At 57.6% G+C, this 57,671-nt stretch carries 51 protein-coding genes (2 of these 51 running past the window's edge); 37 read left to right on the top strand and 14 right to left on the bottom strand.

What is annotated here, in order from left to right; genetic code table 11:
- A protein-coding gene (gene suhB / locus NF676_RS22025) for a type III secretion system regulator SuhB (protein WP_016773320.1) crosses the window boundary here: on the bottom strand, positions 1 to 460 show its 5' portion. 359 nt of this gene lie to the left of the window's left edge; 460 of the gene's 819 nt are visible here — the first part of the coding sequence; it begins with the start codon at positions 458 to 460; its stop codon lies beyond the left edge, outside the window.
- Positions 461 to 605: 145 nt separating this feature from the next.
- On the opposite strand from suhB, the gene trmJ reads away from it, so the two are divergent.
- From trmJ to NF676_RS21920, 21 genes are all read left to right on the top strand, one after another.
- Positions 606 to 1,376 (top strand): tRNA (cytosine(32)/uridine(32)-2'-O)-methyltransferase TrmJ, encoded by a 771-nt coding sequence (gene trmJ / locus NF676_RS22020; RefSeq protein ID WP_041479930.1) that lies wholly within the window; start codon positions 606 to 608, stop codon positions 1,374 to 1,376.
- Between the two features lie 3 nt (positions 1,377 to 1,379).
- On the top strand, positions 1,380 to 2,156 hold the full coding sequence (cysE, locus tag NF676_RS22015) for a serine O-acetyltransferase (RefSeq protein ID WP_252886773.1): 777 nt from the start codon (positions 1,380 to 1,382) through the stop codon (positions 2,154 to 2,156).
- A gap of 240 nt (positions 2,157 to 2,396) precedes the next feature.
- Positions 2,397 to 2,888 carry a Fe-S cluster assembly transcriptional regulator IscR gene (iscR, locus tag NF676_RS22010; protein ID WP_016773323.1) on the top strand — a complete coding sequence of 164 codons (492 nt, stop codon included), beginning with the start codon at positions 2,397 to 2,399 and terminating at the stop codon, positions 2,886 to 2,888.
- 50 nt (positions 2,889 to 2,938) lie between these two features.
- A complete protein-coding gene (locus tag NF676_RS22005; protein ID WP_016773324.1) occupies positions 2,939 to 4,153 on the top strand; it encodes an IscS subfamily cysteine desulfurase in 1,215 nt (404 codons plus the stop codon).
- A 100-nt stretch (positions 4,154 to 4,253) separates the two neighbouring features.
- Positions 4,254 to 4,640: a Fe-S cluster assembly scaffold IscU gene (iscU, locus tag NF676_RS22000; RefSeq protein ID WP_003227907.1), complete on the top strand. Its 387-nt coding sequence runs from the start codon at positions 4,254 to 4,256 to the stop codon at positions 4,638 to 4,640.
- A gap of 34 nt (positions 4,641 to 4,674) precedes the next feature.
- Positions 4,675 to 4,998, top strand: coding sequence for an iron-sulfur cluster assembly protein IscA (gene iscA, locus NF676_RS21995; protein ID WP_003227904.1), 324 nt, complete (start codon positions 4,675 to 4,677; stop codon positions 4,996 to 4,998).
- 8 nt (positions 4,999 to 5,006) lie between these two features.
- Positions 5,007 to 5,528 (top strand): co-chaperone HscB, encoded by a 522-nt coding sequence (gene hscB, locus NF676_RS21990; RefSeq protein WP_056790165.1) that lies wholly within the window; start codon positions 5,007 to 5,009, stop codon positions 5,526 to 5,528.
- A 50-nt stretch (positions 5,529 to 5,578) separates the two neighbouring features.
- The gene (hscA, locus tag NF676_RS21985; protein ID WP_039761433.1) at positions 5,579 to 7,444 is read left to right on the top strand and encodes a Fe-S protein assembly chaperone HscA; all 1,866 of its coding nucleotides are present in this window, start codon (positions 5,579 to 5,581) and stop codon (positions 7,442 to 7,444) included.
- Positions 7,444 to 7,785, top strand: coding sequence for an ISC system 2Fe-2S type ferredoxin (gene fdx, locus NF676_RS21980; RefSeq protein WP_016773327.1), 342 nt, complete (start codon positions 7,444 to 7,446; stop codon positions 7,783 to 7,785). The genes hscA and fdx overlap by 1 nt, the downstream gene beginning before the upstream one ends.
- Positions 7,786 to 7,799: 14 nt before the next feature.
- Positions 7,800 to 8,000 (top strand): Fe-S cluster assembly protein IscX, encoded by a 201-nt coding sequence (iscX, locus tag NF676_RS21975; RefSeq protein ID WP_056790162.1) that lies wholly within the window; start codon positions 7,800 to 7,802, stop codon positions 7,998 to 8,000.
- An 87-nt stretch (positions 8,001 to 8,087) separates the two neighbouring features.
- The gene (gene ndk, locus NF676_RS21970; protein WP_024014216.1) at positions 8,088 to 8,513 is read left to right on the top strand and encodes a nucleoside-diphosphate kinase; all 426 of its coding nucleotides are present in this window, start codon (positions 8,088 to 8,090) and stop codon (positions 8,511 to 8,513) included.
- A 28-nt stretch (positions 8,514 to 8,541) separates the two neighbouring features.
- Entirely contained in the window at positions 8,542 to 9,690 is a 1,149-nt protein-coding gene (gene rlmN, locus NF676_RS21965; RefSeq protein WP_024014215.1) for a dual-specificity RNA methyltransferase RlmN, read from the top strand.
- Between the two features lie 12 nt (positions 9,691 to 9,702).
- Positions 9,703 to 10,461 carry a type IV pilus biogenesis/stability protein PilW gene (gene pilW, locus NF676_RS21960; protein WP_016773330.1) on the top strand — a complete coding sequence of 253 codons (759 nt, stop codon included), beginning with the start codon at positions 9,703 to 9,705 and terminating at the stop codon, positions 10,459 to 10,461.
- The gene (locus NF676_RS21955; RefSeq protein WP_065616635.1) at positions 10,461 to 11,480 is read left to right on the top strand and encodes a RodZ domain-containing protein; all 1,020 of its coding nucleotides are present in this window, start codon (positions 10,461 to 10,463) and stop codon (positions 11,478 to 11,480) included. Before pilW ends, NF676_RS21955 begins: the two co-directional genes overlap by 1 nt.
- 3 nt (positions 11,481 to 11,483) lie before the next feature.
- On the top strand, positions 11,484 to 12,593 hold the full coding sequence (gene ispG, locus NF676_RS21950) for a flavodoxin-dependent (E)-4-hydroxy-3-methylbut-2-enyl-diphosphate synthase (protein WP_016773332.1): 1,110 nt from the start codon (positions 11,484 to 11,486) through the stop codon (positions 12,591 to 12,593).
- A gap of 22 nt (positions 12,594 to 12,615) precedes the next feature.
- On the top strand, positions 12,616 to 13,905 hold the full coding sequence (gene hisS, locus NF676_RS21945) for a histidine--tRNA ligase (RefSeq protein ID WP_056790156.1): 1,290 nt from the start codon (positions 12,616 to 12,618) through the stop codon (positions 13,903 to 13,905).
- 41 nt (positions 13,906 to 13,946) lie between these two features.
- The gene (locus NF676_RS21940) at positions 13,947 to 14,588 is read left to right on the top strand and encodes a tetratricopeptide repeat protein (RefSeq protein WP_056790153.1); all 642 of its coding nucleotides are present in this window, start codon (positions 13,947 to 13,949) and stop codon (positions 14,586 to 14,588) included.
- The gene (gene bamB, locus NF676_RS21935; RefSeq protein WP_016773335.1) at positions 14,581 to 15,732 is read left to right on the top strand and encodes an outer membrane protein assembly factor BamB; all 1,152 of its coding nucleotides are present in this window, start codon (positions 14,581 to 14,583) and stop codon (positions 15,730 to 15,732) included. The genes NF676_RS21940 and bamB overlap by 8 nt, the downstream gene beginning before the upstream one ends.
- Positions 15,733 to 15,867: 135 nt before the next feature.
- Positions 15,868 to 17,340, top strand: coding sequence for a ribosome biogenesis GTPase Der (der, locus tag NF676_RS21930; protein ID WP_024014210.1), 1,473 nt, complete (start codon positions 15,868 to 15,870; stop codon positions 17,338 to 17,340).
- Positions 17,341 to 17,631: 291 nt separating this feature from the next.
- Positions 17,632 to 18,780, top strand: a complete 1,149-nt coding sequence (locus NF676_RS21925) for a pyridoxal phosphate-dependent aminotransferase (protein WP_041479927.1) — start codon at positions 17,632 to 17,634, stop codon at positions 18,778 to 18,780.
- Entirely contained in the window at positions 18,768 to 19,559 is a 792-nt protein-coding gene (locus NF676_RS21920; protein ID WP_041479926.1) for an amidohydrolase, read from the top strand. Before NF676_RS21925 ends, NF676_RS21920 begins: the two co-directional genes overlap by 13 nt.
- A gap of 180 nt (positions 19,560 to 19,739) precedes the next feature.
- Here NF676_RS21920 and leuA read toward each other — a convergent pair whose 3' ends face one another.
- From leuA to xseA, 3 genes are all read right to left on the bottom strand, one after another.
- A complete protein-coding gene (gene leuA, locus NF676_RS21915) occupies positions 19,740 to 21,419 on the bottom strand; it encodes a 2-isopropylmalate synthase (RefSeq protein WP_252886772.1) in 1,680 nt (559 codons plus the stop codon).
- Between the two features lie 463 nt (positions 21,420 to 21,882).
- On the bottom strand, positions 21,883 to 22,704 hold the full coding sequence (locus NF676_RS21910) for a peptidoglycan DD-metalloendopeptidase family protein (RefSeq protein WP_083353522.1): 822 nt from the start codon (positions 22,702 to 22,704) through the stop codon (positions 21,883 to 21,885).
- 3 nt (positions 22,705 to 22,707) lie between these two features.
- Positions 22,708 to 24,087, bottom strand: a complete 1,380-nt coding sequence (gene xseA / locus NF676_RS21905; RefSeq protein WP_252886771.1) for an exodeoxyribonuclease VII large subunit — start codon at positions 24,085 to 24,087, stop codon at positions 22,708 to 22,710.
- Between the two features lie 221 nt (positions 24,088 to 24,308).
- On the opposite strand from xseA, the gene NF676_RS21900 reads away from it, so the two are divergent.
- The 5 genes from NF676_RS21900 to NF676_RS21880 all read left to right on the top strand — a co-directional run bounded on the left by NF676_RS21900 (position 24,309) and on the right by NF676_RS21880 (position 30,538).
- A complete protein-coding gene (locus tag NF676_RS21900; protein ID WP_252886770.1) occupies positions 24,309 to 25,076 on the top strand; it encodes a sulfite exporter TauE/SafE family protein in 768 nt (255 codons plus the stop codon).
- Between the two features lie 163 nt (positions 25,077 to 25,239).
- Positions 25,240 to 25,788 (top strand): sugar ABC transporter ATPase, encoded by a 549-nt coding sequence (locus tag NF676_RS21895; RefSeq protein WP_041479923.1) that lies wholly within the window; start codon positions 25,240 to 25,242, stop codon positions 25,786 to 25,788.
- Positions 25,789 to 25,893: 105 nt separating this feature from the next.
- Complete coding sequence (gene guaB, locus NF676_RS21890; protein WP_016773343.1) at positions 25,894 to 27,363, top strand: IMP dehydrogenase; 1,470 nt, start codon at positions 25,894 to 25,896, stop codon at positions 27,361 to 27,363.
- Positions 27,364 to 27,443: 80 nt separating this feature from the next.
- On the top strand, positions 27,444 to 29,021 hold the full coding sequence (gene guaA / locus NF676_RS21885; protein ID WP_016773344.1) for a glutamine-hydrolyzing GMP synthase: 1,578 nt from the start codon (positions 27,444 to 27,446) through the stop codon (positions 29,019 to 29,021).
- 308 nt (positions 29,022 to 29,329) lie between these two features.
- Positions 29,330 to 30,538 carry a tyrosine-type recombinase/integrase gene (locus NF676_RS21880; RefSeq protein ID WP_252887983.1) on the top strand — a complete coding sequence of 403 codons (1,209 nt, stop codon included), beginning with the start codon at positions 29,330 to 29,332 and terminating at the stop codon, positions 30,536 to 30,538.
- Between the two features lie 69 nt (positions 30,539 to 30,607).
- Here NF676_RS21880 and NF676_RS21875 read toward each other — a convergent pair whose 3' ends face one another.
- Positions 30,608 to 31,579 carry a LuxR family transcriptional regulator gene (locus NF676_RS21875; RefSeq protein ID WP_252886769.1) on the bottom strand — a complete coding sequence of 324 codons (972 nt, stop codon included), beginning with the start codon at positions 31,577 to 31,579 and terminating at the stop codon, positions 30,608 to 30,610.
- Positions 31,580 to 31,662: 83 nt separating this feature from the next.
- On the opposite strand from NF676_RS21875, the gene NF676_RS21870 reads away from it, so the two are divergent.
- Both NF676_RS21870 and NF676_RS21865 read left to right on the top strand, forming a co-directional pair.
- Entirely contained in the window at positions 31,663 to 31,884 is a 222-nt protein-coding gene (locus tag NF676_RS21870) for a helix-turn-helix transcriptional regulator (RefSeq protein WP_058423359.1), read from the top strand.
- A gap of 72 nt (positions 31,885 to 31,956) precedes the next feature.
- Positions 31,957 to 33,258 carry a replication protein gene (locus tag NF676_RS21865; protein ID WP_252886768.1) on the top strand — a complete coding sequence of 434 codons (1,302 nt, stop codon included), beginning with the start codon at positions 31,957 to 31,959 and terminating at the stop codon, positions 33,256 to 33,258.
- A gap of 342 nt (positions 33,259 to 33,600) precedes the next feature.
- Here NF676_RS21865 and NF676_RS21860 read toward each other — a convergent pair whose 3' ends face one another.
- The 5 genes from NF676_RS21860 to NF676_RS21840 form a co-directional block, all read right to left on the bottom strand.
- Entirely contained in the window at positions 33,601 to 34,059 is a 459-nt protein-coding gene (locus tag NF676_RS21860) for a toll/interleukin-1 receptor domain-containing protein (protein WP_252886767.1), read from the bottom strand.
- A 729-nt stretch (positions 34,060 to 34,788) separates the two neighbouring features.
- The gene (locus tag NF676_RS21855; RefSeq protein WP_252886766.1) at positions 34,789 to 35,109 is read right to left on the bottom strand and encodes a hypothetical protein; all 321 of its coding nucleotides are present in this window, start codon (positions 35,107 to 35,109) and stop codon (positions 34,789 to 34,791) included.
- A 2-nt stretch (positions 35,110 to 35,111) separates the two neighbouring features.
- Positions 35,112 to 36,722, bottom strand: coding sequence for a P-type conjugative transfer protein TrbL (trbL, locus tag NF676_RS21850; RefSeq protein ID WP_252886765.1), 1,611 nt, complete (start codon positions 36,720 to 36,722; stop codon positions 35,112 to 35,114).
- A gap of 190 nt (positions 36,723 to 36,912) precedes the next feature.
- Complete coding sequence (gene trbJ / locus NF676_RS21845) at positions 36,913 to 37,755, bottom strand: P-type conjugative transfer protein TrbJ (RefSeq protein ID WP_252886764.1); 843 nt, start codon at positions 37,753 to 37,755, stop codon at positions 36,913 to 36,915.
- A 228-nt stretch (positions 37,756 to 37,983) separates the two neighbouring features.
- Positions 37,984 to 38,349, bottom strand: coding sequence for a TraK family protein (locus NF676_RS21840; protein ID WP_252886763.1), 366 nt, complete (start codon positions 38,347 to 38,349; stop codon positions 37,984 to 37,986).
- Positions 38,350 to 39,186: 837 nt separating this feature from the next.
- On the opposite strand from NF676_RS21840, the gene NF676_RS21835 reads away from it, so the two are divergent.
- From NF676_RS21835 to NF676_RS21820, 4 genes are all read left to right on the top strand, one after another.
- Complete coding sequence (locus tag NF676_RS21835) at positions 39,187 to 40,305, top strand: nucleotide kinase domain-containing protein (protein WP_252887982.1); 1,119 nt, start codon at positions 39,187 to 39,189, stop codon at positions 40,303 to 40,305.
- A gap of 2 nt (positions 40,306 to 40,307) precedes the next feature.
- Positions 40,308 to 41,207, top strand: a complete 900-nt coding sequence (locus NF676_RS21830) for a nucleoside triphosphate pyrophosphohydrolase family protein (RefSeq protein ID WP_252886762.1) — start codon at positions 40,308 to 40,310, stop codon at positions 41,205 to 41,207.
- 62 nt (positions 41,208 to 41,269) lie between these two features.
- Positions 41,270 to 41,767: a TIR domain-containing protein gene (locus NF676_RS21825; RefSeq protein ID WP_252886761.1), complete on the top strand. Its 498-nt coding sequence runs from the start codon at positions 41,270 to 41,272 to the stop codon at positions 41,765 to 41,767.
- Between the two features lie 2 nt (positions 41,768 to 41,769).
- Positions 41,770 to 42,408: an Nmad2 family putative nucleotide modification protein gene (locus NF676_RS21820; RefSeq protein WP_252886760.1), complete on the top strand. Its 639-nt coding sequence runs from the start codon at positions 41,770 to 41,772 to the stop codon at positions 42,406 to 42,408.
- 58 nt (positions 42,409 to 42,466) lie between these two features.
- Here NF676_RS21820 and NF676_RS21815 read toward each other — a convergent pair whose 3' ends face one another.
- Entirely contained in the window at positions 42,467 to 44,791 is a 2,325-nt protein-coding gene (locus NF676_RS21815; protein ID WP_252886759.1) for a patatin-like phospholipase family protein, read from the bottom strand.
- Positions 44,792 to 45,119: 328 nt separating this feature from the next.
- On the opposite strand from NF676_RS21815, the gene NF676_RS21810 reads away from it, so the two are divergent.
- A complete protein-coding gene (locus NF676_RS21810; protein WP_252886758.1) occupies positions 45,120 to 45,323 on the top strand; it encodes a hypothetical protein in 204 nt (67 codons plus the stop codon).
- Between the two features lie 169 nt (positions 45,324 to 45,492).
- Here NF676_RS21810 and NF676_RS21805 read toward each other — a convergent pair whose 3' ends face one another.
- The 3 genes from NF676_RS21805 to treR all read right to left on the bottom strand — a co-directional run bounded on the left by NF676_RS21805 (position 45,493) and on the right by treR (position 51,736).
- Positions 45,493 to 48,621: a membrane-targeted effector domain-containing toxin gene (locus NF676_RS21805; protein ID WP_252886757.1), complete on the bottom strand. Its 3,129-nt coding sequence runs from the start codon at positions 48,619 to 48,621 to the stop codon at positions 45,493 to 45,495.
- A gap of 116 nt (positions 48,622 to 48,737) precedes the next feature.
- Positions 48,738 to 50,948: a TerD family protein gene (locus NF676_RS21800; RefSeq protein ID WP_252887981.1), complete on the bottom strand. Its 2,211-nt coding sequence runs from the start codon at positions 50,946 to 50,948 to the stop codon at positions 48,738 to 48,740.
- Between the two features lie 83 nt (positions 50,949 to 51,031).
- Positions 51,032 to 51,736 carry a trehalose operon repressor gene (gene treR / locus NF676_RS21795; RefSeq protein WP_041479920.1) on the bottom strand — a complete coding sequence of 235 codons (705 nt, stop codon included), beginning with the start codon at positions 51,734 to 51,736 and terminating at the stop codon, positions 51,032 to 51,034.
- A gap of 235 nt (positions 51,737 to 51,971) precedes the next feature.
- On the opposite strand from treR, the gene treP reads away from it, so the two are divergent.
- From treP to ptsP, 4 genes are all read left to right on the top strand, one after another.
- Complete coding sequence (treP, locus tag NF676_RS21790; RefSeq protein ID WP_041479919.1) at positions 51,972 to 53,414, top strand: PTS system trehalose-specific EIIBC component; 1,443 nt, start codon at positions 51,972 to 51,974, stop codon at positions 53,412 to 53,414.
- A 118-nt stretch (positions 53,415 to 53,532) separates the two neighbouring features.
- The gene (treC, locus tag NF676_RS21785) at positions 53,533 to 55,179 is read left to right on the top strand and encodes an alpha,alpha-phosphotrehalase (protein WP_252886756.1); all 1,647 of its coding nucleotides are present in this window, start codon (positions 53,533 to 53,535) and stop codon (positions 55,177 to 55,179) included.
- 107 nt (positions 55,180 to 55,286) lie between these two features.
- Positions 55,287 to 56,510, top strand: a complete 1,224-nt coding sequence (locus NF676_RS21780; protein WP_252868229.1) for a maltoporin — start codon at positions 55,287 to 55,289, stop codon at positions 56,508 to 56,510.
- Between the two features lie 50 nt (positions 56,511 to 56,560).
- A protein-coding gene (gene ptsP / locus NF676_RS21775; RefSeq protein ID WP_252886755.1) for a phosphoenolpyruvate--protein phosphotransferase crosses the window boundary here: on the top strand, positions 56,561 to 57,671 show its 5' end (the start). The gene runs 1,418 nt beyond the window's last position; only the first 1,111 of its 2,529 coding nucleotides appear in the window; its start codon is at positions 56,561 to 56,563; its stop codon lies off the right edge, out of view.

Genomic DNA, 57,671 nt, shown 5'->3' with positions numbered 1-57,671 from the left:
CGCCGTCGAGGCTGGTGCGACCGCTGACGCGCAGGCGACGACCGTTCAGTTGAGCGCCGCGACCACGGCTGGCGGTGAATTCTTCCTGGCGAACCGGGTCCAGAACCACTGCGTGCTCCAGGCGTCCACGATATTTGCAGGCAATGCTCACTGCAAAGTGCGGAATGCCACGGAGGAAGTTGGTGGTGCCGTCCAGCGGATCGATGATCCACAGGTACTCTTCGCCTTCGATGCCGGTGCCAGCGTGCAGGCCGGTTTCTTCACCCTGAATCGAGTGGTTCGGGTAAGCCTTGCGCAGGGCATCGATGATTTTCTGTTCAGCGGCGCGATCGACCTCGGATACGTAATCCTTGGCGTCTTTTTCGTCGACCTTGATGGTATCCAGGCGCTCGATGGAGCGGAAGATCAGTTCACTGGCGCTGCGGGCGGCGCGCAGCGCGATATTCAGCATGGGCTGCATGGATGTGTCACCTAAGGTTGTTAAAGAAAGCCGCGCATTCTATCAGAACTTTTCTTCAGGTGAAGGACGCTGTTCGCTTTCATAGCTTAACGGTAGGCTGTTCTGTAAGATTTGCCCCCCTTTCCTGTGTCCGAGAGCGCCTCCCTTGCTGCAGAACATTCGTGTCGTCCTGGTCAACACCAGCCACCCCGGCAACATCGGCGGGGCCGCGCGCGCCATGAAAAACATGGGTCTGTCGCGACTGGTGCTGGTCGATCCGCGGGTCTTCCCGCACCACGAGGCCGATGCCCGCGCCTCCGGTGCCGGTGACATCCTTGAAAACGCGCAAGTCGTCGCCACGTTGGAAGATGCTCTGGTCGGCTGCAATCTGGTGCTCGGCACCAGCGCCCGCGACCGGCGTATTCCCTGGCCGCTGCTGGATCCGCGCGAATGCGGTAACAAGGTGGTCGAGGAAGCCGGGCAGGGCGCCGAGATTGCTTTGGTGTTCGGCCGTGAAGATTCCGGCCTGACCAACGAAGAGCTGCAGCGATGTCACTTTCACGTACACATCCCTTCCGACCCGACCTTCAGTTCGCTGAATCTCGGGGCGGCGGTGCAGGTATTGAGTTATGAAGTGCGCATGGCCTGGCTGGCCGCACAGGGTCAGCCAAGCAAGGTCGAGAAAGAAGAAGTGGCCTCGGTGAAAAGTGCCGAGCTGGCGACCATGGATGAGCTGGAGCGATTCTATGAGCACCTGGAGCAGACGCTGGTTGCCATCGAATTCCTCGATCCGGAAAAGCCACGGCACTTGATGGCGCGCCTGCGCCGGTTGTACGGACGCAGCTCGGTCAGCCGGGCGGAAATGAATATTTTGCGTGGCATCCTCACGGAAACCCAGAAAGCGGCCCGTGGCGAGCTTCTAAAGCGGAAGGATTGAATGATGTTTGAGCGTTTGCGTGAAGATATCCAGAGCGTATTCCATCGAGACCCGGCGGCGCGTAACGCTTTTGAAGTCCTGACCTGCTACCCCGGCATGCATGCGATCTGGATTCATCGACTGGCCGGCATGCTCTGGCGTAACGAATTGAAGTGGCTGGCGCGGCTGGTGTCGAACTTCGGTCGCTGGCTGACCGGGATCGAGATTCATCCGGGCGCCAAGGTCGGTCGGCGTTTCTTCATCGACCACGGCATGGGCATCGTCATTGGTGAAACCGCCGAGATCGGCGACGACGTGACTATCTATCAGGGTGTGACCCTCGGCGGCACCAGCTGGAACAAAGGCAAGCGCCACCCGACGCTGGGTGATGGCGTGGTGGTCGGCGCTGGCGCCAAGGTGCTTGGCCCGTTCACGGTGGGTGCCGGCGCCAAAGTCGGTTCCAATGCTGTGGTCACCAAAGAAGTGCCGCCGGGCGCCACGGTGGTGGGGATTCCGGGGCGGATCATCGTCAAGACCGACGAAGAGCAAAACGCCAAGCGCAAAGCCATGGCGGAAAAGATCGGTTTCGACGCCTACGGTGTCAGCGAAGATATGCCCGACCCGGTGGCCCGCGCCATCGGCCAGTTGCTCGATCATCTGCAAGCAGTGGACGGGCGCCTGGAAGGCATGTGCGGCGCACTGAAGGATCTGGGCAGCAATTACTGTGCGAAAGATCTGCCTGAACTGCGCGAAGAAGACTTCGCTTGCGTCAAGGGCAAGGACGAATCGAAAGCCGGCTGAACCGCGGCGCTGCTTTTCGCGAGCAGGCTCGCTCCCACAAGAGCAATGCATTCCAATGTGGGAGCGAGCCTGCTCGCGAAGAACGATCACGCGGTTCCGCTGGCTGTCCGCAGCCCGTCTTTGCTATAGTGCGCGCGCTCTTTTGCGGGTAAACCCGACTAAAGCACTAGGTCTTATAGTTGACTTAAATGCTCGGGAATTGCATACTCCCGCCCATTCCGAACTCCGTGGTAACTGTCCATGCGACTGACTACAAAAGGCCGATACGCCGTGACCGCCATGCTTGACCTGGCGTTGCACGCGCAGCACGGGCCGGTGTCTCTGGCCGATATCTCCGAGCGCCAAGGCATCTCCCTGTCCTACCTCGAGCAGCTGTTTGCCAAGCTGCGCCGCAGCAACCTGGTTTCCAGCGTTCGCGGTCCGGGTGGTGGCTACCAGTTGTCCCGCGACATGCAGGGCATCCAGGTCGCCCAGGTGATCGATGCGGTGAACGAATCGGTCGATGCCACCAAGTGCCAGGGCCAGGGCGATTGCCATTCCGGTGATACCTGCCTGACCCATCATCTGTGGTGCGACTTGAGCCTGCAGATTCACGAATTTCTGAGCGGTATCAGCTTGGCCGACCTTGTCACTCGCCGTGAGGTACAAGAAGTGGCCCAGCGTCAGGACCAGCGCCGTTGCAGCAGCAAGGCGCCACGCCTGGACAAGATTGAAGCGTCCGCCGTCGAATGACAGCCGAAGAGCTACCCGCGGCACGCCAGCCCTGATTTAGGAGATAGTCCATGAAATTGCCGATTTACCTTGATTACTCTGCAACCACCCCGGTTGATCCGCGCGTTGCGCAGAAAATGAGTGAATGCCTGCTGGTCGACGGAAACTTCGGTAACCCGGCGTCCCGTTCCCACGTGTTCGGCTGGAAGGCTGAAGAGTCCGTCGAAAACGCTCGTCGTCAGGTGGCCGATCTGGTCAATGCCGACCCGCGCGAAATCGTCTGGACCTCCGGTGCCACCGAATCCGACAACCTGGCGATCAAGGGCGCGGCACATTTCTACGCCTCCAAGGGCAAGCACCTGATCACCAGCAAGATCGAGCACAAGGCAGTCCTCGACACCATGCGCCAGCTGGAGCGTGAAGGTTTCGAAGTTACCTACCTCGAGCCGACCGAAGACGGTCTGATCACCCCGGCAATGATTGATGCGGCACTGCGCGAAGACACCATTCTGGTGTCGGTGATGCACGTCAACAACGAAATCGGCACCATCAACGACATCGCTGCAATCGGCGAGATGCTGCGCGCCAAAGGCGTGCTGTTCCATGTCGACGCGGCTCAGTCCACCGGCAAGGTCGAAATCGATCTGCAGAAGCTGAAAGTCGACATGATGTCGTTCTCCGCTCACAAGACTTATGGCCCTAAAGGCATCGGCGCGCTGTACGTCAGCCGCAAGCCGCGTGTGCGCATCGAAGCGACCATGCACGGCGGCGGTCACGAGCGCGGCATGCGTTCCGGCACCCTGGCGACCCACCAGATCGTCGGCATGGGCGAAGCGTTCCGCGTAGCCAAGGAAGACATGGCCGCTGAAAACGTGCGCATCAAAGCCTTGAGCGATCGCTTCTACAAGCAGGTCGAGCACCTGGAAGAGCTGTACGTCAACGGCAGCCTGACCGCCCGCGTACCGCACAACCTGAACCTGAGCTTCAACTACGTTGAAGGCGAGTCGCTGATCATGGCGCTCAAGGATCTGGCGGTATCGTCCGGTTCGGCCTGCACCTCGGCGTCGCTGGAGCCTTCGTACGTACTGCGCGCCCTGGGCCGCAACGACGAACTGGCACACAGCTCGATCCGCTTTACCTTCGGCCGTTTCACCACCGAAGAAGAAATCGACTACGCCGCGCAGAAAGTCTGCGAGGCCGTTACCAAGCTGCGCGCTCTGTCGCCGCTGTGGGACATGTACAAAGACGGCGTCGATATCTCGAAAATCGAGTGGGCGGCACACTAACTATAGAAGCCGCCGGATACAGATCCTGTAGCGACGCGGCGTTAACGCAGCGCAGTTGCAGGGTCTCAAGAGCGGCCCTGATGAGTGAGGATTGAGAATCATGGCTTACAGCGAAAAGGTCATCGACCACTACGAAAACCCGCGCAACGTCGGCAAGATGAACGCGGAAGATCCTGATGTCGGCACCGGCATGGTCGGCGCTCCGGCGTGCGGCGACGTGATGCGTCTGCAGATCAAGGTCAACGATCAGGGCGTTATCGAAGACGCCAAGTTCAAGACCTACGGTTGCGGTTCGGCCATTGCATCCAGCTCCCTCGCCACCGAGTGGATGAAGGGCAAGACCCTGGACGAAGCCGAAACCATCAAGAACACTCAGCTGGCCGAAGAACTGGCTTTGCCGCCAGTGAAAATCCACTGCTCCGTGCTCGCTGAAGACGCTATCAAAGCGGCTGTTCGCGACTACAAGCAGAAGAAAGGCTTGATCTGAATTTCAAGATTCGGCGACGAGTAAGGAGTCAACGATGGCTATCAGCATGACAGAAGCGGCTGCTCGACACGTGCGGCGCTCCCTCGACGGGCGCGGCAAAGGTGAAGGGATTCGTCTGGGTGTTCGCACCACAGGCTGTTCCGGCCTTGCCTACGTGCTGGAGTTTGTCGACGAGGTAGTGGCGGAGGATCAGGTGTTCGAGAGTCACGGCGAAAAAGTGATCATCGACCCGAAAAGCCTGGCCTACCTGGACGGCACCGAGCTCGACTTCGTCAAGGAAGGGTTGAACGAAGGCTTCAAGTTCAACAACCCCAACGTGCGCGGTGAATGTGGCTGCGGCGAAAGCTTCAACATCTGAGGCTGGTCGTGGGTATTCCTTGTCATTTCGCTTTATTCGAGCTGCAACCGAGCTTCCGCCTGGACCTCGAGCAGTTGGCCACGCGCTACCGTGAGTTGGCGCGCGGCGTCCATCCTGACCGCTTTGCCGACGCTTCCGAGCGCGAGCAGCGCTCGGCACTCGAGCAATCGGCGCGGCTCAACGACGCCTACCAGACGCTCAAGAGCCCGGCCCAGCGCGCACGCTACCTGCTGAAAATCAGCGGGCATGAAGTGCCGATGGAAGTCACCGTCCACGATCCCGAGTTTCTTCTGCAGCAGATGCAATGGCGCGAAGAGCTCGAAGATCTGCAGGACAGCGCCGACCTCGACGGTGTCGCGGTATTCAAGCGTCGTTTGAAGACGGCTCAGGAACAGCTCAACGAAAGCTTCGCAGCCTGTTGGGATGATGCAGCGCAACGTGAACAGGCCGAACGCCTGATGCGGCGCATGCAGTTCCTCGACAAGCTCACCTACGAAGTGCGCCAGCTGGAAGAGCGCCTCGACGATTAACCCAGTGCTGCCCTGATTGCACGCTGACAGACAGACAAGACCTGATCACCATGGCTCTACTGCAGATCGCCGAACCCGGCCAAAGTCCTCAACCGCACCAGCGCCGTCTGGCTGTGGGCATCGACTTGGGTACTACCAATTCGCTGGTCGCTGCGCTGCGCAGTGGTCTTTCCGAACCGCTGGCCGACGCCAACGGGCAGGTCATCCTGCCGTCCGCCGTGCGTTATCACGCCGACCGCGTCGAAGTCGGTGAGTCCGCCAAGCTGGCGGCATCCTCCGATCCTCTTAACACCGTGCTCTCGGTCAAGCGCTTGATGGGTCGTGGTCTGTCCGACGTCAAGCAATTGGGCGAGCAACTGCCGTACCGCTTTGTCGGCGGCGAATCGCACATGCCGTTCATCGACACCGTGCAAGGCCCGAAAAGCCCGGTTGAAGTCTCCGCGGATATCCTCAAGGTCCTGCGTCAGCGCGCTGAAGCGACCTTGGGTGGCGAACTGGTTGGCGCGGTAATCACCGTTCCTGCCTACTTCGACGATGCGCAGCGTCAGGCCACCAAAGATGCGGCCAAACTCGCCGGTCTGAACGTGTTGCGTCTGCTCAATGAGCCGACCGCTGCTGCTGTGGCGTATGGTCTGGATCAACATGCTGAAGGCCTGGTTGCAATTTATGACCTTGGCGGCGGTACCTTCGATATTTCGATTCTGCGTCTGACTGGCGGCGTCTTTGAAGTTCTGGCCACTGGCGGCGACAGCGCGCTGGGCGGCGATGACTTCGATCATGCGATTGCCGGCTGGATCATCGAGAGTGCTGGCCTGTCCGCCGATCTCGATCCGGGCGCACAACGCAATCTGCTGCAAACCGCCTGCGCGGCCAAAGAAGCTTTGACCGATGCAGCCAGTGTGGAAGTGGCTTACGGCGACTGGAAAGCGCAACTGACCCGCGAAGCCTTCGATGCGCTGATCGAGCCAATGGTCGCGCGCAGTCTGAAAGCCTGCCGCCGCGCGGTTCGCGATTCCGGTATTGAACTGGAAGACGTCCACGCTGTGGTCATGGTCGGCGGTTCGACCCGCGTGCCACGTGTTCGTGAAGCCGTTGCCGAAGCCTTCGGTCGTCAGCCATTGACGGAAATCGACCCGGATCAAGTGGTGGCCATCGGGGCCGCGATCCAGGCCGACACCCTGGCTGGCAACAAGCGCGATGGCGGCGAACTGCTGCTGCTCGACGTGATTCCGCTTTCCCTTGGTTTGGAAACCATGGGCGGTCTGATGGAGAAGGTGATTCCGCGCAACACCACCATCCCGGTCGCCCGCGCTCAGGACTTCACCACCTATAAAGACGGCCAGTCGGCCATGGCGATCCACGTGTTGCAGGGTGAGCGCGAGCTGATCAGCGACTGCCGCTCTCTGGCTCGCTTCGAATTGCGCGGCATTCCGGCGATGGTGGCCGGTGCGGCGAAAATTCGCGTGACCTTCCAGGTCGACGCCGACGGTCTGCTCAGCGTGTCTGCCCGTGAATTGGGCTCGGGCGTTGAGGCGAGCATTCAGGTCAAACCTTCCTATGGTCTGACCGATGGCGAAATCGCCAAGATGCTCAAGGATTCGTTCCAGCACGCCAATGACGACAAGGTCGCCCGCGTCCTGCGTGAGCAGCAAGTCGATGCCCAGCGCCTGCTCGAGGCGGTGCAGGGCGCGCTGGAGGCCGATGGCGAGCGATTGCTCGACGCCGAAGAGCGTATGGTCATCGAACTGCAAATGCAGGAACTGGCCGAACTGATGAAAGGTACCGATGGCTACGCCATCGAGCAGCAGACCAAGCGTCTGTCGCAAGTGACCGATGCTTTTGCTGCCCGCCGCATGGATCTGACGGTGAAAGCCGCTCTGTCGGGGCGCAACCTGAATGAAATCGAGGATATCTGATGCCGCAGGTCATTTTTCTGCCCCACGAGAAGTTCTGCCCTGAAGGCATGGTGGTCGAGGCTGCGCCCGGCACATCGATTCTCGAACTGGCCCACGAACACCATATCGAGATGGAAAGCGCGTGCGGCGGCGTCTGCGCCTGCACCACCTGCCACTGCATCATCCGCGAGGGTTTTGACTCGCTGGAAGAGGCTGACGAGCTGGAAGAGGATTTCCTTGATCGTGCCTGGGGCCTTGAGGCGCAATCGCGTCTGGCTTGCCAGGCCATCGTCGGTGAGGAAGACCTCACCGTCGAGATTCCGAAATATTCGCTTAACCATGCGGCCGAAGCGCCGCACTGACTGGTAAGACTGTCATGAGCTACGGTTGGAATGATGTTCAACGCATTGCAGAAGAGCTGGCCGAGGCCCACCCGGGTACCGATCCGTATTCTGTTGGTTTCGTCAAACTGCAGCAGATGATCAAGTCACTCCCCGATTTTGACGACACCTCTGGTAGCGTTGGCGAGAAGGTGTTGGAAGCGGTCCAGACCCTTTGGGCCGCAGAATTGGACTGATCGTCTCGCAGGTTAGGCAATACCCAAGAACCCGCGTATAATTCGCGGGTTTAATTTTTCGCAAATTACCGTTTCTGGAGTTACACCATGGCTGTTCAACGTACTTTCTCCATCATCAAGCCTGACGCCGTTGCTAAAAACGTGATCGGCAAGATCACCACTCGCTTCGAAGACGCTGGCCTGCGCGTTGTAGCTTCGAAACTGAAGCAACTGTCCAAAGCCGAAGCCGAAGGCTTCTACGCTGAGCACAGCGAGCGCGGTTTCTTCGGTGACCTGGTTGCTTTCATGACTTCCGGTCCGGTTGTCGTTCAGGTTCTGGAAGGTGAAAACGCTATCGCTCGCAACCGTGAGCTGATGGGCGCTACCAACCCTAAAGAAGCTGCTGCCGGCACCATCCGTGCTGACTTCGCTGAATCGATCGACGCCAACGCCGTTCACGGTTCGGACTCCGAAGCTGCTGCCGCTCGCGAAATCGCTTACTTCTTCGCAGCTACTGAAGTAACCACTCGCTAAGCATTGCTTGCAGAGTGAAGGTGAATCCATGACTACATCGACTGTTAAAACAAACCTGCTGGGTCTGACCCAGCCGGAAATGGAAAAATTCTTCGACTCAATCGGGGAGAAGCGTTTCCGTGCCGGTCAGGTAATGAAATGGATTCACCACTTTGGCGTCGATGATTTCGACGCCATGACGAACGTCAGCAAAGCCTTGCGCGACAAGCTCAAGGCCATTGCTGAAGTGCGTGGTCCGGAAGTGGTCAGCGAGGACATCTCCAGCGACGGCACCCGTAAATGGGTGGTGCGCGTGGCGTCCGGCAGCTGCGTCGAGACCGTGTACATTCCCCAGGGCAAGCGCGGCACTCTATGCGTTTCGTCCCAGGCAGGCTGTGCCCTGGATTGCAGTTTCTGCTCCACCGGCAAGCAAGGCTTCAACAGCAACCTCACCGCCGCCGAAGTCATCGGTCAGGTGTGGATTGCCAACAAATCTTTCGGCAGCGTCCCGGCCACCGTCGACCGCGCCATCACCAACGTGGTGATGATGGGCATGGGCGAGCCGTTGCTGAACTTCGACAACGTCGTCGCCGCCATGCATCTGATGATGGATGACCTCGGCTACGGGATCTCCAAGCGCCGCGTGACCCTGTCCACCTCGGGTGTGGTGCCGATGATCGATGAGCTGGCCAAGCACATCGACGTATCCCTGGCGTTGTCCCTGCACGCACCGAATGACGCATTGCGTAACCAATTGGTGCCGATCAACAAGAAATATCCGCTTAAGATGCTGCTCGAGTCGTGCCAGCGCTACATGTCCGCCCTTGGCGAGAAACGTGTGCTGACCATCGAGTACACCTTGCTCAAGGACGTCAACGACAAGCTTGAGCACGCAGTGGAAATGATCGAGCTGCTTAAAGACATCCCGTGCAAGATCAACCTGATCCCATTCAACCCGTTCCCGCACTCCGGGTACGAGCGGCCGAGCAACAATGCCATCCGCCGCTTCCAGGATCAGTTGCATCAGGCCGGTTTCAACGTCACCGTGCGCACCACCCGTGGTGAAGACATCGACGCCGCATGTGGTCAATTGGTAGGGCAGGTGCTGGATCGCACCCGTCGCAGCGAACGTTACATCGCCGTGCGCGAGTTGAGCGCCGACAGCGATCTGGCACAGAACGCCGCGAACACTAACTAAGAGAGGATCTCTATGTCCCTGCGCTTTGCGCTGCTGTTGCTGTTGGCCAGCCTGTGCGCTGGCTGTGTCCTGTCGGGTGACTACAATCCGATGAAGACCAGCAAGGGCCGCGATGAAGCGCGGGCTGCCTACGTGCAGCTGGGGCTGGGCTATCTTCAGCAAGGCATGACCGAGCGCGCCAAGGTGCCACTGAAGAAAGCGCTGGAGCTGGACGGTTCCGACCCCGATGCCAATGCGGCCCTCGGTCTGGTGTTTCAGGCCGAGATGGAGCCGGCACTTGCCGACGAGCACTTTCGCAAGGCCTTGTCCTCACGTCCTGCCGATGCCCGCATCCTCAACAACTACGGCAGTTTTCTCTACGAAGAACAGCGCTACAAGGAAGCCTACGAGCGTTTTGAACAAGCGGCCGCCGATACCCTGTATCCTGAGCGCTCGCGGGTCTTCGAAAACCTCGGCATGACCGCCGCCAAGCTTGGCCAGCGTGATCTGGCCCAGCAACAGCTGGAAAAAGCCCTGCGCCTGAATCGCCAACAACCGCGCGCATTGCTGGAAATGGCTGAGTTGTCCTTCGAAGACAGGCATTATGTGCCCGCGCGTGACTATTACGACCGTTTCAGCCAGCTCACCGAACAAAATGCACGTAGTCTATTGCTCGGCGTTCGGCTGGCAAAAGTGTTTGAAGATCGCGACAAGGCAGCCAGTTACGGTCTGCAATTAAAACGACTCTATCCCGGTACGCCGGAATATCAGCAATACCTGTCGGAGCAATGATGAAAGCGGCGCATCCCGAAGTTGTAGCAGCGAATCGCGTAAATCCCGGTGAGACCCTGCGCCAGGCCCGCGAAAGCAATGGCTGGTCGCTGGCCGAAGTGGCCCTCAAGCTCAACCTCACCGTGACGTCCCTGAGCAATCTTGAAGCCGGCGCTTTCGACAAGCTGCCGGGGCATACCTTCGCTCGCGGTTACATTCGCGCCTATGCCAAATTGCTCGGCATGGACCAGACCGTTCTGGTTCAGCAATTCGACCAGTCCACCGGCACCGATTCCCAGGGCAGCAACGTTCACGCCCTCGGTCGTATCGAAGAGCCGGTGCGGGTTTCCCACACCATTTTGCGTATCGTCAGCCTGTTGCTGCTGATCGCGGTCATCGGCGGCGGTTTCGTCTGGTGGCAGGATCAGACCTCGCAGCGCACCCGCGATCTGACCAGCCTGGCGCCGGAACACGTCGAAGTCGAAGGCGCGGACGGCACCACGCAGATCCACCCGATTGACGAGCCGGAAGACCAGGCTGTCGCCGAAAATCAGGCTGACAATTCGACATCGCTGGCCTTGCCGCAGTCGGAAACCAGTGCTGAATCCACCGGTGCCGAGTCCGCAGCGCCAGCAACCGAGCCGGCTGCCCCGGCAGTTGCGCCAAGCGCTCCGGCACAGACGCCTGCGCCAGTGGTGGCGGCTCCGGCCACTCCAGCGCCGAATGTCCCAGCGACACCTGCCCCGACCGCGCCGGTTGCTCAAGCGCCAAGCGCTGAAGCAGCTGCTCCGGTTGCCGGCGAAGGCCAGGTGCAATTGCAGTTCACCGGCGATTGCTGGGCACAGGTGACCGATGGCCGTGGCAAAGTGATTTTCAGCGGCCTTAAGCATAAAGGCGACAGCGTGAGTGTTTCCGGCAAGCCGCCGCTCGCCGTACGTCTGGGCGTTGCCCGCGCGGCACAGGTCAGCTACAACGGCCAACCGGTCGATATCGCTCCGTTCACCAGTGGCGAGACTGCTCGCCTGAAGTTGGGTCAATAAGTCATGCACGGCGAATCTCCAATCAAACGTCGCGAATCGCGCAAGATCTGGGTCGGCAACGTACCGGTGGGCGGCGACGCGCCGATCGCTGTGCAGAGCATGACCAACAGCGACACCAATGACGTCGCCGCGACCGTGGCGCAGATCAATCGTCTGGAAGCCGCCGGCGTCGACATCGTTCGCGTCTCGGTGCCGGACATGGACGCCGCCGAGGCGTTCGGCAAGATCAAGCAACTGGTCAAAGTGCCGTTGGTGGCTGACATCCACTTCGACTACAAAATCGCCTTGCGCGTGGCCGAACTGGGTGTGGACTGTCTGCGCATCAATCCGGGCAACATCGGTCGCGAAGACCGCGTGCGTGCCGTGGTCGATGCGGCGCGTGATCGCGGCATTCCGATCCGGATCGGCGTCAACGCCGGTTCCCTGGAAAAAGACCTGCAAAAGAAATACGGCGAGCCGACCCCGGCCGCATTGGTCGAATCCGCGCTGCGCCACGTTGAACACCTCGAACGCCTGAATTTCCAGGACTTCAAGGTCAGCGTGAAAGCCTCCGACGTGTTCATGGCCGTCGAAGCCTACCGTTTGCTGGCGAAAGAAATCGTCCAGCCGCTGCACCTCGGCATCACTGAAGCCGGCGGTTTGCGATCGGGCACGGTGAAATCCGCCGTGGGCCTAGGTATGCTGCTCGCCGAAGGGATTGGCGATACTATCCGCATCTCGCTGGCGGCCGACCCGGTCGAGGAAGTGAAGGTCGGTTACGACATTCTCAAGTCTTTGCATCTGCGTTCCCGTGGCATCAACTTCATCGCCTGCCCGAGCTGCTCGCGGCAGAACTTCGATGTGGTCAAGACCATGAACGAGCTGGAAGGGCGCCTTGAAGACCTGCTGGTGCCGCTGGATGTCGCGGTCATCGGTTGCGTGGTCAACGGCCCCGGCGAAGCCAAGGAAGCCCATATCGGCTTGACCGGCGGCACGCCAAACCTGATTTACATCGACGGCAAGCCGTCGCAGAAGCTGACGAATGACAATCTGGTGGACGAGCTGGAAAAGCTGATCCGCCAGAAAGCGGCCGAAAAGGTCGAAGCTGACGCTGCCGTTATCGCGCGCGGCTGATCGAACGAATTAAGGAAATTTTGTGAGCAAGTCTCTGCAAGCCATTCGTGGCATGAACGACATCCTGCCCGAACAGACCCCGCTGTGGCGTTATTTCGAAGGCACTGTGGCGCGTCTGCTGGATAACTACGGTTACAAGCAGATCCGCATGCCGATCGTCGAGTTCACCGAGCTGTTCAAGCGCTCGATCGGCGAAGTCACCGATATCGTCGAAAAAGAGATGTACACCTTCGAAGACCGCAACGGCGACTCGCTGACCCTGCGTCCGGAAGGCACTGCGGCGTGCGTGCGTGCCGTGCTTGAGCACGGCATCACCGGCGGTGGTCAGGTGCAGAAACTCTGGTACATCGGCCCGATGTTCCGCCACGAGCGTCCGCAGAAAGGCCGTTATCGTCAGTTTCACCAGATCGGTCTGGAGGTGTTCAACCTCGACGGTCCGGACATCGACGCCGAACTGATCATCATGACCTGGCGCTTGTGGGGCGAGCTGGGCATTCGTGATGCGGTCAAGCTCGAACTCAACAGCCTCGGCACCAGCGAATCCCGTGGTCGCTATCGTGAAGCGCTGGTCGAGTACCTCTCGGCGCACCACGACAAGCTCGATGAAGACAGCCAGCGTCGTCTGAAAACCAACCCGCTGCGCGTGCTCGACACGAAAAATGCCGACACTCAGGCCGTGCTGGTCGATGCGCCGAAAATGGCCGACTACCTCGACGACGAGTCCCGCGCTCACTTCGAAGGCCTGAAGGCGCGTCTGGATGCCGTCGGCATTCCTTACGTGCTCAACCCGAAACTGGTGCGTGGCCTCGATTACTACAGCAAAACCGTTTTCGAATGGGTCACCGACAAGCTCGGCGCCCAGGGCACCGTGTGCGCGGGCGGCCGTTACGACGGTCTGGTCGAGCAGATGGGCGGCAAGCCAACCCCGGGCGTCGGTTTCGCCATGGGCATCGAGCGTCTGGTATTGATGCTCGAAACCCTTGAGCAGATTCCGGAAGAAATTTCCCGTCAGGTCGACGTCTACCTCTGCGCCTTCGGTGAAGAGGCCGAGCTGGCCGGTCTGGCCCTGGCCGAACGGGTTCGCGATGAACTTCCAAACCTGCGCCTGCAAGTCAATGCCGGCGCCGGCAGTTTCAAAAGCCAGTTCAAGAAGGCCGACAAGAGCGGTGCGCTGTACGCATTGATCCTCGGTGACGACGAAATGGCCCAGCAAGTGGTAGGTTTCAAACCCCTGCGTGGCCAGGGCGAACAACAAAGCATTGCCTGGGATGCGCTCGCCGCTCACCTGGCCACCTGCGTCGTGCAGGGTTGAAGCTGTCTTAACAGCCGATTTAGCGATTAAGGAGTATTGGGGTGTCGAGTACCGAAGACGAACAGTTGGCGGATTTGAAGGACTGGTGGACACGCAACGGCAAACCTCTGGTCACCGGCGGCCTGTTGGCGCTGGTCATCGTGTTCGGCTGGCAGGCCTGGCACAAGTACCAGAGCAACCAGTCGCAAGGCGCCTCGGTGCTCTATCAGCAATTGCTGGAAACCACGCTGACGCCTGACGGCAAGCCTGATGCCGCCCGCGTTGCGGACCTGGCCGGCAAGCTCAACAGCGAATACGGCGGTTCTGCCTATGCGCAATACGGCAGCCTGTTCGTCGCCAAAGTGGCGGTTGACAGCGGCAAGCTGGACGACGCAGCAACCGAACTCAAAGCCATCGTCGACAAACCGGCCAACCCGGCGCTGGGCGAAATCGCCCGTCAGCGTCTGGCGCAGGTGCTGGGCGCGCAGGACAAGGCCGAAGACGCCCTGAAACTGCTCGACGGCGATGCCGACAAAGCGTTCCTGGCCACTCGCGAAGAACTCAAGGGCGACCTGCTGGTGCGCTTGGGCCGTACCGATGACGCGAACAAGGCGTATCAAAAAGCCAAGGCGGCACTGTCGGATGAAGCGGCGGTCGGTGGCCTTCAAATCAAGCTCGACGACCTGGCCAAAGGGGATGCGTGACGTGATCCGTTGGAAGCATGCAGCATTGCTGGCTCTGGCCCTTCTGGCCGCGGGTTGCAGCAGCAACAGCAAGAAAGAATTGCCACCGGCCGAACTGACCGACTTCAAAGAAGAAGTCGTTCTGCAGAAGCAGTGGAGCCGCTCGATCGGTGACGGTCAGGGCGAAACCTACAACATGCTGGTGCCGGCGATCGACGGTGACACCATCTACGCCGCCGATGTGACTGGTGTGGTGATGGCGCTGGATCGCAGCAACGGCGACGTGAAGTGGGACCAGGATCTGGAACTGCCTGTCTCCGGCGCCGTCGGCGTGGGTTATGGTCTGGTACTGATCGGTACCCTGCGTGGCGAAGTCGTCGCTCTGGACACCAGCAACGGTGAAGAGAAGTGGCGTGCCCGCGTCAACAGTGAAGTGCTCGCGCCGCCGGCCAACAATGGCGACGTGGTCGTCGTGCAGACCCAGGACGATCGTTTGATCGGTCTGGACGCTGCCACCGGCAACCAGCGCTGGGTGTATGACAGCACCCCGGCGGTCCTGACCCTGCGTGGCACCAGTGCTCCGCTGGTCACCAACCGCCTGGCGGTAGCTGGCCTGTCGACCGGTAAAGTGGTCGCGTTGGACATCTCCAACGGCGTGCCGGTGTGGGAACAACGCATCGCCATTCCACAAGGTCGTTCGGAGCTGGAGCGCGTCGTCGACATCGACGGCGGTCTGCTGCTGTCCGGCGGTACGCTGTACGTGGCCAGCTATCAGGGTCGCGTTGCGGCGCTGGACCTGGAAAGCGGTCGTCAACTGTGGCAGCGCGATGCGTCGAGCTACGCCGGTATCGCTCAGGGTTTCGGCAGCGTCTACGTGAGCCTGTCCTCGGGCACCGTTGAAGGCGTCGACGAGCGTTCCACCACCGCACTGTGGAGCAACGATTCGCTGGCTCGCCGTCAACTGTCGGCACCGGAAGTGTTCTCCAGCTACGTAGCTGTGGGTGACCTGGAAGGTTATCTGCATCTGCTGAGTCAGGTCGACGGTCGTTTCGTCGGCCGTGAGCGCATCGACAGCGACGGCCTGCGTGCTCGTCCGCTGGTGGTGGGCGACACGATTTATGTGTATGGCAACAGCGGCAAACTGGAAGCCCTGACCATCAAGTAACAACTATGCTTGGGGTTCATCCCCAAGCGGCCCTGCATCAGCAGGGTTTGCAGCGCCCCCGGGTGTTGCCCCGAGCACCAGCCGCTGCCTCGCAGCGGCTTTTGTATTTTCTGAAATAACGAAGTGGAGAGCCGCATGGTTCCCGTAATCGCCCTGGTGGGCCGACCGAACGTCGGCAAGTCCACCTTGTTCAACCGCCTGACCAGGACTCGTGACGCCATCGTCGGCGACCTGTCCGGTCTGACCCGTGATCGCCAGTACGGTGAGGCCAAGTGGCAAGGGCGTTCCTACATTCTGATCGACACCGGCGGTATCTCCGGTGACGAACATGGTATGGACGAAAAAATGGCCGAGCAGTCGCTGCTGGCCATCGAAGAAGCCGATGTGGTGCTGTTTCTGGTAGATGCCAAGGCCGGTTTTACCGCTGCCGACCAGATGATCGCCGAGCATTTGCGCAAACGTAACAAGCGTTCCCACGTGGTGGCCAACAAGGTCGACAACATCGACCCGGAAATGGCCCGCGCCGAATTCGCCCCGCTGGGCATGGGCCACGCGATCCCGATCGCTGGCGCCCACGGCCGTGGCATCACGCAACTGCTGGAAGCCGCCCTGAGCGAGTTCCCGCGCGATGATGACGAGCCTGCTGAAGGTGAAGAGGAAGAAGTCGTTGCCGAAGGCGAGGAAGCCAAGCGCATTCCTGGTCCGAGCGAAAAAGACGGGATCAAGATCGCCATCATCGGTCGTCCGAACGTCGGCAAGTCGACCCTGGTCAACCGCATGCTTGGTGAAGACCGGGTCATCGTGTACGACCAGCCGGGCACCACCCGCGACAGCATCTACATTCCGTTCGAGCGCAATGAAGAGAAGTACACGCTGATCGACACCGCCGGTGTGCGCAAGCGCGGCAAGATCCACGAAGAAGTCGAAAAATTCTCCGTGGTCAAAACCCTGCAGGCGATCAAAGACGCCAACGTGGTGATCTTCGTGATGGACGCCCGCGAGGGTGTGGTCGATCACGACCTGAACCTGCTGGGCTTCGCGATCGAATCCGGTCGTGCGCTGGTCATCGCGATCAACAAGTGGGATGGCATGACGCCGAGCGAGCGCGACTTTGTGAAAGTCGAGCTGCAACGTCGTCTGTTCTTCGTCGACTACGCCGACATTCACTTCATCTCGGCGTTGCACGGCACGGGCGTGGGCAACCTCTACGCTTCGGTGCAGAACTCGTTCAAGTCCGCTGTTACCCGCTGGCCGACCAACCGTCTGACCCAGATTCTGGAAGATGCGGTGGGCGAGCACGCGCCGCCAATGGTCAACAACCGCCGGATCAAGCTGCGTTACGCTCACTTGGGTGGTGCGAACCCGCCGATCATCGTGATCCACGGTAACCAGATCGAGAAAGTGCCGAAGTCGTACGTGCGCTATCTGGAGAACACTTACCGTCGTGTACTCAAGCTGGTCGGTACGCCGATCCGCATCGAGTTCAAGGGCGGCGAGAACCCGTACGAAGGCAACAAGAACACGCTGACCGACCGCCAGGTCAACAAGAAGCGTCGCTTGATGTCGCACAACAAGAAAGCCAGCAAGAAGCGCCGCGACAAGAAGTGATCCGAGGCCCTGCACAATTTTGTGTGGGGCTTTTGTGGCGAGGGGATTTATCCCCGATGGGCTGCGCAGCAGCCCCAAAACCTGTGTCCGCGGTGTATCAGTCAAACCGCATTCAACGGGTTTGCGACTGCTTCGCAGCCGGAACGGGGATAAATCCCCTCGCCACAGGATTGGGTTTGTTCAATGAGAGAAGGTCGCCGTTTGGCGCCCTTTTTTTATGGGCGCCGGATGGGCTATCCTCGGGCTCTCCCGCGCCGTCGTCAGAGCCGGGTGTTGAGCAGAGAACCCCCGATGATCACCAGCAAGCTGCCGAATGTCGGCATCACTATTTTCACGCAGATGTCTCAGCTCGCGGCGCAGACCGGCGCGATCAACCTGTCCCAGGGTTTCCCGGATTTCGACGGCCCGCAGTCGTTGCGTGATGCGGTCGGGCGGCATATCGCCAGTGGCCATAACCAGTATTCGCCGATGACCGGTTTGCCGGCGTTGCGTCAGCAGATCGCGGCCAAGATCGCGCGCAGCTATGGCGTGACAGTCGATGCCGATCATGAAGTGACGGTAACGCCCGGTGCGACTCAGGCAATCTTCTGCGCGATTCAGGCAGTGATTCACAGCGGCGATGAAGTCATCGTCTTCGATCCGTGCTACGACAGCTACGCACCGGCGACAGAATTGGCGGGTGGTCGTTGCGTGCATGTGCAGCTGAATCCGGACGATTTCTCCATCGATTTCGATCAACTCGCAGCGGCCCTCAGTCCGCGGACGAAAATGATCGTCATCAACACCCCGCACAACCCGAGCGGCGCATTGATCAGCCGCGACGAGCTCGATCAACTGGCGGCGTTGATCCGTGATCGCGACATCTATCTGATCAGCGACGAAGTCTACGAACACCTGGTCTTCGACGGCGTGCCGCATGTCAGCGTGCTGGCCCATGAAGAGCTGTATCAGCGCGCGTTCGTGATCAGTTCGTTCGGCAAGACGTACCACGTCACCGGCTGGAAAACCGGCTACGTCGTCGCCCCGCCAGCGCTGACGGCCGAGCTGCGCAAGGTGCATCAGTACGTCAGTTTCTGTGGCGTCACGCCGCTGCAATACGCGCTGGCCGATTACATGGCCGAGCACCCGGAACACGTTGAAGAGCTGCCGGGTTTCTATCAGGCCAAGCGCGATCTGTTCTGCGATCTGCTTGCGCCATCGCGCTTCAGCTTTACCCGAGTCACCGGCACCTATTTCCAGTTGGTCGATTATTCGCAGATCCGTCCGGATCTGAACGATGTCGACATGGCCATGTGGATGACTCGCGAGCACGGTGTCGCGAGCATTCCGGTGTCAGTGTTCTACCAGAATCCACCGCAAGGCCAGCGCCTGATACGCCTGTGCTTTGCCAAACGCGAGGAGACGCTGCGTGAAGCGGCGGCAAAACTATGCGTGATCTGAGTGCATTGCCAGACCTGACTCTGGCGCTGATCCAGACCAGCCTGGCCTGGCACGACCGCCGGGCCAACCTCGAGCACTTCGAGTTGTTGCTGGAACAGGCCCGTGGCGCCGATCTGATTATCCTGCCGGAGATGTTCACCACCGGATTCTCGATGGAATCGGAAACCCTCGCCGAAGCGGAAAACGGTCCGACCAGCAAATGGCTGCGGGCGCAGGCGGCGAAGTTCGATGCGGTCATCACTGGCAGCGTGATCATCCAGGCGGCTGACGGCAGCCATCGCAACCGCTTGCTCTGGGCGCGGCCGGACGGCGAAGTGCTGCATTACGACAAGCGTCACCTGTTTCGTATGGCCGGCGAGCACAACCATTACACGCCGGGCGAGCGTCAGGTGCAGTTCGAGCTCAAGGGTTGGCGGATTCGTCCGCTGATCTGCTACGACCTGCGTTTCCCGGTGTGGAGCCGCGACGCGCAGGACACCGATCTGCTGCTGTACACCGCCAACTGGCCGGGCGCACGGCGTCTGCACTGGAACCGCCTGCTGCCGGCACGAGCGATTGAAAATCTCTGCTACGTGGCAGCGGTAAATCGGGTGGGCAGCGATGGCAAAGGCTTCGCGTATACCGGCGACAGTCAGGTGTTGGATTTCCAGGGCGAGACGTTGCTGGCGGCGGGGGAGGCGGATGGCGTGTTCAAGGTGATTCTGGAAGCGGCGCCGTTGGCGGCGTATCGCGAGCGCTTTCCGGCGAACCTGGATGCCGACACTTTCGAGTTCACCTAACGCAGCCGATCGTTCCCACGCTCTGCGTGGGAATGCAGCCCGTGACGCTCCGCGTCACTGGACGCGGAGCGTCCCTTGAGGCATTCCCACGCGGAGCATGGGAACGATCGCATCCTTTGATCTACAAAAAAAGGCCCCGGAGCTCACACTCCGGGGCCTTTCGCATTTCAGCAGTCGGGATTACGCCGCTTTCGCCTCTGGCTGGCTCAGCGAGCGGTTCAGCGCGCTGAACAATGCCTTGAAACTCGCCGTGGTGATGTTTTCATCGATACCCACGCCGTGCACTGCACGTTCACCGTTCACCCGCAATTCGATATAGGCCGCCGCTTTGGCATTGGTGCCTGCGCCGATCGCGTGTTCGTTGTAGTCCATGATTTCCACCGGAATCGGCAGGCCGGCGACCAGGGCTTCCAGCGCGCCGTTGCCCTTGCCGCGCCAGTGCAGGTTGGTTTCGCCCTGACCTTTGCTGGCCACTTCCACTTCGACGGCGCTGTTGCCGTTTTCTTCCTGCAGACGATGGCTGACCAGCGCGTACGGGGTGTTGGCCTGCAGGTATTCGCTGATCAACAGCGAGTGAATCTGCTTGGCCGTCATCTCCAGGCCCAAACGGTCGGTCTCACGCTGCACGACCTGGCTGAACTCGATCTGCATGCGCCGTGGCAGGCTGATGCCGTATTCCTGCTCCAGCAAGTAAGCGATGCCGCCCTTGCCCGACTGGCTGTTGACGCGGATCACCGCCTCGTAGCTGCGACCGATGTCGGCCGGGTCGATCGGCAGGTACGGCACTTCCCACAGGGTGTCCGGTTTCTGCTGGGCGAAGCCCTTGCGGATTGCGTCCTGGTGCGAGCCGGAGAACGCGGTGTGAACCAGGTCGCCAACGTACGGATGACGCGGGTGCGCCTGGATCTGGTTGCACTCTTCGACGACCTTGCGCACGCCGTCGATGTCGGAGAAGTCCAGCTCAGGGTCGACGCCCTGGGTGTACATGTTCAGCGCGACGGTGACGAGGTCGACGTTGCCGGTGCGCTCGCCGTTGCCGAACAGGCAGCCTTCGACGCGATCGGCGCCGGCCATCAGGCCCAGCTCGGTGGCCGCGACGCCGGTGCCCCGGTCGTTGTGGGTGTGCAGGCTGATGATCACGCTGTCACGACGGTTGATGTTGCGACCAAACCATTCGATCTGGTCGGCGTAGACGTTCGGCGTCGCGCATTCAACCGTGGCCGGCAGGTTGAGAATCATCTTGTGCTCAGGCGTCGGGTTCCACACCTCGATCACGGCGTCGCAGACTTCCTTGGCGAATTCCAGCTCGGTAGCGCTGAAGGTTTCCGGCGAGTATTCGAAGGTCCACTCGGTCTCCGGCTGCATGGCCGCGTATTTGACGAACAGCTTGGCAGCGTTGACGGCGATGGCCTTGATACCGTCCTTGTCCTGGTTGAAGACGATGCGACGGAAAGAAGGCGAGGTGGCGTTGTACAGGTGAACGATGGCTTTCTTCGCCCCGCGCAGGGATTCGAAGGTGCGCTCGATCAGGTCTTCACGGCCCTGGGTGAGCACCTGAATGGTGGTGTCGTCCGGGATGTGGCCTTCTTCGATCAGCGTACGCACGAAGTCGAAGTCGGTTTGCGACGCGGCCGGGAACGACGCTTCGATCTCCTTCACGCCGACCTGCACCAGGGTTTTCCAGAAGCGCAGCTTCTTCGCCGCGTCCATTGGTTCGATCAGCGACTGGTTGCCGTCACGCAGGTCGGAGCTGCACCAGATCGGCGCGGCGTCGATGGTCTTCGACGGCCAGGTACGATCCGGCAGGTTGATGACGGGAAACGCGCGGTATTTCGAAGACGGGTCTTTGAGCATGCTCATCGGGAAATTCCTTGTTGTCTGGGCCGAAAAGAGGCGGCCTGCCGGTTGAACGAATGTTCTTGGAAAAGCGTGGGACGAGGCGCAGCGATTCAGCCTGGCAGTCGTGCGCTGACGAGGCACAGGCTGCGGTGCTGGCGAAGCTGAATGAGGGTGTGAGAGGTTTTCATGGCTTCAACCCTAACCGCGAGGGGAAAGGATGGCAAGCAGTCGGAAAAAATTGAGAGGAATACCCGAAAAGCGGGGTTTTGCAGGAATTTATTGCGCTTTAGGCGGTGGAAGTTGTTGATGTTTGCGTAAGGCTAGATTGGGGCGCAATTGAGTTTTAGGAGATTCATTGAGTATGGCGGTGTTTTATAGGGCGCCTTCGCGAGCAGGCTCGCTCCCACAGGGGATCTTTGTTGTGAATAAGATCCAGTGTGGGAGCGAGCCTGCTCGCGAAGAGGCCGGTCGCCTCAACCCATATTCAAGGTTGGAAAGCCCCAATGAAAATCGCCGGATCCACCCGCGCGTCATTCAGGCTGACGTTCCAGTGCATATGCGGCCCGGTCGCGCGGCCGGTCGCGCCGACCTTGCCCACCACCGCGCCACGGGCCAGTTGCTGGCCGTTTTTCACGTCGATCTTCGACATGTGGCAGAACATGCTGATAAAGCCTTGGCCGTGGTCAACGAACACCGTGTTGCCGTTGAAGAAGTAATTGCCGATCAGAATCACCTTGCCCGCCGCCGGGGTCTTGATTGGCGTGCCCGCCGGCACTGCGAAATCGAGGCCGGCGTGAGGATTGCGCTCTTCGCCGTTGAAGAAACGACGCACACCGAACTTGCTCGACAGCGGCCCGTTGACCGGTTTGTCCAGCAGCAGATTGCTCGGCGTGTTCGGGCTGAAACTGCGATAAGCCGCGATCTGTTCCGCCAGTTCGCCTTCAATGCGCTTGAGGTTGTCGGCGTTCGGATTGACCTGCTGTTTGTTCTTCAGGGTGATGTGCTGTTCCGGGTATTTCTTGCTGCCCACGGTAAACGGCAGGTTACGCCCGCCACTGCTGATCTGCTGCGCGCCAGGCTTGACCGTCAGCGGCACGCCGACGATCGCCAGCCAGTTGTTCTGCTCTTTGACCACCAGCACCGGTTTGCCTTGATAGGTGGCTTTCGGCGCCTGCGCGGCGGTGCCCAGATCCACCACGGCGACGCCGCCCGGCACCGGTTTGTTCAGCAGCCGAGTGATGTAACTGTCGGCGTGGGCGTTGAAGGTCAGGCAGAGCAACAGCAGCGGAGCGAGAAAACGCGGCATGGATCAGTCCAGTAAAGAGAGGGTGACGGGCGTCAGGTGATTGTCCTCGACGCGCACTTGCAGTTCGCCTTCGCCGAGCTTGGCTTTCAGGCGCTGGCCGGTGTGGGTCTGCGCGGCGTTGCGGATCGCGTGGCCACGCTCGTCGAGCAGAATGCTGTAACCCCGGCCGAGAGTCGCCAACGGGCTGACCACGTGCAGCGTCTGCATCTGACTGTGCAATTGCTGCCGACGCTGTTTCAGAGCATCGCGCATGGCCCGGGGCAGACGTTCGCCGAGGCTGTCGAGGCGCTGGCGAAGCATCGCCAGTTGGCGCCCTGGATGTTGCCCGGCGAGGCGGGTTTCCAGACGGATCAGGCGTTCGCGGCGGGTATTGAGATGGCGTTCGAAGGCCCGGCGCATGCGCATGTCCAGATCATCCAGACGCTGAGCCTGCTGGCGCAGACGTTCGCCGGGATGCCGCAACCGTCGGGCCATGCCTTCCAGACGCAGGCGATCACGCATCAAGCGGTCACGCATGCGCATCACCAGACGCCGGTGCAGGCTCTCGACCTGACGGATCAGATGGCTGGAATCCGGGGCGAGCAGTTCGGCGGCGGCCGAGGGCGTGGGGGCGCGGACGTCGGCGACAAAATCGCTGATCGAAACATCGGTTTCATGGCCGACGGCGCTGACGATCGGCGTGACACAGGCATCGACCGCGCGCGCCACCGCTTCTTCGTTGAAGCACCAGAGGTCTTCCAGCGAGCCGCCGCCACGGGCGAGGATCAGCGCGTCGAAGCCACGGGCATCGGCCATTTTCAGCGCGCGGACAATCTGCGCGGTGGCCTCGCGGCCCTGCACAGCGGTTGGAATCAGGGTCAGTTGCACCTGCGGCGCACGGCGGCGGAATACGCTGATGATGTCGCGAATCACCGCGCCGGTCGGCGAGCTGATGATGCCGATGCGCTGTGGATGGGCGGGCAGCGGCACTTTGCGTTCGGCACTGAACAGGCCTTCGGCGCTGAGCTTTTCCTTCAGCGCATCGAAGGCCAGACGCAGCGCGCCGTCACCGGCCGGCTCCACGGTGTCGAGGATCAGCTGATAGTCGCCACGGCCTTCGAACAGCGAAACCTTGCCGCGCACCTTGACCGCCAGACCATCCTTCAACGCCTGACGTACGCGCGCGGCGTTCTGCCGGAACAGCGCGCAACGCACCTGCGCGCCGCTGTCCTTGAGGGTGAAGTAGACGTGGCCGGACGCCGGGCGCGCGAGGTTGGAGATTTCGCCTTCGACCCAGATGTTGCTGAACACGTCTTCGAGCAACACCCGCGCGCGGCCGTTGAGCTGGCTGACGGTCAGGACTTCACGGTCCAGGCCAAGTCTTGCAAAGGGATCTTTAATCATGGGGCGCAGTTTAAAGGCATTTGCCCGCCAATCACCATGACACCCACACAAAACCCTGTGGGAGCGAGCCTGCTCGCGAAAGCATTGTGTCAGCGGACAACAACGGGGAATGACACTCCGCCTTCGCGAGCAGGCTCGCTCCCACATGGGATCAATTTGATATCTGGTCGTGCTGCCCGCTACTGGCTACAGTCAGCGCGGTCTTATAAAGGATGCGGACGATGAGCATGATGGAGCTGTTGGGGGCGTGGTCGTGGGGCGCTGGCGGTTGGGCGGTCATCGGGTTGGCCATTGCCCTGGCCTACATCGTCTTCGGCATCGCCGGTTTCGGCACGGCGCTGGTCGCGGGGCCGATGCTGATTCTGTTTATGCCGCTATCGAAAATCGTGCCGCTGCTGGTGCTGCTGGATTTCGTCGCGGCATTCGGCAATCTGCTGCCCTCGCGGCGCGACGTCGCCAAGCCGGAATTGCTCAGGCTGCTGCCGTGCATGGCGATCGGCTGCACGTTGGGGGTGATCTTCCTGCTGAATCTGAAATCCGATCTGTTGCTGTTGTTGATGGGGCTGTTTATCAGCGCCTATGCGGTCTACAGCCTGTGGGTCAAAGCGCGGCCGGCGCAGTTGTCAGCGGCGTGGGCGGTGCCGATGGGCACGGTGGGTGGGTTGTTCGGCGCGTTGTTTGGCAGTGGCGGCTTTCTTTACGCGATCTATCTGAACAGCCGCCTGCCCAAGGACGCGGCGCGGGCCACGCAAAGTGCCTTGATCAGTTGCAGCACCGTGGTGCGCTTGAGTCTGTTTGTCATCGCCGGTGTGTATGCCGAGCCACCCTTGTTGATGCTGGCGCTGTGTCTGTTGCCGGCCATGGCGCTGGGCTTGTGGATCGGCCGGCGGCTGACCATGAGGTTGTCGCGCGAGGCGTTTGTGCGGCTGGTGACTTGGCTGGTGCTGGCCAGCGGGATCGCGTTGATGGTGCGCTATTTCAGCACTTGACCGGATTTCTTCAGGGATTAAGCTGCCGGCCGCAGTTCCTTGTGGGAGCGAGCCTGCTCGCGAATGCGGTGGGTCAGCAACAAAAATGCAGCCTGACACTGCGCTTTCGCGAGCAGGCTCGCTCCCACATTGGAAATCTTAAATACTGGCAGCAGGCTCCACCATGAACTCGCAAAGCATTATCGTCCCGAAAATCTCCACCCTGCCGGTGCACGAGCCCCGAGCGCGGGCGATCGTGCGCTGGCTGGTGCGCAAGAACATCATCGAAGAACAATTGACCACCTGCGGCCGCACCGGCAACCGTATGGCCCACGCCATCGCTGATGGTGCTCGCGCCGTGGTGCTGCACCCGCAAGCGCTGCCGTTCGGCGAGCCGGTCAATGGCCTGGAGATCGTCACCAAACGCTGCATCTACACCCCGGCCAAGGGCTTTCTCGAAGAGGCCGGTTGCGCCGAGTGCCGTCGCGAAGTGGGCGAGGCGCTGTTCGAGAGTCTTGAAGACTGGTTTCCAGGCCGCACCGACAATTTCACCTGCCCGGAATGCGGGCATGAGGACGACATCAACGGCTTCCTGTTTCTGCAGGAATGCGCGTTTTCCAACCTCGGCTTCATTTTCAACAATTGGCTGGAGGCGGGGTTCAAGCAGAGCTTTATCGACGAGTTCGCCGATTGGCTCGATCAACCTGTCTCTTGGGTCAAGGTGGAGCTGTAGGGCCGGGCTTTTCCATCTATCAATTAGGCTGAGTTTTACATTGAACAGCAGGGGGTGTCTGACTATAATGGCGCGCTTCCATTTTCCCGCTCGGGAGCCCCCGCGATGCTGCGTATCAGCCAAGAAGCTCTGACATTCGACGACATTCTCCTAGTGCCCGGTTATTCCGAGGTACTTCCCAACGAAGTCAGTCTCAAGACCCGTCTTACCCGTGGCATCGAACTGAATATTCCTCTGGTTTCTGCCGCCATGGACACCGTTACTGAAGCCCGTCTGGCAATCGCCATGGCTCAGGAAGGTGGCATCGGCATTATCCACAAGAACATGACCATCGAGCAGCAAGCTGCCGAAGTGCGCAAGGTCAAGAAGTTCGAAGCCGGTGTGGTCAAGGATCCCATCACCATCGAGGCCGATGCCACGGTGCGTGATCTGTTCGAACTGACCCGTCTGCACAATATCTCCGGCGTTCCGGTCCTGCACGATGGCGACCTGGTCGGCATCGTCACCTCCCGCGACGTACGTTTCGAAAACCGTCTGGAAGCCACTGTCCGCGAAGTGATGACGCCTAAAGAGCGTCTGGTCACGGTCAAGGAAGGCGCCGACAAGAACGACGTCCGTGAACTGCTGCACAAGCACCGCATCGAGCGCGTGCTGATCGTCGACGACAAATTCGCCCTCAAAGGCATGATGACCGTCAACGACATCGAAAAAGCCAAAGCCTACCCGCTGGCCAGCAAGGACGATCAAGGTCGTCTGCGCGTTGGCGCTGCGGTCGGCACCGGTAAAGACACCGGTGATCGCGTGACTGCACTGGTCAATGCCGGCGTGGACGTGGTGGTGGTCGACACCGCACACGGTCACTCCAAAGGCGTGATCGACCGCGTACGCTGGGTCAAAGAGAACTTCCCTGAAGTGCAGGTGATCGGCGGCAACATCGCCACCGGCGCTGCCGCCAAGGCCCTGGCCGAAGCGGGCGCCGACGCAGTCAAGGTCGGTATCGGCCCTGGCTCGATCTGCACCACCCGTATCGTCGCCGGTGTCGGCGTACCGCAAATCAGTGCCATCGCCAACGTCGCCGCTGCCCTTGAAGGCACTGGCGTACCGTTGATCGCCGACGGCGGTATCCGTTTCTCCGGTGACCTGTCCAAGGCCATCGTGGCCGGTGCGTCCTGCGTGATGATGGGCTCGATGTTCGCCGGTACCGAAGAGGCCCCGGGCGAGATCGAACTGTTCCAGGGTCGTTCGTACAAGGCTTATCGCGGCATGGGTTCGCTGGGCGCCATGTCCCAGGCCCAGGGCTCGTCCGACCGTTACTTCCAGGACTCCTCGGCAGGTGCCGAGAAACTGGTCCCGGAAGGCATCGAAGGTCGTGTGCCGTACAAAGGCACCCTGAGCGCGATCATTCACCAGTTGATGGGCGGTCTGCGTTCCTCGATGGGTTACACCGGCAGCGCCAACATCGAAGAAATGCGTACCAAGCCCGAGTTCGTGCGGATCACCGGTGCCGGCATGGCCGAGTCCCACGTTCACGACGTGCAGATCACCAAGGAAGCGCCAAACTACCGCGTAGGTTGAGGCTTCCAGCAAAACGTTAAATCACCGGGGCTGTTCATTCAGCCCCGAGTTGTTTCTGATTCACTACATGAGAATGAGTCATGGCCCTCGACATTCACGCTCACCGCATCCTGATCCTCGACTTCGGTTCGCAATACACCCAGCTGATTGCCCGCCGCGTGCGCGAGATCGGCGTGTACTGCGAACTGCACCCGTTCGACATGGACGAAGATGCGATCCGCGAATTCGCCCCTAAAGGCGTCATCCTCGCCGGCGGCCCCGAGTCCGTGCACGAAGCCAACAGCCCTCGCTGCCCGCAGGCGGTGTTCGACCTCGGCGTTCCGGTGTTCGGCATCTGCTACGGCATGCAGACCATGGCCGAGCAACTGGGCGGCAAGGTTGAAGGTTCCGAACTGCGTGAGTTCGGTTACGCCCGCGTTGACGTGGTCGGCAAGAGCCGCCTGCTCGACGGCATCGAAGACCACATCGACGCCGACGGCCTGTTCGGCCTCGACGTGTGGATGAGCCACGGTGACAAAGTCACCAAGATGCCGGAAGACTTCCACATCCTCGCCAGCACCCCGAGCTGCCCGATCGCCGGTATGTTCAACGACGACCGCGCCTACTACGGCGTGCAGTTCCACCCGGAAGTGACCCACACCAAGCAGGGCGGGCGCATCCTCTCGCGCTTCGTCCTCGACATCTGCGGTTGTGAAGCCCTGTGGACGCCGTCGAAGATCGCTGAAGACGCCATCGCCAACATCCGCGCTCAGGTCGGCACCGACAACGTGCTGCTGGGTCTGTCCGGCGGCGTTGACTCCTCGGTGGTTGCCGCGCTGCTGCACAAAGCCATCGGCGATCAACTGACCTGCGTCTTCGTCGACAACGGCCTGCTGCGTCTGCACGAAGGCGAGCAAGTGATGGCCATGTTCGCCGAGAACATGGGCGTCAAGGTGATCCGCGCCAACGCTGAGGAGCAGTTCCTCAACAACCTGGCCGGCGAAGCCGACCCGGAAAAGAAGCGCAAGATCATCGGCCGTACCTTCATCGACGTGTTCGATGCCGAATCCTGCAAGCTGGACAACATCAAGTACCTGGCTCAGGGCACCATCTACCCGGACGTGATCGAGTCGGCTGGCGCGAAAAGCGGCAAGGCCCACGTGATCAAGTCGCACCACAACGTGGGCGGCCTGCCGGAAGAGATGAACCTGAAACTGGTCGAGCCACTGCGCGAACTGTTCAAGGATGAAGTGCGTCGTCTGGGCCTGGAACTGGGCCTGCCGTACGACATGGTCTACCGTCACCCGTTCCCGGGCCCGGGCCTGGGTGTGCGCATCCTCGGTGAAGTGAAAAAGGAATACGCCGACCTGCTGCGTCGTGCCGACCACATCTTCATCGAAGAACTGCGCAAAGCCGACTGGTACCACAAGGTCAGCCAGGCGTTCGTAGTATTCCAGCCAGTCAAATCGGTCGGCGTGGTCGGCGACGGCCGTCGTTACGCCTGGGTCGTTGCCCTGCGTGCCGTAGAAACCATCGACTTCATGACCGCACGTTGGGCGCACCTGCCTTACGAACTGCTGGAAACTGTCAGCGGCCGCATCATCAATGAAATCGAAGGCATTTCGCGCGTCACTTACGACGTGTCGAGCAAGCCGCCGGCGACGATTGAGTGGGAATGATGGGACGTCCGGCATTGTCCGGCACTAACTAGCAAGAAATGCCCTGGAGCCCGCGTAATTGCGGGCTTTTGGCTTTTTGGGTCTGGCAAATTCTGGCAGCTTTGTGCATCGCCAAGCACCGTGTTTATGTGGCATGGTACGGGGCATTGACTGAGCCAAATGCCATGCTTGGTACTCGATACCATGTCACCTTGGTAGGGATGGACATGGTATCAAATCTCACGATTACCCCGGTTTTATTGGGCTTTACCGTGGTGCATGAGTGCTTTTCTGAGCATGGTATTTTTTCCATGGAATCCATAACTGCCATGTTGACCGATACCAAGCTGCGTAATCTCAAGCCGAAAGAAAAACTCTACAAAGTGAACGACCGCGACGGGTTGTACGTGGCCGTTACTGCTGCCGGTTCCATCTCATTTCGCTACAACTACTCCATCAACGGCCGTCAGGAGACCATCACCTTTGGTCGCTATGGTGTGGGTGGCATCACACTAGCTGAAGCCAGAGAGCGCCTGGGAGAAGCTAAAAAGATGGTTTCGGCAGGCAAGTCACCTGCCAAAGAGAAAGCCCGTGCCAAAGCACGCACCAAAGGGGCAGAGACGTTTGATGCGTGGGCTGAGAAATGGCTACGCGGGTATCAGATGGCCGACTCAACCCGGGACATGCGCAGATCTGTTTACGAGCGCGAGCTCAAGCCGCAGTTCGGCAATCAGAAACTGGAGGAAATCAATCATGAAGATCTGCGAACGCTGACTGATGCGATCGTCGAGCGCGGAGCTCCAGCGACGGCAGTGCACTCCCGCGAGATTGTGATGCAAGTGTTCCGGTGGGCGATTGAGCGTGGCCAAAAGGTCGAGAATCCGGCTGATTTGGTACGTCCTGCAAGCATCGCTAAATTCGAGCCACGTGACCGGGCTTTAGGGCCTGACGAAATCGCGTTGATGTATCAGTACCTGGAACGCATCGGCACCGCCTCATCCGTGAGAGTCGCCGCTAAGCTGCTGTTGCTGACCATGGTTCGCAAAAGTGAATTGACCAATGCTACCTGGAACGAAATCAATTTCAGCGAAGCCCTGTGGACCATTCCGAAAGAGCGGATGAAGCGGCGCAATCCCCATTTGGTGTTCTTATCTCAGCAGGCGCTGGATTTTTTCATTGCTCTGAAGACGTTTGCCGGTGGTTCGGATTACGTCTTTCCCTCTCGGTACGATTCCGATTTGCCAATGAGCACCGCGACGATCAATCAAGTGCTGACGCTGACCTATCGGCTCGCGCAGAAAGAGGGGAAGCCGTTGAGCAAGTTCGGACCGCATGATTTGAGGCGGACAGCGAGCACGCTGTTGCATGAAGCGGGTTATAACTCAGACTGGATTGAGAAGTGCCTTGCGCACGAGCAGAAGGGCGTACGGGCCGTCTATAACAAGGCTGAATACCGCGATCAGCGTCGGGCGATGTTGCAGGATTGGGCGGATATGATTGACGAGTGGACGCTAAAAAAACCACGTGCGAAGGTTTGATTTAAGAGCCCGGTTCGGCCGCGTGAACCGCTGTTGATTGTGTGTTTTGGTTGACACTAAAACGAGCTACTAACCGGATCGGTGTGGCTGACTCAACCAAAATATCTCTGGGATTGAGGCAATTGCTTTGGATACCGCTTGGCGTTCGATACCCAGCCTGCGCGCAATCGCTGATTGATTGAAACCAAGCCGTTGGAGCATGAGTATCTGTTTTTTTCTATCAGATAATCTTGAGTCCACCATAAGCCGCGCGAGGCCCCGTAACTCTGCTTCCTCTGCTAGCGTTAACGTTTGGCCAAGCATGTAGCTCTGTATGTAGCTGTCAACCAACTCGTCACCCGATTTCGCCTGTGGAGTACCTCTCGAGGCGCATTGGCGGCTGACTCTGGCTAATTCTAGGTCGAATTGCGCTATAGATCGTTTCGCTTTTCTGTACGCAGGATTCCATTCGCCATCCGGTAACTTAGGGCGATGAGCCGCGCAATAAAGGTTGCTGAGGCGCAGTTTTTCATCCATGCCGCGTTGGCCATCGTCGCCGCCGGATTCGGCGAATGTGGCCAGCTCAGCAAGCGTGCCGCAAAATCTACAAAAAACTTTTAAGCGTTGACCATTCAAGCCACGAACATTTCTTTTCGCTGGTTGCTTGCGCTTGCATGCCCATACCAGCTCTATCAGCGTTTCGAGTGTGGCGATAAATCGCTGATCTCTCTTGGACTGCTGGTCTTCTGTTAGGACAAAAGCTCTTAGCAATCGGCGCTGTACGCGAACCATGGCTTCAGCACCAACCAATCGCATGATCTCACTGAATGCTACGCCGGTACCGGCTCCTGGTACGTACCCCAGATAGCGCGACGGGAGTGTTGCTGTATACGTAGCAACAACGGGGTCGATGAGTTCTTCTACAAGGCGAGCGATGGGGTAACGCTTCGATGCTGCGGAGTACGGCTCCCAGCAATCTCGAAATCGTTTGATGGCATCTGCGACGGTGGGGTCGCATCCCTTCCAAATGGCGATGGCTGAGCTATTTTTCATGTCAACCATTTTAGCCAATCATTCCGTCGAAGCAAGCGGCACATAGGGGCACGATCAGGCACACATTTGCTGTGACTGATAGAGGCCGAGGTATGCACGTATCAACGAACAGAACTCTCATCGACAAGAAGACGCTTCTAGCGATGATCCCGCTGTGTGAGCGCACGATTTACAACTTTGAAAGCAAAGGTCGATTTCCTCGCCGCATTGCGATCAGCAGTCGCAAGGTGGTCTGGGATTTGGCTGAGGTCGAAGAATGGATTGATGCTTGCAAGGGTTCAGGTCCGGCTCCCAGACCCGGAGTTGGAGCCTGAATAGTGGGGATCGGGCCCGACGTAGGGCCCATATCTCAGCTTGCGCTGTTCAGTTCTCATGGCGAGGCGCAGATGTATCACGACAGCAGCAGGAGCGGGTTTTTCTCGCTGCTGGTTGACGTGCATGGAGAAAAACGCCAGTCCTCTCACCTGTTAGCGGACATGCCGACCATTCTCAATTTGGTGGATAAAACCCGCGACACATGGATGTCTCAAGCAGAGTTCATCCGCCCCAATCGGCGAGTTGTGAACCTCGCCCGTTTGGGGCTGTTGTTCACCGATCTTGATACCTACCGCATACCCGCCCTTGCCGGGCGCACGCCTGACCAACTGGCGGCGTCGGTGCTGTACTTCTGCGACGAAGAAGGATTGCCGGCACCATCGCTACTGATCTACAGCGGTCGGGGTATCCAAGCGAAATGGCTACTCGACGGCACTATCCCGCGTCAGGCGTTGCCCCGCTGGAATGCGTGCCAACGCTACCTAGTGGATCGCCTCGCACACGTCGGTGCCGATCCGATGGCCAAAGACGCAAGCCGCGTTCTACGAACCATCGAGACAGTCAATAGCAAGAGCGGCGAGGCCTGCCGCGTGGTTCATGTTACGAACGACACCGATGGCCAGCCCGTGCGCTACAACTTCGAGTATCTAGCCGAAGCCCTGCTACCAACCGCCCGCTGGACAATCGAGAGTCAGCGGCAGGAACAGGCCGAACGGGTCAAACGCAAGCCTAAGCCTTTCCTTTTGGTGCCCGGTGGTAAAGCTGACAATCTCCGCGGATTCTCCGGCCGCCAGCTTGCGTGGGATCGCCTCGAAGACCTCCGCAAGCTCGCCGAGCTGCGCGGCGGCGTCAACGAAGGCAGCCGGATGCAGCACCTATTTTGGCGTTTGAACTTCCTGCTACTGTCGGGCGCGACCAACAGCAAGCAGATGTATCACGAAGCCTCGGCACTGGCCCGCGAGCTAGATCCGCAGTGGAATAGCCGCTCTCAAGAACTGATGACCCTATTCAGCAAGGCCAAAGCCTACGAATCGGGGGAACGGGTCTGCTTCGGAGGGACGGAGTACGCACCGCTCTACACGCCCAAGAACGACACCCTGATAAACCTGTTCAGAATCACTGCAGACGAGCAGCGGCAGCTAAAGACTATCGTTAGCCATGCCGAAGCCGCAGAGCGTCACAGGAGGCGCGAGGAAGGCCGCAGACGCGCAGCCGGGGCCGTAGACCGTCAGACCTATGAATCTACCTCCCTGAGCCGCCAAAAACCTTGGGAGACACTTGGGATGAGTCGCCGGAGTTGGTATCGAGCAGGTAAACCAGTAGTGGTAGAGCCTGAGACAAGTCCATGCGTATTACCCAGAACGAAGTCTTGAGGCTGTTGATCTGGGCCAGCCCAAGCTACCCCAGAACGGGTTTAGGTTTGTTGAGGGGGGCACTTGTAGCTGGCACAAGTCCGTGCGTATTACTAATGGCGAAGCCTCCATGCTGTTGAGGGCTGCCCATTAGCATTGACCCAGAGGATATTCAGGTGCGGCAATAGGGGGACTGAAAGGTGTTCAAAGTACGTGCGTATTACTACTAGCGGAGAGGCTCTCCAGGTTTTGTCGGGCACAACCAGACGGAAGATCGTGCTCCACTTATCCGTCTGTATACGTTTCTTCTACCGATCAGGACGCCCAATCCGATAGCTGCTAGTAGCGGCGACGCTAGCGATCCTACGCATCACTAGACTTCAGCAAATCTGCGATCTCAGAAGCAATCTCATCAATGGTATGTACCGCGGTGCTACGGGCTACCTTATCAGCGATCGAGGAGCTGAAATCCATCACCTGCTGCTTCGTAATGTTGTGCCAAATCGGCAGAAGAACCTGTTCACCTGAAACAGAGCGGGTGACAATTCCGTCAAGCTCGTAGTTGGTCCATCCCTTCTTGATGAAGGCGGGGGAGAGAACGACAAGCCCTACGCGGCTATTGGCGAGGCCTTTATCAATCTTCTGTCTTAGGCTATCCCCTATGCGTAGGGTCATCTCGTCGAACCACACCTTGAGGCCAGCAGCAACCAAGGCATTGGCAAGGGGCCTGACAAAATCGTCTTTGTCCTCAGACGCATGAGATACGAATACGTCATAGGTTTGCCCGTCAGATTGTGCCGGCGTTGGAACGTCGCTACGCACGAGGCTTGGTACTTCTGATAGTGGACGCCGATATATTTCCGGCACCGCACTAGACAGTACGCGCGACGTCCGTCCACCGCCACCGCCACCGCCACCGCCACCGCGCGACGAGGATGATGTTGAGGATGGGTAGGGTTGCGAGCGCGCCCCATAGCTACTGTAGCGATTTCTGCATGCGGGACAATTAGCTGCCGCGCTCGCGGAGCGGTGGCCGTTTCTAGGTGCTGTGCATGTCGCCATATCAGTTCTATCTCCCAGAGCGCAGAGTTTGCGCATTGTACGCTGGCCAACCTCACGCAATGGCGAGGACGATGGCATTGGCAGGACAACCCTACGGTTAGGCGCCCCAGGAAGAAAAGGCTCTTCCAAGTGCATCTGCTGAAGGATCACTGATATCACTGTGCCTACGCAAGCTCGAATCATGTCAAGGTCCGCTGTCTATCTCACACGGTCATTCGGACTGATCCTGGACGCCGATAGCGGTATAAAAATGCGCTGGCGAGGTCAGGTCTTGCCCTTGCCAAAGAGCGTAGAGCTATGTACAGATTCGTCTAACGTATTTGCAGAAGCGCCGCTGGATCGGCCCAAACCGCTCTATCTTAAAGAGCTTATTTGATGGGCATCAGGGAATCGAAATAGTCCCACACCGCCCTACAGAGGCCTGATAGATCTAGGGCGAGCAACCAAATCCAAGCACTTGGACGGGGCGTCTGTGACGCAGGCCAATGATTAGAGATCGTCAGTGTTCTCTCGCTTCTGTGCTTCCTGTGCAGTTCGGATGGCCTTCAAAACTTGCTGGTTCAAGATGGCGTTATTCTTGTTGCCCAGCAAAGGTAGGCGATTCAGAGCCTCTGCCCCGACAAACATGCGATATGAAGCTGACAGGGCGAGCGGGCTAACGCGAAGCTGCAACGCCGTGTACTGACGATCCAACTTATCTAGCTGCGGCCCGTAACCCTTGCTACGCAGCCACCGGCCGAGTGCCCACATGCCGATGGCGAACGTAAAGGCGAAGACTACGAATCCAGCGAACATCAGAAAGCCGATCATGATTATTTCTCCGTTTTTTCGTTGTTGGAGGCCGTACCCGGCACACTCAGCGAGGCTAGGCGACCATTAGTAGGGCTTGCGTCTGAGGCTGGACGGATCACGTTGGAATCCCCCTGCTCGGAGTCAGCGGCTAACTCTCCGCCGCTGTTTGGAGCGGCCGAACTGGCCTCGCTATTTGAAGGTGGGGTTGATCCAGCACCAAGGGATAGGCCGTGCGCATTCTCCATGCCCGGTACAGCCATTGAAGCCATCACCCCGAGCACCTTCGCACCTCCATTCGCCGCTTGAGAAAGGACATTTCCCGGTCCTTCAGTACCCCTTTCTGGTGTCTCTTGCTGTTTGTCTTTGTCGTCGTTGTCTTGCATTGCCTTTCCAGCCTGCTTGGCAGCCTGCTGTACGCCGCTGTTATGTTGCTGGGCAGGACTAGGCCTCGCATTAGCGGTACTGCCCCCTACGCTCGATCCTGCTGATGTAGAGCCCTTGAGGGCTGCGCCGCCACCAGTGCTGGCACCCACTCCAGAGGATGCGGCGTTGCCCATTGACGCTGCTGCACCGGTGCCGGAGTTTGCCGCACCTGCAAAGCTGGAGTTGATAGCGCCAGCCAATCCTCCACTACCAGCCGCCCCTGCGGCACTTGCACCACCACCGGCAGCGCCAAGCACACCAGCGGCGGCGGGCGCTGCGGCACCGGCCGTGGCGATGGTGGCGACTGCGGCAGCAGCACCGGCTGCGCCAGCCGCAGCCATTCCGCCGATGGCCGAACCTCCGCCCATCGACGTGCCGCTGATCATCCCGCCAATCAGTTCGGGAATAGTCTTGGTCAGATAGGCGCATACCAGAGCCAAACCCGCCAAGGTCATCAGAGACGCTTCGTCATTGGTATAAGCCGCTAACCAGGACTTAGCCGACGTGACAATAATTCCTACGATCAATGTTAAGACGAACAGCTTGGCACCTACTGCAACAACGAAGCGGAGTGGTGCAATTGCAAAATCGCGAGTCCATTGCGAACCACCGAAACCGAAGAACAGCACGGAGGCATTGATGATGACGTATGACTCTACAAGCGTCACAAACATGAATGCCGCGATAAAGGCGAAGCAAAGTAAAACTAAGCAGCCAACAAGCGCTATAAGGACTGCTTTACCCGGAGAAAAAAGTGAAATTCCCTCCACGATGGTGCGTGAGAAGTTGACGGCCACCGCGAACATATCACCAGGCTGAAGCGCACGGCCCAATCCGCTAGCTGTACCCGCAGCTTCTCGGAAACTGTCCACTACGGCTGTCGCCCATGGAACGGAATGTTCAATGACTGCGTAGAAAAAGCCAATGACCATGAAGAAGCGGATCAGTTCACCGACAACTTCGCCTAAGTCCGCTTGTTTCATCACTAAAGGCATGAACGTCCAAACCAATTGGATAAGAGCGAGAGATGCTAGTAAGTGGAGTGCATAACCCTGAAGCCGTGGTGACCATTCACTTGCGGCTTGATAGAGCATCCGCAAAAGCCCGTTCATTTCATTGCTTTGAGTTACATCTCCTGCTGCCATCGCGCTACCGGCCGAAAGCAAGAGTATTGCACTAACGAGTAGTAGAAATGCTGAACGTTGCATAGTTAAAAATCCTCAGACGGGCCCCAGTTGTTTTTCCGTGCTTCAAAGTTCTTATCCGTATCTGATTGCATCGACCGCTCAACAGCCACGCAATCGGTGCGGATAGAAACAATGAACCCGGATAGAGCAGAGCCACCAAGAGCAGATACGATGCACAACCCAGCGATCAGAGTTTTAGATATAAACATGTTTAGAAATCCTCGGAAGGCCCCCAGTTATTTTTACGGGCCTCAAACTTTTGCTCGGCAGCTTCGCTAGCAGCCTTCCGGTCGTCCTGCAGAGCCATATAGTTGCCTTGCATGTTTATTTGCGTGGCCAGTAGATCGCGCAGTTTTTGCAACTGCTGAACGTTCTGCGAGGCTATCTCGTTGCCTGCCTGAATGGCTTGCATCCGGCCCACGGCCGACTGTGAGCGAGCCACCATTTGATCGAGCTGGGTATCCTCAGACTCGAAAGTGCTGGTGTTTAGGTCGGCCGCTTCAAGGGCCGCTTTTACGCTGTCGCGGTTTTGCTCTGACCACTTCTGATAGCGCTCACCCGCCGGTACATCTGCCGAGTTTGCAGCTTGATTCAGATAGGATTGAAAGCCGGGAAAAGCCGTATTGAACTGCGAGTCCATGTTCTGGATCTGGCGGCCTAGAGACTGCGAGCGGGTGTAGATGTTGACCACTTTTTTGAGATCGGCCGCGACGCTGCCGAACATTGAACTGGGCAAGCTGGTGCCTTGAGTGACCATGTTCTGATACTGCTGAATTTGCGTCTGTAATGTCTCTGCGGTGTTCAAGGCGGTATTAACGGCCTCGACGTACTCGAACATCTGCTGATAGAACGTCGAGCAGTTCGAGCAATAGATGGCGTAAGCCGGGGATGGAGCGATGTACATGGCCAATCCGAAAAAGACGGCTGCGGCAATTTTGGCACCATAGGCCGCCTGACGACGGAGTTTCCGAGCAGGAGCAATGGGCGTTTCGCGCAGGGGAATTGTTGCCTGCGGCGTTTTGGCGATAATGGACGTTATGATTTTTTGGTGCATTTCCCGGCCTCTATCAGTCACTTTGTTCTGTGCCTGATCGTGCCCGGACATGCCGGTTGCATCGATGGAATGATTGGCTAATTAGGTTGACATGGGGAAGATCGATTCGTGGCGCTTATTTGTCCAATCCACCCTGTTCGGAAAGTGGTGAATATTGGGCTTCTACTTGCAGTACATGCTTCGGGCCGCTTGAAGATGTGCAGCCGAAAAGGCTAAACCCTTAGAAGGCTATATAAGATCATCACGGTTGTTGCCGCTGCTTGGGTCATGCCGGAACCCAGGTCGGGGCTTCGATATAGGGGCTGGTACCGTTGGGGTGCCGGACTGCATTTGTTCTGGCACCGGCGCTACCGGAATTGTTATTTCGTCGGGAATTGTGGGCTGCTGGGCGCCACGTTTGGTCGGCTTGCGGATGTACTTTCCTACGTACCGAGCGAACTGGCTGTAGCTCAGCCCCGTGTTATCTCCGCCGTGGTTCTCATAAACGACCGTCACCGGCCAACCGGCTTGAATGAGAGCTCGAAATTCATCGAGGCGCGCTAAAAACGCCACCCGCCCCGCGCCAGTAAGCCCTTCTTTTGGTGTCTTCATCATCGCAAACTCCCCTTAAGCATGGTTGCGCAAGTATGCGCAAAAAATTAGTTAATTGTCATGCGTAATCCAGCGTATAGATGCGCAGATATGAGTAAGAATGCTAGATATGATCCGTTCGCAGAGATACGCATGCGTTAGCGTCGAATCGGACGGCAAGATGTGTGTTGTAGGCCTACGCTGCTCCGCAGCTAGGGCCTCCACCACCTACCCTTACTCGCCTGCGGCTCGACGGATCTTGCTCCGCGAGGCCAGCAGCCGCTGCCGCGTCTAAGGGAAAAACCGCAACGGCAACAACAGAAACACCATGACAGCCGACACCAAAGAAAAGGCACCGGCTTGCCGAGGTGGTAAGTCAATTGAGGTTCGGCAAATGCTGAGGAAAGGGCTGCGATCACAGATAAGGCAAACAAGGCTGGTATGCCCTGGTCGGGCTACCTGCGTCTCTCGGTTTAAGCACGCCCATCCGGTCGGTGGTTGACCATACCGCAGGGGCTGATCTGGCCAAGGTGACTGTCGACCTCCGACAGGGCACTGGACCGCTGAAGCTTCGGCTTTTAGAGAAGCGAAGCCAAGGCGCAAATGCGGTTGACGTAGAGCTAGTGATGGTGGAGTTTGGAGAGCTGCAAGCTGGTATCCATGCAGCAACGAACGGTGTACTGGAACCGATGTGAATCGGCGCTGAGGCAGTTATGTGCTGTTTTTACAGGGTGCACATGATGGGAAGGTTCGGCTGGAAGTGTTGCAGATTACGTCGCACGCTTGTTGCAGGGAAGAGTATATTGGTAGGTGATGCCTCGATTCGCCACGGCGAGTCCACCACAATGGAGATGGCGCGTGATGGTTGCAATTGAGTTCGACGGTAAGTATTTTGAGTTGCGCTCAAATGTTCAAAGTAGCACATCTGAGGTGTCTAAAAAACTTGAGGTGACTCCAGTATATGAAAGTTATTGGAGGTTTGCTGCTGAGCGTCAAAAAGTTTTTAGGAAGAGATTGATTGGATCTTCTGGGCCTTGGACTTTTGATCCTGTTATTTTGGCTCATAAGTTTACAAACGCATACCGCGCCTCAGATCGAGTTAGCCAATATTTAATAAGGAATGTAATTTATCGCACTGATCTTTGCGACTCTCCGGAGGAGGTGGTTTTCAGGATCCTGCTGTTCAAGTTTTTCAATAAAATCGAAACTTGGGAGCTTTTGGAAAGAGAGATTGGAGCTATAACGTATCGAAGTTATAGTTTTGATGCATACGATAGAGTCCTAAGCCGAGCCATGCATGCAGGGGGACGGATTTACTCGGCCGCCTACATCATGCCTCCGGGGAGTTCCGCATTTGGATATCCATCGAAGCATCAAAATCATCTCAAACTGCTTGAACGAATGATGGATGAAAAACTTCCGAAAATTTTGCATGGCTTGGGCAATATGCAGAAAGCATTTGAAGTCATCCGAAGCTATCCTACTATCGGCAATTTTTTGGCATATCAGTTTGTGACTGATATAAATTATTCTGAAGTCACATGTTTTTCAGAAATGGAATTCGTAATGCCTGGGCCTGGCGCTCTAGATGGTTTAAAAAAATGCTTCAAAACTACAGCTGGGGTCGATGAAGCACAACTAATACGGATGATGGCTGAAAATCAGGAGCGTGAATTTGAACGCTTGGGTATTGAGTTTGACTCATTGTGGGGAAGACCACTTCAGCTAATAGATTGTCAGAACGTTTTTTGCGAAGTTGATAAGTACGCCCGTGTTGCTCATCCAGAGATTTTAGGTCTCTCAGGGCGTACTCGTATTAAACAGAAGTTTTCTCCGACTGGCTCGTTGGACATGCCATGGTATCCACCTAAATGGGGGATCAATGACCGGGTTGCGGCAGATTTTAGATCGCTTGAGTTTTCAGAGGGCCGATCATCTTTTCGCGCTACCACCCAGGCAGCGTTGAACTTGGAGTGTTAAAAATGGACTTTAACTATTATCAGCAGCTTGCTCAATTAACTGATCGTGTTCCTTCAAAGAGTGCAGGAGCAACGGGGATTGACTTGATGGTTCCGTTGCTAGGTTTGGCCGGCGAAACAGGAGAGCTTCTTAGCGAATATAAGAAGCGTCTGCGAGACGGCGATTCGCATTTGCGGTTTAAAGAAAAAATTTGTGAGGAGTTGGGCGATTTGCTTTGGTATATCGCGAACGTGGCCGAAAAGTCTGGGCTCAGTCTTGAAGATGTGGCGCAGAAAAACCTAGACAAGGCTAATGGGCGTTGGGGACACGGCGACACCAGTGCCACGGTATTTGACGAAAGCTTTCCAGAACAAGAAAAATTGCCTAGAAAATTTGAGATTAAGTTGGATGAGGTCAACGTTGAGGGTAAAGTTAAGATAAGAATGCTAATGAACGATGTGCAAATTGGAGATTATCTAACGGACAATGCAGATGATCCTGACGGCTATCGATTTCATGATGTATTTCACCTTGCCTATATCGCAGTTCTGGGGTGGTCGCCCGTGATCCGTAGTCTTATGAAGCGTAAGAGAAAAAGTGCACCTGATATTGATGAAGTTCAAGATGGAGGGCGCGCACAGGTTATAGATGAGGCTGTTGTTGCTCTCGTGTTCGATTATGCGAAAGAGCACAATTGGCTTGAAGGGGTAACGGCGCTTGACTATAAGCTCTTACGTACTATCAAAGGTGTTACTTCTCTTTTGGAAGTGAAGGCGCGCTCGCCGGGAGAATGGCAGAAGGCTATTCTTCTCGGGTTTGAAGTTTGGCGTAAAGTTTTGAAATCTAATGGTGCTCGATTACTCATCGATCAGGATTCTAGGTCTATAACTTATGCTGAAGGTGTAGAGGCTAGCATGGTTTAAAGCGGTTCTTGTTTTATTGATTCCTCGTTTATTAAGTTATGGATGACCTTGAGGGTACGGTAATGAGCAAATCTGGAAGTCGTAGGCATTTGTTTATAAGTCACCACCACCGTGACGACGCGCTAGTTGACAAGTTTGCCAAGTTGCTTGGGTCGAAGGGTTGGGACATTCGTAATAGCTCAATTCGTGCCAAACCTGCTAACCAAGAAAGACTTGATAAAGGAATGGTCAGGGAATCGACAATAAGGCGGCTTCTTCGAATGAAAGTATCCTGGGCATCAACAGTTGTTGTTTTGATTGGCCAGCAGACACACCAGCGCCCTTGGGTGAATTGGGAAATTGATCAAGCGCACGCTCAGGGTAAGCGGATTGTGGGGGTTTACGAGCAGGGAGGCAAAGAGTCGGATATACCCGCAAGTTTAGAGAAGTATGCGTCCGCAATAGTTGGCTGGAACTCAGATAGTATTATGAGCGCTATTGATGCTGGGGAGAATGCTTTCCAAAATCCAGATGGAACTGTGCGTGACACTGTTAATGGAGCAGCGAACTCAGAGTGCTAGCGATGACGAAAGTATATATGTATGTAGTGGATCGCGATTTTGGTTTTGCTCCGAATCCGTTCCATGGTCTTTGTACGTTAGCTACCTGTAAGCCTCGTACTCGAAGAGTGGCCAAGGTGGGTGACTGGATCGTCGGGATGGGGGGAGGGAGACTAAGGGCTACTGGTAAGTGTATTTTTGCAATGAGGGTCTCTCATTCGGAAACTTTTGATGGTTATTGGAGCAATCCTTTATATAAAGATAAAAAACCGTTGAGAAATGGCAGTAAGAAAATGATTGTAGGGGACAACATCTATTGGAAACAGGATGGTGACTGGCAGCAGCTTAACTCGCATCACAGCTTTTCAGACGGCTCGCCTAATCCACACAATATAAAAAATGATACGCAGACTGACGTTGTTTTAATTTCGGATTATTTTTTTTACTTTGGCGCAGGTGCGGTTGTAATTCCAGAAAAAATACTTAAGGATCTGGGGTACGCTAATGGAAGAGATCATCGTAAATTTCCGCTTCATCAGGCGCAGCCTCTAATTGATTATCTAGAACGTGAATATGACGCCAATCGATTATATGGGGATCCTTATGACTTCGAATTGGCGAAGTCTCGTTATTCGGCGGAAAATAATAAGGTGACGGTTTAAGGTTCTTTGGGGATGATTTTCTACAAAATGCCCGGGATTGCTCGGGCATTCTTTTGGATTAAATATTATCAGCGGATTCGAGCATGTTTTTAGCTAATTGTTTGAACCACTCTCTGACATCGGCAGGGGTCGTGTTTTCGTCCAACAATGCTTTGGAGAAAACTCCTTCCGCTACGTGTACCCCAAGCTGTCTATAGGCTTCAAATTGCTCTTCAGTGTAAAATTGATCTAAAGTAGATTCGTGCGGGAAGTCGGGGCTTATGGAGCGATAACGCTTAAGCAGTTCTGTTTCGTCTCCGGTCAACGATAGTTTTAGGTATAGCATCAGACCAATAGCTTCCGGCTTCCCTGGCCCTGCGTCAGGATAGTGAACTCTTAGAAGATGAGAGTGAGTTCTACTAAGGGTTGACTTTGGATCAAGCCGGATGTCATCAAGCCTCGGTTCAAGTCGTACACCAAAATCAATCTGAGCGTGCCTAACTAATGTCAATTGTCCCTCAAATGTTGAGCGCGGATCGGCCTCACCGTCCACGCACACGATAAATTTACAACGGCGGCGGAGAAGCTCATAGAGGCCCATGTTCTCAATATGTCCGCCATCTGAGAGGTTCAGCCAAGGATTATTTTCATTCATGCCGATGCCGGTCATTTCACGGAGAAGACATAAAAAGCCGGGAGAATTCTTGCTTGCGATTTTAGGATTACTTATCCAATAGCCCAGCCTTATGTTCAATAATGTCATCAGTGCCGACACACTAGAAACAGAGGTAGGGCCCATCTGGGGCGAAACTGCTGCCCCGGAAATAGCCATTGCAGTCGCTAGATCAACTGCGGCACCGTTACTTTTCCATTGGCTTGTAGAGGAATAGCCGGTCGCTGCTGAACCGCACCAATGTTTTGAAAAAATAAAGAAATCTCCACGTCGATCTCTAAGAGTGCGATTTTTGCTGGAGGGTAAGTTTACAGTTGTGTTGATTAAATGATACGGTGCTCTATAACTGGTGTTGACAAATTCCAATGGTAGATCGTCAGATTTTTTATCATTTTCCACAAATGTCTTTGCGAGCTGGTCTCTATAAAGTTTGTGTAGGCCGGTCAGATTTATGTTCAAGCATAGTGAAATAATGGAGCAGGTTGCAATAATTAATATAAGCAGCACTTGCCCGCTAAGCCAAGAGATTGTCGAAACCTGGGAGAGACTTCCCACTGCTCTGAAACTGTACAGTAGTGCAAGTGAGACTATGGGGACGATAACAGCAGCTAAAATTAGGGAATATTTTAGAAGTATGTTTTTAGCGCGGAGGCTATTAAATATTGGTATAAATTTCGCTATTAATGGGATTGCAAACGCTAGCGCCGCTAAATAAGTTGCAGTCTTCCAGTTATCGGAGGTGACCTTCCCTAGTGAATCATATCCCTTGCTTACTATGAACGTTAATAGTGCGATCGTTATGGTGCCTGAGCCTACAGCAACTATACTACTTCCGGCTTTGGCACCCCATCCGAAACGCAAACCTATACCATAGGAGATTATTCCGATTATACTAGCACCACCGGAAACTCCAGCAATCCAAAGCCAAAAATTTGGGATGTTTAGCATGGAAGTATAATTGCTAACTAAAGCTATAGCTGCAATTATGCCTATCGGTGCTGATAGGTTTAGTATAAGTCCTGCTAGGGCCCCCGTTACCATCATCCATCGTTGCTTTAAATTTGCAGCGCTTAAATATTTTGCGTTTTGTCTGATGTGGCGGACTGGGTCAGTGTCTGGACCGTATGGCTTGCTTATTGCCTCGTAGCCTTCTTTTTGACTAAGCGTTGATGTGATAAAGCTTCCTATGTATCCGCCTCCGGATACGGTTGAAAGATAGTCGAAGTCTTTCATTAGCTTTTTTTCAGATAATACTTGGACGACACCGAGACAAAATGTCGCTGATCGGATACCCCCTCCGGATAGCGATAAGCCAACTGCGTCAGTTTTATCAGTTTTATTTATGCTGTAATGTTTTCGGCGGGCTTGAATTTCAGCAGCTTCTGATGTGTTTATATCGCAGAAATTATGTACCTTTCCAAGTGTATCATTCGGAATGCCGAACTCTATCGGGATGAAGCATTTTTCCAAGTCGTCAAAATTTACTACTGGTGGGGTAATCTTATCCTTGCAAATTCCACCATAGGCCATCAGTTGTAACTGTTCGCAGAAATCAATCAGTTTCACTCTTAGAGCATTAAGATCTATGCGAAATTCATTGGCCCCGTCTTTTGAGTCCAACACTCCGGCTTGATGCGCCCTATGCCACTTCGCGGTCACTGGGCGAAGTTCAGTGTTCAGCATGTCCGTGGTGATTTGTGAAAAATCTTTGCACCCTGGGAATGCTTTCATAACATTTCTGGCCAGCCCAAAGATTTCCCACAGGCTCTCCAATGCTCGTGTCTCAATCCCATATTGGTATGGCAGCGGCTGCACGGCAATGCGGGTTCGGAGCTCGGATAGCAGGGAGTGCGCGGCCAACTGGTCTGGGGTCAACGGTGACGGTACACTGGTCATCCTTAATCATTCGTCCTTTGCCGCTTATCTTTTCGGATGGCTTTTGGCCTCTAGCGTTGAGCTTACTCGCCGGTCTGTAAAATGGCGAGAGAGCTTTGGTGCCGGGGGATGCTCATCAGGACGGAGGGGCTATTGGTCCTCGATACATAACAGGTTCATTGGAATGAAAGACCGGTCCCATGACGAGGTATTGGCTGAAATCTTCCGCACTGACCCCCGCTATGTCGCCGCGCTACTTCGAGAGGTGCAGCGGGACGGCAGCGAAGCTGAGCTTAAAATTTTTTTGCGCCAGTTGAACCATGCGTTTAGCCGGGACACCGCACATTTAGCGCTCCTGCCCATAGAGGATGCAATAAACAAGAGCTAAATGGTATTTTCAATGGTACCGCATGAAAACGTACTGATATTCACCCGAAAATATTGACGTTTTATGGCTAATTGATAATAGAGTGGGAATGATCCTGCTGCGGTTCGAATAACGAAAAACCCTTGGCGTGAAGCCAAGGGTTTTTTCGTTTCAGAGCCCTGATAACTGATCAGGCGGGTAAACGACTTTGCAGGGTCATGCCGAGCTCGATCAGGCGCTCGGCTACTGCGGCGATGTCGCGGAAGACCATGCCGGTGATGCGACGCATCGACTGGTCCCAGATATAAAACCGGCCATCTGCGGTGCAATGCACCCTTGTTTGCACGATGTTGCTGGCGCTGTTGCGCCGCACGAGTGTGTATGTGCTTGGTTCTGTTTTCCGTATCACGAACATGCCATTGCGAGGCAGAAGCTTTTCCAGCGTTGCATCATTCCATGGCGGCACGGGGGCCTTGACCTGCAATCGCAGGTCAGCGAACAGAGGGTCGAAGGCGCTGTTTGTCGTCGCCCCGTTGTAAAACGGGCCGCGAGCGACTTCCACTCCCGGGTCGATCCTGAGGTCGGCCACCTCGTCGGGCCAGACTTCTTCGATGCGCAAACCGATGCCGCCCCGGAGTTCGCTTATGCCTGCCAGATCTCTGAAGGTATTGGTATTCGTGGCATCGACCAGAGCCACCCACTTGCCGGGTCTGTTGAGCAGCTTGTCACGCTCCATGATCTGCGTTGCGAGGCGCGCCTTGATCATCTGCTCTTCGATCGACGTGAGCGGGACTTTCAGCGTGCAGGTTTCTGCTGCATCCAGTCCATGAACCCGGACGCCATTGGCTTGGGCAGCCCGGATCAATTCGAGCATGTTGAACCGGTTCTCAGGGTCAGTGCCCAGGCTGGACAAATAGGTACTGAGGTCTTCTGACATGTCCCCCGACAGGTAGAAATGGTTGAGGTCATCCTGGGCGAAATCACTCAGCAACCCACGCACGTAGAGGGTTTTGATATGCCGCGCGAACTTGGGCATGTTCTCGATCATGAAACGCGTGCTGGCGATGCGATCGAGGGTTTCACCGACGGCCAGTCCATCAGTATTGGCAAAGATGAGATCAATCAACTCATCAATCTTCATCTGCGGACTGACGGGCGGAATGACCGGGCGCTGGGGCAGGTTGATCCATTTCAACTCCCGGTAGAATGCTTCGGCGTCGTTCAGCAGAGCCGTGCGTTGTTCGCCGAAATGGGCCACGTAGCGGTCGGTCGCCAGCAGATAGCGGCGCCCGGCGCTTGTGGTCTCGGCGGAGGCGTTGGGCAAGTTCATTGCCCATCTTCTCATTCCGGGTATTTCCGTCTCTGAGATACCCTTGAGCTTCGTAACCGGGCGTAGCGGACACGGAACGCCTGGAAGCGGTTCGACGCGTGGCAGGTCCACCGACGGTGTTGCCTCGGTTGAGCTCACATCAGTCTCCGGCAAACATGCCTTGCCCACGCATTGACCGCCTCCGCGCAGCCGCAGCGCTGGCATGCGCTCCCACTTGCCGGCGCTTCCCAGGCGGACCGGCAACGAATAAGCGAACTGATTGGGACGCTCGGGATTGATGATTGCCCAGTTGCCACCGTCGTGCGAGTCGGCGAAGTAGCGCACGTAATAGGCGGCGCCATCCATTTCGATGGCATGACCGGGTTCTTTGTCGAGGCGGTAGATGCCTTCGTATTTCCCCGGCGTCGCCTCTACAGCGTGTTGCGCAAGTAACTCGTTGCATCGATAGCTGGCCGGTACTTGCGCAAAAGTCGAACCTTGCCGCGGAGCAGGCGTAATCAATGGCTCAGTGACATCGACGAATGCCGTTTCGCCGGGGATTTCGTTTGCCAACTCGCTGGCAGTTTCATTGGACGACGTGACGGGCGGGGGATCCAGAGGCGGCAATGACCGTGAGTCAGCCGAAGTAAGTTCGATCAGCCCGCGCATCTCTTCAGCCTCGGCATACTCAACCTGTGGCCCAACTTCCAACTGCGCGCCAGTGCCAATCAGGAACGGAACATTGAATACGGTTTCGATAGCGCTGAGCACCGCACCGATAACCCCGGCTCTACGCTCGGTCGCCGTAATGCCGTTGATCGCCTGATCGATGTTCAGCCCCGTGTTGACGACGCCCGCCCCAATCAACGGCAAAGCTGCAGGCCAGCCCACGGCCGCCATCGGGCCGAACACTTTCAGCCCGGCGCTCAGATAGCCGGTCCAGAGTTTCTTGCGCAGGTCACTGTTGGACGTGAGCACCAGATGCGCCTCGGCAACCATGCCCGTGCGGGTCGACTCGCTTAACCACGTGAAGGCGTCACCGCTGATCGCAACGTTGCTGCGGTTGATCATTCGATGATCGCTGTGGCCCCAGGTGCTCACCAAACGGTTCATCAGATCAGTGAGGTTCTCGGTGATGTGATTGCTGTCAGCCAGCGAGAAGTGGTTGAGAAACAAAGAGCGTTTCTGCTCTGAATTCATCTGCTCAAGCAGCCACCAGTGCAGATCCGCGGCAGTGTCCATCAGCCGAAAGGCCTGGGCCTGTCCCGGCAGGTAAAGGGTCTGCCGGCCACTGTCTTCGACCAGACGCAGCACGTTGGTGGCGACGTGACCGTCCAGATCCAGCGTGCGCACTTGCGCGCCGACCGGGTACGTCGATCGGAGCATTTGCAGGGTTACCGGCCAGCTTACGGGGCCGATCAGCGAGGTGACGATGCGTTGAAAATCATTGCCGTCAACGTCCCCCTGTTGCAGTGCCTGCACCGCCTGACTGAGAAAATTGCACTTGGCCAGGGCGCGGAAATCGTCCGACGAGGTTTGCCAGAATTTGGTCAATTGACCGCTGTAACGCGTGCTGAAATCAACGGCCCAGAATGCCTTCAGCACATCGCTGCCAAGCAGTCGCACTTCGTTGCTCTGATTGAAATTCTCCGCGTCCGGGCCATCCGAGTAGAAGCCGCAGTAAAGGCCCAGCAAATCTGCGTTGTCTTGGTCGGTGGCGCGAAATCGATGAACGACCAGTTGCGTGAGGGTGAGCGTTTCATAAGGCTTTTCCAGCAAGTGCTCCCAACCGGTAAAGGTCAGCGTGCTGCTTTGCGCCGTTTTGAAACGATGGAAATAAACCTGGTCGGGATCAAGGCCAGATAGGCCCTTGGCGGTCAGCAGTTCGATCGCGACTAGCCGGGCCTCATCCAGCAGGCTTGGGCAGTTCTGCACAATGGTAGTGGCGATGGCTTTGAGGGCGGTTTTGTCCGCTGCGTTTGGCAGCAGACGACGTTCGGCAGTGGTCATTCGGGTGTTCATCCTTGAGACACAAAGGCAGAAGATGGCCCATGCGCTCAAGGGGAGGGTGTTAGCCGGTTATCGCGTGTTGTCCTTTTGAAAGTGAGCCAATGCCTTCGCAGATATCAAAGATATTCAGACCGAATAAGATCCGTATCGAACGGAGTCAGCCCTTGTTCAGGTGCGAACACCCTCTGCGCCTGCTCTGCAGAGGCCACTCGTTCGCCTCGTGCTCGCACGTGTAAATCGAAAAGCGTGTGCAGGTCCGGCCTTGGTGTATGCACCAGGGCGCGCAGCATCAACGAAACTCCGCTGAGGTTGTTGTCGACGTTGTTCCAGCGGGGCGATGAAGTCAGCCCCAGATCGGCCCAGATCATGCGACGTTCCACCAGGTCCATCACGAATGGCAGGCAGATACTCGTGTCGGAGGCGATATCGATGCGGTCGACTACGGTGCGCGGCTCGAACACTTCGCCAGATGCCGTATCGGCGCGGGCCATCCAGCCCGCGAAGCATTCAGGAAGGTCACAATATGGCTGCCAGGTAAATGAGTTGAGGGACGTGACGACATAGCGGACGCCCTTTTTGACGAGAGCATCAAGGTCGAGGTCGATGAACTCGGAAGCGCCATTAGGCGCGTCGACGATGTCGCCGCTGTGGTAACCGCCATAACCTTTGAGGTTGTAATAGGCGACCGCTTCCTTGAAGACGAAGTCGCTGTCGAAGAAGGCGGCGGACAAGTCGATGTCCGTGCGGTCACGACCGTTCTTCCACCACAGAAACAGGCGAATGAATCGCGTATCGGGCATTGGCAAGCGACTGCCGCGTACAAGTGTTCGCAGTGACTTCGCTGCGGCGCGCTGTGCCAATGGCACCCGGTATTCGCGCAATGCCGGATCGACAAAGCAGCGGCCCAGCGGTGGCAGCGACGCGAAACGTGCGATCAGGGCGTTCTCGCAGATTTGTGCTGCACGCGCCAACACCGGCGGGGCGATCGGTTCTCGACGATCTTCAGTGCCGAAGACTTTCGCCATTGCCCCTTTAGGTATGAACGCCCGCAAGGGCAGGGGACGTGGGGCAGTTAACTGGGCCAGCAATTGCAGCAGCACAGGTGAGGACACTTGTGCGGCGACAGCCGCAAAGGCGTCGAGCACCGCGTCCGGTTCTGTGGCACGCCGTAACATCACGTCCAGACGGCGCGCGAATTCTCCGGGACGATCCTGCAGCACCGACGTAAGCGCGGCGATCTGGCGTTGGGCAAGCATGGTTTCGACACGCGACCCGAACGAGGCCGGCGGATCATTGCGTCGCGCTGCGGTGATGGCCGCAAATGCTCGCGGATACTTCTCAGCGTAATCGCCTGGATGCAGGACTTCGGCCAGACGTTTCCAGCGTTCGGCCTGGCGCATCACATCCTCGGTAGCGTTGGGCATGCGGTCGAGCAGGCGCAACAGCTTGCGACGCATCGAACGTTTCATTTTGCTAAAGCGCGTCAACGCTGTCGCCAGCGACACGTCTCCACCATGCAGTGCGATCGCCACGCGCAGCACGTCCGTCGCCGTTTCGACATTTTGCTCAAGGAAAGCCTCAACCTGTGCATCGTCGCCGATATGCAGGATTAGCGCGCCGCCAACGAGCGCGCGAATCTCGCGAAACGGAACGGTCTCGGGCAGTAGACGGAACACATCGCTTTTGTACGTTCGGATAAACCAGCTGACATCCGCAGCTTCCTCTTCGGACAGCGAGGTGCGCGATGAGACCAGCGGCTCGAGCAATGCCTCGAACTCGCTGACACTTCCCGGTTCGATGACCCAATGGATGAAGTTGCCTTCAAGCATGGCTGGCCGAACCTGTTCGCTGGGTGGCAGGCGCCGAAGTGTGTGGTAGTGAATGACGGCGTTGAGATACAACTCCGCCTCTGTCGCTTCGAGGACTTGATTGGGGAAGTCAGGATAAAACGCTCGGTGATGTACATGAGCACCGCTGCGACGGCGCAGGACTCGAATGACTTCACGCAGCCAGTTCTTGAGTTCTACCGCAGAGAGCATGCCGATTCGCTCGATCAGCGGTTCAGAGAGTACATATCGAAACGCCGCGACTTCTTTGACCGCTGATGCGACCTGCGCGCGCGTGGCTCCGCCAGAGCCGGCAGGGACGTGAAGTTTTGTACGGCGCCGCAGGAACAGCTCCTGATTGATCATGATTTCTTCCTTGGTCGCCGTTTCCAGTGAGCCGATGCTCACCTGTGCAATCGATACGAAAACGCCTGCAATAAGCAGGCGCGGTGTGGAGAGCGGAACCCCTAGTTCATGGAGGATAGAAGGAAGGTGTTCCATAGCCACGGCGGCATACTACCGGAGGTCATCGCGGCTTGTCAGCCAATCACATATTTTGAAATGGGCTCGCCTGTTGGCGAACGTCAGCGCCGCGCCACATCGGAAAAATAGAACTTGTCCAGCGTATGCCGCGATTCGGTGTACTCGAACTGGCGGCCGTCCTGCAGGAAGGTCTGGTTGCTGACCACGATGACATGGCTCTGGCCGTCGAGGTCCAGATGGTGGTGGTCGTCCTTGCTGCACGGCACGGCTTCGATGGTGCGCTGGGCGTAGGCGATCTGCAGTTGCAGGGTCTGTTCGATGTGGGCGTAGATCGAATGTTCGGCGATGTCTGCAGACAGGTCGGGAATCACCTCGCTGACGAAGTGGTTGATGTCGAGGATGACGCGTTTGCCGTCGATGCGCCGCACCCGTTTGATCCGGGTGATCGGGCTGCCGGGCTCGGCATTGATATGTTCAAGCAATGCACCTTCCAGCGGCACCTGACACATCTCGACCACTTCGGTGCTGACGTCGTTGCCCAGTCGCGGGTGGGTCTCCTGGAAACTGACGATGCCGCCGAGCTGGAATTCGATCGGGTTGGTCGCCAGCACGAACGCGCCTTTGCCGTGAATCTTCTGAGCGAAACCGCGTTCCTGCAACTGGTCGATGGCCTTGCGTACCGTGCCACGGCTGGCCTGATAGGTGTCCATCAGCTCGGTTTCGGAAGGCAGCCGGGCGCCGCGCTCCAGGCGTTGCGTGGTGATGCTGGCAAGCAAATCGCTGTAGATCTGGTTGTATTTGCTCATGGCTGGACTCTGTGCCGACGGTGCTCAAAACCCCGAACCTTAAGGGCAGGGTAGGGGTTTGTCCATGCGGACGAAGGAAAACATCTTAGGTCGGAGTAGGAAGAATCCGCATTTTTCTGACGTTCATCCACGGACGCAAACTCGTACAGACGAGTTGTTGCATTAACTCGTACAGACGAGTATTTTTCCTCTCGGCGTGCTGCCAATAACAACAATCCACGACGGAAGAACAAGCATGAGCCATGACTACCCGAACATCGCCAAGGAGCTGCTGGAAAGCCTCGGTGGCCGCGACAACATCGAGCAGGCGGCGCATTGCGTGACGCGTTTGCGCCTGGCGCTGAAGAACCCCGCGCTGGTGAATGTGGCCGCGCTCAATGGCGTCGATCTGGTCAAGGGTTCGTTCTTCACCGGCGGCTTGTATCAAGTGGTCATCGGCCCGGGTGATGTTGAAAAGGTTTATGCCGAACTGCGCCAGCAGACGGGCCTGGCGGCATCGACCATCGCCGACGTTAAACAGAAAAGCGCCGAGAAGATAAACGCCATGCAGCGGCTGGTGCGGGTGTTTTCCGATGTGTTCATGCCGATCCTGCCGGCGCTGATCATTGCCGGCCTGTTGATGGGCATCAACAACCTGCTCGGTGCCAAGGGCATGTTCATCGAGGGCCAGACCCTGCTGGATGCCTATCCCAACCTCGACGGGTTGTGGAGCCTGATCAATCTGATGGCCAACACCTCGTTCGTGTTCCTGCCGGCGCTGGTCGGCTGGTCGGCGGCCAAGCGTTTCGGCGGCAGCGAAATTCTCGGCATTGTCCTCGGTCTGATGCTGGTACACCCGGACCTGCTCAACGCCTGGAATTACGGCAAGGCCGTGGCCGGGCTGGATGGGCAGCAACTGCCGTACTTCGACATCCTCGGCCTGTTCCAGGTGGAAAAGGTCGGCTACCAGGGGCAGATCCTGCCGATCCTGCTGGCGGCGTACGTGATGAGCGTCATCGAAAAATGGCTGCGCGCGCGAGTGCCCAACGCCGTGCAATTACTTGTGGTGCCGATCACCACCATCGTTGTCACTGGCGTGCTGGCGCTGGCGATCATTGGCCCGGTGACCCGGCATATCGGCATCTACATCACCGAAGGGCTGGTGATGCTGTTCGATCTGGCGCCGTTGGTGGGCGGTCTGATTTTCGGTTTGCTGTATGCGCCGCTGGTAATCACCGGCATGCACCACATGTTCCTCGCCGTGGATCTGCAACTGATCTCGAGCCAGGGCGGCACCTTCATCTGGCCGATGATCGTCATGTCCAATCTGGCGCAGGGCAGTGCGGCCCTGGCGGTGTTCTGGATGACGCGCAATGCGCGAGACAAGAGCATGGCCTCGACCTCGGCGATTTCTGCGTATTTCGGCATCACCGAGCCGGCGATGTTCGGCGTCAATCTGCGCTACAAGTTTCCGTTCTACGCCGCGCTGGCCGGTTCGGCGCTGGGTTGCATGTTCCTCTCGCTGAACAAGATCCAGGCCTCGGCCATCGGCGTCGGTGGCCTGCCCGGTTTCATCTCGATCATTCCGCAGTTCATCCCGATGTTCGTCATCGGGATGCTGATTGCCATGCTCGTGCCGTTTGCCCTGACCTGCGTGCTGAGCATGAAGATCGTCCGCCCGGGTTACCGGGTTGCCTGAAATTGAACTGTAGGAGCTGCCGGAGGCTGCGATCTTTTGATCTTGCCTTTCAAAATCGAAAGATCGCAGCCTCCGGCAGCTCCTACAGAGATCGTAAAATTCAAGAGGGAAATCCGCCATGCAAGACTGGCAACGTTCGGTGATCTACCAGATCTACCCGAAGAGCTTTCACAGCCATGCCGGCAACGCCACCGGCGATCTGCTCGGCATCGTCGCCAAGCTCGATTACCTGCAATGGCTGGGGGTCGATTACCTGTGGATCACGCCGTTCCTGCGCTCGCCGCAGCGCGATAACGGCTACGACATCAGCGACTACTACGCGGTCGATCCGAGCTACGGCAGCATGGCCGACTGTGAACTGCTGATCGCCGAAGCGGGCAAACGCGGAATCAAGTTGATGCTCGACATCGTGGTCAACCACACCTCGATCGAGCATGTGTGGTTCCAGCAGGCGCGCAGCAGCCTCGACAACCCTTACCGCGACTTCTATATCTGGCGCGACCAGCCGAACAACTGGGAATCCAAGTTCGGCGGTTCGGCCTGGGAGTACGAAGCGCAGACCGGCCAGTATTACCTGCACCTGTTCGACCACACCCAGGCGGATCTCAATTGGGACAACCCCAAGGTCCGCGACGAAGTGTTCAAGATGATGCGCTTCTGGCGCGACAAGGGTGTGGGTGGTTTTCGTCTGGACGTGATCAACCTGATCTCGAAACCGGCGGACTTTCCCGAAGACGACAGCGATGGTCGGCGCTTCTACACCGACGGGCCGAACGTGCACACCTACTTGCAGCAGATGCACCGCGAAGTCTTCGAAGGGCATGAGCTGATCAACGTCGGCGAGATGTCTTCGACACGTCTGGAACACTGCATTCGTTACTCCAATCCGCAGTCGAAAGAACTGTCGATGACCTTCAACTTTCATCACCTGAAGGTCGATTACCCGAATCTGCAGAAGTGGGTGCGCGCCGATTTCGATTTCCTCCAGCTCAAGCAGATTCTCTCCGACTGGCAGACCGGCATGCAGGCGGGTGGCGGCTGGAATGCGCTGTTCTGGTGTAACCACGATCAGCCACGCGTGGTCTCGCGGTTCGGCAATGACGGCGAATACCGCGAGTTGTCGGCGAAGATGCTTGGTACCGCGCTGCACTTTCTGCAGGGCACGCCTTTCGTCTATCAGGGCGAAGAACTGGGCATGACCAATCCGGGGTTCGAGAGCATCGAGCAATACCGTGACGTCGAGACCCTGAATATCTTTCGCCTCAAGCGTGAAGCCGGGGCAAGCGACCTCGACAACATGGCGGCGATCATGCAGAAGTCCCGCGATAACGGGCGCACGCCGATGCACTGGCACGCCGGGCACAACGCCGGCTTCACTCGCAGCGAACCATGGATCGGTGTGCCGGCCAATGCCGCACAGATCAACGTCGCGCATCAACTGCACGACCCGGAATCGGTGCTGCATCACTATCGGCGCCTGATCGCTTTGCGCCGCACTGAAGCGTTGATCTCCGATGGCGTCTATCGCCAACTACTGCCGGAGCATCCACAGGTCTGGGCGTACCTGCGCGAGGGGACGGGAGAACGCTTGTTAGTGGTGAACAACTTCTATGGCACTGCCTGTGAGGTCGAGCTACCGGCGCTGATCGGCGAAGCCCAGGAGCAGCGCCTGCTGATCAGCAACTACCCGGACTGCCCGCAACGCACGAGTTTGCTGCAGTTGCGACGTTACGAATCCTTCGTGCTGCACCTGACCGACCCCTGATTTTTTAACTGAATAACAACCTTTGAAAAAACACGCAGAACGCTGCGCGGGGGATTTGTGCGCGCTGAATTCCTGCAACCACACAATAAAAACAACGGGTGGCATATATGAGAGCAACCATAAATTACAGCCTGGCAGTCGCGGGGATTTGTCTGGCAATGCCCACGTCCTCACAGGCGCTGGAGTTCGGCGGCTATCTGCGCAGCGGTGTCGGAACCTCGGTAAACAGCAGCAGCCAGTCGTGTTTCCAGTTGCCCGGCGCGCAGACCAAATATCGCCTCGGTAACGAGTGCGAGCAGTACGGTGAGCTCGAGCTGCGCCAGGATCTGTACACCCTCGAAGACGGCTCGGTGCTGAGCGTCGACGGCATGGCATCGCTGTACAACCGTTACGACCGTAGCCTGACGTTCAAGGAAGACAACGGCTCGATTCGTTTGCCGCAGGCTTACGCGCAATGGTCGGCGATGCCCGCGCTCAACGGCGGCTCGCTGTGGGCCGGTCGGCGCTACTACAAACGTAACGACATCCATATTTCCGATTTCTATTACTGGAACCAGAGCGCCACCGGTGCAGGCATTGAAGACGTGTTGCTCGGTGGCTTGAAATACAGCTACGCCTTTTCACGCAAGGACAACCTTTATCAGAAGGATTACATCAACCGCCACGACTTCAATGTCGGCGGTTTCAACAGCAACCGCGGCGGAGAACTGGAGTTCGGCCTCAGCTACATCGACAAGCCCGACAGCCGCGACGCCCACCGTGGCTGGGCGATTACCACTCAGCACGTGCAGCAGGACTTTCTCGGCGGCAAGAACAAACTGGCGCTGCAATACGGCGAAGGGCCGGGCACCGGATTGGGCTATACCGGTAACGTCAGGCTTGATGACCGCAACAAGAGTTATCGGATCGTCGAGTTCTTCGACTGGCAACTGACGCCACGTTTTGGCGGACAATTCCAGGCGGTGTATCAGAAAGATATTCGTCAGGGCGGCGCCGATCAGAACTGGCTGTCACTCGGTGTGCGTCCGGCCTATGCACTGAGCGAGCAGTTCAAACTGGTGACCGAACTGGGTCACGATCAGGTCGAGGCGGCGGACGGCACGCGCAAGCTGAGCAAGTTCACCTTTGCACCGACCTGGTCACCGAAAGGCCCGGAATTCTGGGCGCGGCCCGAGGTGCGTCTGTATTACACCTATGCCAGCTGGAACCAGGCAGCCAAGCGTGCCGCCAACCTGTTGGCCAAAGGTTCGGCGCTGTCCGACACCGGCGTCTTCGGCAACGCACGGCACGGGGCCAATGTCGGGCTGCAGGTTGAATACTGGTGGAAATAAGCAAAGCGGCTGCGACCGCTCATTCAATCAATACACGCTCAGGTGATGTCATGGCCACACCCCAACAATTGCAGCTGCTGGCTCCTTTATCCGGCGTGCTGATGGCGCTGGACCAGGTGCCCGACCCGGTGTTTGCCGGGCGGATCATCGGCGACGGTTTGTGCATCGACCCGACTTCGTCAACGCTCTGCGCACCGCTTGCAGGTGTGGTCAGCGACGTGCAGGCCAGCGGGCATGCGCTCACCATCACCAGTGATGCGGGTGTTCAGGTGTTGATGCATATCGGCCTGGACACGGTGAATCTCGCCGGCGAAGGATTCACCCGCCGCGTTGACGCGGGGCAGCGGGTCGAAGCGGGGCAGGCGCTGATCGACTTCGATGCTGACTACATTGCCCTGCACGCGCGCAGTTTGTTGACTTTGATGCTGGTGGTCAGCGGCGAGCCGTTCGATTCACTCGTTGGCTCAACCGGGTTGGTCGAGGTGGGCCAGCCAGTGCTGGACGTCGTGGTCGGCGCAGCCGCCGGCGAACATCCTGCGCCGGTGCCGGGCGACGCGGTGTTCTCGCAGCCGATCCATCTGCCCAATCCCAATGGCCTGCACGCGCGGCCGGCGGCAGTATTCGCCCAAGCGGCCAAAGCATTTTCAGCGACCATCCATCTGCACAAGCTGCACGCGCAAGCCAACGGCAAATCCCTGGTGGCGATCATGGCGTTGCAAACGGCCCATGGCGACAGTGTGCAGGTCAGCGCCGAAGGCGAAGATGCCGAAGCAGCGGTCGCAGCGCTGACACGCTTGCTGGGCGAAGGCTGCGGTGAAGCGGTGACAGCGCCCGCACCGGTCGAAGCCGACGCAGCAGAAATGCCGAACATCCTGCGCGGTGTCTGCGCCTCGCCCGGTTCGGCGCTGGGACAAGTCATGCAGATCGTCGAAGCGTCGCTTCTGGTCAACGAGTTCGGCGCCGAGCCGCCAGTTGAACTGGAGGCGTTGAGCCAAGCACTGATCGAAGCCGACATGGCCCTGCAACATCTGCGCGACACCGCCAGCGGCCAGGCGCAGGCGGAGATCTTCAAGGCGCATCAGGAACTGCTCGCCGACCCGAGCCTGCTGGATCAGGCCAGGGCGCTGATCGACGCGGGCAACAGCGCGGCGTTTGCCTGGA

The sequence above is a fragment of the Pseudomonas siliginis genome, assembly GCF_024072275.1.
In the GTDB taxonomy this organism is placed as follows: domain Bacteria; phylum Pseudomonadota; class Gammaproteobacteria; order Pseudomonadales; family Pseudomonadaceae; genus Aquipseudomonas; species Aquipseudomonas siliginis.
This window is presented reverse-complemented; position numbering and strand designations above follow the sequence as displayed.

What these genes read in the sequence shown, in the direction of transcription:
- iscA (WP_003227904.1), top strand. Translation starts at nt 4,675, where the DNA reads ATGGCTATCAGCATGACAGAAGCGGCTGCTCGACACGTGCGGCGCTCC.
- NF676_RS21870 (WP_058423359.1), top strand. Translation starts at nt 31,663, where the DNA reads ATGCACGTATCAACGAACAGAACTCTCATCGACAAGAAGACGCTTCTA.
- der (WP_024014210.1), top strand. Translation starts at nt 15,868, where the DNA reads ATGGTTCCCGTAATCGCCCTGGTGGGCCGACCGAACGTCGGCAAGTCC.
- NF676_RS21875 (WP_252886769.1), bottom strand. Translation starts at nt 31,579, where the DNA reads ATGGTTGACATGAAAAATAGCTCAGCCATCGCCATTTGGAAGGGATGC.
- fdx (WP_016773327.1), top strand. Translation starts at nt 7,444, where the DNA reads ATGCCGCAGGTCATTTTTCTGCCCCACGAGAAGTTCTGCCCTGAAGGC.
- treP (WP_041479919.1), top strand. Translation starts at nt 51,972, where the DNA reads ATGAGCCATGACTACCCGAACATCGCCAAGGAGCTGCTGGAAAGCCTC.
- NF676_RS21955 (WP_065616635.1), top strand. Translation starts at nt 10,461, where the DNA reads ATGAAAGCGGCGCATCCCGAAGTTGTAGCAGCGAATCGCGTAAATCCC.
- treC (WP_252886756.1), top strand. Translation starts at nt 53,533, where the DNA reads ATGCAAGACTGGCAACGTTCGGTGATCTACCAGATCTACCCGAAGAGC.
- iscU (WP_003227907.1), top strand. Translation starts at nt 4,254, where the DNA reads ATGGCTTACAGCGAAAAGGTCATCGACCACTACGAAAACCCGCGCAAC.
- trbL (WP_252886765.1), bottom strand. Translation starts at nt 36,722, where the DNA reads ATGCAACGTTCAGCATTTCTACTACTCGTTAGTGCAATACTCTTGCTT.
- trbJ (WP_252886764.1), bottom strand. Translation starts at nt 37,755, where the DNA reads ATGCACCAAAAAATCATAACGTCCATTATCGCCAAAACGCCGCAGGCA.
- NF676_RS21865 (WP_252886768.1), top strand. Translation starts at nt 31,957, where the DNA reads ATGTATCACGACAGCAGCAGGAGCGGGTTTTTCTCGCTGCTGGTTGAC.
- NF676_RS21825 (WP_252886761.1), top strand. Translation starts at nt 41,270, where the DNA reads ATGAGCAAATCTGGAAGTCGTAGGCATTTGTTTATAAGTCACCACCAC.
- iscX (WP_056790162.1), top strand. Translation starts at nt 7,800, where the DNA reads ATGAGCTACGGTTGGAATGATGTTCAACGCATTGCAGAAGAGCTGGCC.
- cysE (WP_252886773.1), top strand. Translation starts at nt 1,380, where the DNA reads ATGTTTGAGCGTTTGCGTGAAGATATCCAGAGCGTATTCCATCGAGAC.
- guaB (WP_016773343.1), top strand. Translation starts at nt 25,894, where the DNA reads ATGCTGCGTATCAGCCAAGAAGCTCTGACATTCGACGACATTCTCCTA.
- NF676_RS21895 (WP_041479923.1), top strand. Translation starts at nt 25,240, where the DNA reads ATGAACTCGCAAAGCATTATCGTCCCGAAAATCTCCACCCTGCCGGTG.
- xseA (WP_252886771.1), bottom strand. Translation starts at nt 24,087, where the DNA reads ATGATTAAAGATCCCTTTGCAAGACTTGGCCTGGACCGTGAAGTCCTG.
- NF676_RS21855 (WP_252886766.1), bottom strand. Translation starts at nt 35,109, where the DNA reads ATGATCGGCTTTCTGATGTTCGCTGGATTCGTAGTCTTCGCCTTTACG.
- ispG (WP_016773332.1), top strand. Translation starts at nt 11,484, where the DNA reads ATGCACGGCGAATCTCCAATCAAACGTCGCGAATCGCGCAAGATCTGG.
- NF676_RS21900 (WP_252886770.1), top strand. Translation starts at nt 24,309, where the DNA reads ATGAGCATGATGGAGCTGTTGGGGGCGTGGTCGTGGGGCGCTGGCGGT.
- NF676_RS21800 (WP_252887981.1), bottom strand. Translation starts at nt 50,948, where the DNA reads ATGGAACACCTTCCTTCTATCCTCCATGAACTAGGGGTTCCGCTCTCC.
- NF676_RS21810 (WP_252886758.1), top strand. Translation starts at nt 45,120, where the DNA reads ATGAAAGACCGGTCCCATGACGAGGTATTGGCTGAAATCTTCCGCACT.
- ndk (WP_024014216.1), top strand. Translation starts at nt 8,088, where the DNA reads ATGGCTGTTCAACGTACTTTCTCCATCATCAAGCCTGACGCCGTTGCT.
- NF676_RS21780 (WP_252868229.1), top strand. Translation starts at nt 55,287, where the DNA reads ATGAGAGCAACCATAAATTACAGCCTGGCAGTCGCGGGGATTTGTCTG.
- treR (WP_041479920.1), bottom strand. Translation starts at nt 51,736, where the DNA reads ATGAGCAAATACAACCAGATCTACAGCGATTTGCTTGCCAGCATCACC.
- NF676_RS21835 (WP_252887982.1), top strand. Translation starts at nt 39,187, where the DNA reads ATGGTTGCAATTGAGTTCGACGGTAAGTATTTTGAGTTGCGCTCAAAT.
- NF676_RS21840 (WP_252886763.1), bottom strand. Translation starts at nt 38,349, where the DNA reads ATGATGAAGACACCAAAAGAAGGGCTTACTGGCGCGGGGCGGGTGGCG.
- NF676_RS21820 (WP_252886760.1), top strand. Translation starts at nt 41,770, where the DNA reads ATGACGAAAGTATATATGTATGTAGTGGATCGCGATTTTGGTTTTGCT.
- NF676_RS21920 (WP_041479926.1), top strand. Translation starts at nt 18,768, where the DNA reads ATGCGTGATCTGAGTGCATTGCCAGACCTGACTCTGGCGCTGATCCAG.
- bamB (WP_016773335.1), top strand. Translation starts at nt 14,581, where the DNA reads ATGCGTGACGTGATCCGTTGGAAGCATGCAGCATTGCTGGCTCTGGCC.
- guaA (WP_016773344.1), top strand. Translation starts at nt 27,444, where the DNA reads ATGGCCCTCGACATTCACGCTCACCGCATCCTGATCCTCGACTTCGGT.
- NF676_RS21830 (WP_252886762.1), top strand. Translation starts at nt 40,308, where the DNA reads ATGGACTTTAACTATTATCAGCAGCTTGCTCAATTAACTGATCGTGTT.
- NF676_RS21925 (WP_041479927.1), top strand. Translation starts at nt 17,632, where the DNA reads ATGATCACCAGCAAGCTGCCGAATGTCGGCATCACTATTTTCACGCAG.
- pilW (WP_016773330.1), top strand. Translation starts at nt 9,703, where the DNA reads ATGTCCCTGCGCTTTGCGCTGCTGTTGCTGTTGGCCAGCCTGTGCGCT.
- NF676_RS21880 (WP_252887983.1), top strand. Translation starts at nt 29,330, where the DNA reads ATGTTGACCGATACCAAGCTGCGTAATCTCAAGCCGAAAGAAAAACTC.
- NF676_RS22005 (WP_016773324.1), top strand. Translation starts at nt 2,939, where the DNA reads ATGAAATTGCCGATTTACCTTGATTACTCTGCAACCACCCCGGTTGAT.
- NF676_RS21910 (WP_083353522.1), bottom strand. Translation starts at nt 22,704, where the DNA reads ATGCCGCGTTTTCTCGCTCCGCTGCTGTTGCTCTGCCTGACCTTCAAC.
- hscA (WP_039761433.1), top strand. Translation starts at nt 5,579, where the DNA reads ATGGCTCTACTGCAGATCGCCGAACCCGGCCAAAGTCCTCAACCGCAC.
- iscR (WP_016773323.1), top strand. Translation starts at nt 2,397, where the DNA reads ATGCGACTGACTACAAAAGGCCGATACGCCGTGACCGCCATGCTTGAC.
- rlmN (WP_024014215.1), top strand. Translation starts at nt 8,542, where the DNA reads ATGACTACATCGACTGTTAAAACAAACCTGCTGGGTCTGACCCAGCCG.
- NF676_RS21815 (WP_252886759.1), bottom strand. Translation starts at nt 44,791, where the DNA reads ATGAAAGCATTCCCAGGGTGCAAAGATTTTTCACAAATCACCACGGAC.
- NF676_RS21805 (WP_252886757.1), bottom strand. Translation starts at nt 48,621, where the DNA reads ATGACCACTGCCGAACGTCGTCTGCTGCCAAACGCAGCGGACAAAACC.
- leuA (WP_252886772.1), bottom strand. Translation starts at nt 21,419, where the DNA reads ATGAGCATGCTCAAAGACCCGTCTTCGAAATACCGCGCGTTTCCCGTC.